This window comes from Streptomyces sp. NPDC014006, assembly GCF_043088925.1.
Classification (GTDB): Bacteria; Actinomycetota; Actinomycetes; order Streptomycetales; family Streptomycetaceae; genus Streptomyces.
Map to the genome: position 1 here is coordinate 313,018 of NZ_JBICAJ010000007.1, position 55,941 is coordinate 368,958.

Annotated in this window: 51 protein-coding genes (2 of these 51 cut by a window edge); 21 read left to right on the top strand and 30 right to left on the bottom strand. The window is 72.3% G+C overall.

The genetic code is table 11. From position 1 onward, the window contains the following. Positions 1-232: the beginning of a formyltetrahydrofolate deformylase gene (purU, locus tag ACF1GV_RS24800; protein WP_391684697.1), read on the bottom strand. It extends 650 nt beyond the left edge of the window; the window shows 232 of its 882 coding nt (coding positions 1-232); it begins with the start codon at positions 230-232; its stop codon lies off the left edge, out of view. 47 nt (positions 233-279) lie between these two features. Next, positions 280-780: a hypothetical protein gene (locus tag ACF1GV_RS24805; RefSeq protein WP_391684699.1), complete on the bottom strand. Its 501-nt coding sequence runs from the start codon at positions 778-780 to the stop codon at positions 280-282. A gap of 118 nt (positions 781-898) precedes the next feature. Between ACF1GV_RS24805 and ACF1GV_RS24810 the strand changes: the two genes are divergently transcribed. Further along, the gene (locus tag ACF1GV_RS24810) at positions 899-2,206 is read left to right on the top strand and encodes an ABC transporter substrate-binding protein (protein WP_391684701.1); all 1,308 of its coding nucleotides are present in this window, start codon (positions 899-901) and stop codon (positions 2,204-2,206) included. A 60-nt stretch (positions 2,207-2,266) separates the two neighbouring features. Here ACF1GV_RS24810 and ACF1GV_RS24815 read toward each other — a convergent pair whose 3' ends face one another. Further along, positions 2,267-4,057, bottom strand: coding sequence for a hypothetical protein (locus tag ACF1GV_RS24815; protein ID WP_391684704.1), 1,791 nt, complete (start codon positions 4,055-4,057; stop codon positions 2,267-2,269). 167 nt (positions 4,058-4,224) lie between these two features. After that, entirely contained in the window at positions 4,225-5,610 is a 1,386-nt protein-coding gene (locus ACF1GV_RS24820; RefSeq protein WP_391684706.1) for a transcriptional regulator, read from the bottom strand. Positions 5,611-5,938: 328 nt separating this feature from the next. Here ACF1GV_RS24820 and ACF1GV_RS24825 point away from each other — a divergent pair, with 328 nt between their 5' ends. From ACF1GV_RS24825 to ACF1GV_RS24835, 3 genes are all read left to right on the top strand, one after another. After that, a complete protein-coding gene (locus ACF1GV_RS24825; RefSeq protein ID WP_391684709.1) occupies positions 5,939-6,592 on the top strand; it encodes a bifunctional DNA primase/polymerase in 654 nt (217 codons plus the stop codon). A gap of 157 nt (positions 6,593-6,749) precedes the next feature. After that, complete coding sequence (locus ACF1GV_RS24830) at positions 6,750-7,523, top strand: ABC transporter ATP-binding protein (protein WP_391684712.1); 774 nt, start codon at positions 6,750-6,752, stop codon at positions 7,521-7,523. Then, complete coding sequence (locus tag ACF1GV_RS24835) at positions 7,520-9,109, top strand: transporter (RefSeq protein WP_391684715.1); 1,590 nt, start codon at positions 7,520-7,522, stop codon at positions 9,107-9,109. Before ACF1GV_RS24830 ends, ACF1GV_RS24835 begins: the two co-directional genes overlap by 4 nt. Before the next feature lie 105 nt (positions 9,110-9,214). Here ACF1GV_RS24835 and ACF1GV_RS24840 read toward each other — a convergent pair whose 3' ends face one another. Together ACF1GV_RS24840 and ACF1GV_RS24845 are read right to left on the bottom strand one after the other, a co-directional pair. Next, the gene (locus tag ACF1GV_RS24840) at positions 9,215-9,640 is read right to left on the bottom strand and encodes a DUF4267 domain-containing protein (RefSeq protein ID WP_391684717.1); all 426 of its coding nucleotides are present in this window, start codon (positions 9,638-9,640) and stop codon (positions 9,215-9,217) included. Between the two features lie 62 nt (positions 9,641-9,702). Next, complete coding sequence (locus tag ACF1GV_RS24845; protein WP_391684720.1) at positions 9,703-10,149, bottom strand: anthrone oxygenase family protein; 447 nt, start codon at positions 10,147-10,149, stop codon at positions 9,703-9,705. A gap of 92 nt (positions 10,150-10,241) precedes the next feature. Between ACF1GV_RS24845 and ACF1GV_RS24850 the strand changes: the two genes are divergently transcribed. Continuing rightward, a complete protein-coding gene (locus ACF1GV_RS24850; protein ID WP_391684724.1) occupies positions 10,242-10,820 on the top strand; it encodes a TetR/AcrR family transcriptional regulator in 579 nt (192 codons plus the stop codon). 98 nt (positions 10,821-10,918) lie between these two features. Here ACF1GV_RS24850 and ACF1GV_RS24855 read toward each other — a convergent pair whose 3' ends face one another. Further along, positions 10,919-11,800, bottom strand: coding sequence for an alpha/beta fold hydrolase (locus ACF1GV_RS24855; RefSeq protein WP_391685096.1), 882 nt, complete (start codon positions 11,798-11,800; stop codon positions 10,919-10,921). A 537-nt stretch (positions 11,801-12,337) separates the two neighbouring features. Further along, a complete protein-coding gene (locus ACF1GV_RS24860; protein WP_363263509.1) occupies positions 12,338-13,030 on the bottom strand; it encodes a metal-dependent transcriptional regulator in 693 nt (230 codons plus the stop codon). Between the two features lie 160 nt (positions 13,031-13,190). Between ACF1GV_RS24860 and ACF1GV_RS24865 the strand changes: the two genes are divergently transcribed. Together ACF1GV_RS24865 and ACF1GV_RS24870 are read left to right on the top strand one after the other, a co-directional pair. Then, a complete protein-coding gene (locus ACF1GV_RS24865; protein WP_391684726.1) occupies positions 13,191-13,667 on the top strand; it encodes a GNAT family N-acetyltransferase in 477 nt (158 codons plus the stop codon). Positions 13,668-13,849: 182 nt separating this feature from the next. Further along, positions 13,850-15,253 (top strand): PAS domain-containing protein, encoded by a 1,404-nt coding sequence (locus tag ACF1GV_RS24870; protein WP_391684729.1) that lies wholly within the window; start codon positions 13,850-13,852, stop codon positions 15,251-15,253. 9 nt (positions 15,254-15,262) lie between these two features. Here ACF1GV_RS24870 and ACF1GV_RS24875 read toward each other — a convergent pair whose 3' ends face one another. Further along, positions 15,263-16,015: an SIS domain-containing protein gene (locus ACF1GV_RS24875; protein WP_391684732.1), complete on the bottom strand. Its 753-nt coding sequence runs from the start codon at positions 16,013-16,015 to the stop codon at positions 15,263-15,265. A 771-nt stretch (positions 16,016-16,786) separates the two neighbouring features. Here ACF1GV_RS24875 and ACF1GV_RS24880 point away from each other — a divergent pair. Further along, the gene (locus ACF1GV_RS24880) at positions 16,787-17,794 is read left to right on the top strand and encodes an isopenicillin N synthase family dioxygenase (protein WP_391684735.1); all 1,008 of its coding nucleotides are present in this window, start codon (positions 16,787-16,789) and stop codon (positions 17,792-17,794) included. A gap of 24 nt (positions 17,795-17,818) precedes the next feature. Here the strand turns inward: ACF1GV_RS24880 and ACF1GV_RS24885 are convergent, their stop codons facing one another. Continuing rightward, positions 17,819-18,928 carry a citrate synthase 2 gene (locus tag ACF1GV_RS24885; protein WP_391684737.1) on the bottom strand — a complete coding sequence of 370 codons (1,110 nt, stop codon included), beginning with the start codon at positions 18,926-18,928 and terminating at the stop codon, positions 17,819-17,821. Between the two features lie 237 nt (positions 18,929-19,165). Between ACF1GV_RS24885 and pdxH the strand changes: the two genes are divergently transcribed. Then, positions 19,166-19,795: a pyridoxamine 5'-phosphate oxidase gene (gene pdxH, locus ACF1GV_RS24890; RefSeq protein ID WP_391685098.1), complete on the top strand. Its 630-nt coding sequence runs from the start codon at positions 19,166-19,168 to the stop codon at positions 19,793-19,795. A 2-nt stretch (positions 19,796-19,797) separates the two neighbouring features. Here pdxH and ACF1GV_RS24895 read toward each other — a convergent pair whose 3' ends face one another. From ACF1GV_RS24895 to ACF1GV_RS24945, 11 genes are all read right to left on the bottom strand, one after another. Then, a complete protein-coding gene (locus tag ACF1GV_RS24895) occupies positions 19,798-20,427 on the bottom strand; it encodes a TetR/AcrR family transcriptional regulator (protein ID WP_391684739.1) in 630 nt (209 codons plus the stop codon). 4 nt (positions 20,428-20,431) lie between these two features. Continuing rightward, positions 20,432-21,169 (bottom strand): enoyl-CoA hydratase family protein, encoded by a 738-nt coding sequence (locus tag ACF1GV_RS24900; protein WP_391684742.1) that lies wholly within the window; start codon positions 21,167-21,169, stop codon positions 20,432-20,434. After that, complete coding sequence (locus ACF1GV_RS24905; RefSeq protein ID WP_391684745.1) at positions 21,166-22,734, bottom strand: 4-coumarate--CoA ligase family protein; 1,569 nt, start codon at positions 22,732-22,734, stop codon at positions 21,166-21,168. Before ACF1GV_RS24905 ends, ACF1GV_RS24900 begins: the two co-directional genes overlap by 4 nt. A 20-nt stretch (positions 22,735-22,754) precedes the next feature. After that, complete coding sequence (locus ACF1GV_RS24910; protein WP_391684748.1) at positions 22,755-23,885, bottom strand: acyl-CoA dehydrogenase family protein; 1,131 nt, start codon at positions 23,883-23,885, stop codon at positions 22,755-22,757. A gap of 55 nt (positions 23,886-23,940) precedes the next feature. Beyond that, positions 23,941-25,794 (bottom strand): acetyl/propionyl/methylcrotonyl-CoA carboxylase subunit alpha, encoded by a 1,854-nt coding sequence (locus ACF1GV_RS24915; protein WP_391684750.1) that lies wholly within the window; start codon positions 25,792-25,794, stop codon positions 23,941-23,943. Positions 25,795-25,799: 5 nt separating this feature from the next. Further along, positions 25,800-27,398, bottom strand: coding sequence for an acyl-CoA carboxylase subunit beta (locus tag ACF1GV_RS24920; protein WP_391684753.1), 1,599 nt, complete (start codon positions 27,396-27,398; stop codon positions 25,800-25,802). Next, on the bottom strand, positions 27,395-27,571 hold the full coding sequence (locus ACF1GV_RS24925; RefSeq protein WP_391684755.1) for a hypothetical protein: 177 nt from the start codon (positions 27,569-27,571) through the stop codon (positions 27,395-27,397). The genes ACF1GV_RS24920 and ACF1GV_RS24925 overlap by 4 nt, the downstream gene beginning before the upstream one ends. Continuing rightward, on the bottom strand, positions 27,568-29,250 hold the full coding sequence (locus ACF1GV_RS24930; protein WP_391684758.1) for an acyclic terpene utilization AtuA family protein: 1,683 nt from the start codon (positions 29,248-29,250) through the stop codon (positions 27,568-27,570). Before ACF1GV_RS24930 ends, ACF1GV_RS24925 begins: the two co-directional genes overlap by 4 nt. Continuing rightward, positions 29,247-30,041, bottom strand: coding sequence for a TIGR03084 family metal-binding protein (locus ACF1GV_RS24935; protein WP_391684760.1), 795 nt, complete (start codon positions 30,039-30,041; stop codon positions 29,247-29,249). Before ACF1GV_RS24935 ends, ACF1GV_RS24930 begins: the two co-directional genes overlap by 4 nt. 225 nt (positions 30,042-30,266) lie before the next feature. Next, on the bottom strand, positions 30,267-31,232 hold the full coding sequence (locus ACF1GV_RS24940) for a DMT family transporter (RefSeq protein ID WP_391684762.1): 966 nt from the start codon (positions 31,230-31,232) through the stop codon (positions 30,267-30,269). An 83-nt stretch (positions 31,233-31,315) separates the two neighbouring features. Then, complete coding sequence (locus tag ACF1GV_RS24945; protein WP_391684765.1) at positions 31,316-34,234, bottom strand: FAD-binding and (Fe-S)-binding domain-containing protein; 2,919 nt, start codon at positions 34,232-34,234, stop codon at positions 31,316-31,318. Between the two features lie 156 nt (positions 34,235-34,390). Here ACF1GV_RS24945 and serC point away from each other — a divergent pair, with 156 nt between their 5' ends. Next, positions 34,391-35,509 (top strand): phosphoserine transaminase, encoded by a 1,119-nt coding sequence (gene serC / locus ACF1GV_RS24950; protein WP_391684767.1) that lies wholly within the window; start codon positions 34,391-34,393, stop codon positions 35,507-35,509. Between the two features lie 57 nt (positions 35,510-35,566). Here the strand turns inward: serC and ACF1GV_RS24955 are convergent, their stop codons facing one another. Then, entirely contained in the window at positions 35,567-37,072 is a 1,506-nt protein-coding gene (locus ACF1GV_RS24955) for a cellulase family glycosylhydrolase (RefSeq protein WP_391684769.1), read from the bottom strand. Positions 37,073-37,253: 181 nt separating this feature from the next. After that, positions 37,254-38,222, bottom strand: coding sequence for a WD40 repeat domain-containing protein (locus tag ACF1GV_RS24960; protein WP_391684771.1), 969 nt, complete (start codon positions 38,220-38,222; stop codon positions 37,254-37,256). A gap of 121 nt (positions 38,223-38,343) precedes the next feature. Between ACF1GV_RS24960 and ACF1GV_RS24965 the strand changes: the two genes are divergently transcribed. Continuing rightward, on the top strand, positions 38,344-39,018 hold the full coding sequence (locus tag ACF1GV_RS24965; RefSeq protein ID WP_391684774.1) for an SGNH/GDSL hydrolase family protein: 675 nt from the start codon (positions 38,344-38,346) through the stop codon (positions 39,016-39,018). Positions 39,019-39,053: 35 nt separating this feature from the next. Then, positions 39,054-39,197 (top strand): hypothetical protein, encoded by a 144-nt coding sequence (locus ACF1GV_RS24970; protein WP_391684777.1) that lies wholly within the window; start codon positions 39,054-39,056, stop codon positions 39,195-39,197. Here the strand turns inward: ACF1GV_RS24970 and ACF1GV_RS24975 are convergent. Next, the gene (locus tag ACF1GV_RS24975) at positions 39,169-39,600 is read right to left on the bottom strand and encodes a hypothetical protein (protein ID WP_391684780.1); all 432 of its coding nucleotides are present in this window, start codon (positions 39,598-39,600) and stop codon (positions 39,169-39,171) included. The two genes, ACF1GV_RS24970 and ACF1GV_RS24975, sit on opposite strands and share 29 nt — an antisense overlap. Before the next feature lie 122 nt (positions 39,601-39,722). Between ACF1GV_RS24975 and ACF1GV_RS24980 the strand changes: the two genes are divergently transcribed. The 3 genes from ACF1GV_RS24980 to ACF1GV_RS24990 are packed head-to-tail and all read left to right on the top strand — an operon-like array spanning position 39,723 to position 41,685. Next, positions 39,723-40,487 (top strand): Scr1 family TA system antitoxin-like transcriptional regulator, encoded by a 765-nt coding sequence (locus ACF1GV_RS24980; protein WP_391684782.1) that lies wholly within the window; start codon positions 39,723-39,725, stop codon positions 40,485-40,487. Beyond that, entirely contained in the window at positions 40,484-40,687 is a 204-nt protein-coding gene (locus ACF1GV_RS24985; protein WP_391684784.1) for a DUF397 domain-containing protein, read from the top strand. The genes ACF1GV_RS24980 and ACF1GV_RS24985 overlap by 4 nt, the downstream gene beginning before the upstream one ends. A gap of 2 nt (positions 40,688-40,689) precedes the next feature. Beyond that, positions 40,690-41,685: an aldo/keto reductase gene (locus ACF1GV_RS24990; protein ID WP_391684787.1), complete on the top strand. Its 996-nt coding sequence runs from the start codon at positions 40,690-40,692 to the stop codon at positions 41,683-41,685. 143 nt (positions 41,686-41,828) lie between these two features. Here the strand turns inward: ACF1GV_RS24990 and thpR are convergent, their stop codons facing one another. Continuing rightward, entirely contained in the window at positions 41,829-42,401 is a 573-nt protein-coding gene (gene thpR, locus ACF1GV_RS24995) for an RNA 2',3'-cyclic phosphodiesterase (RefSeq protein WP_391684789.1), read from the bottom strand. 50 nt (positions 42,402-42,451) lie between these two features. Here thpR and ACF1GV_RS25000 point away from each other — a divergent pair, with 50 nt between their 5' ends. Beyond that, positions 42,452-42,973, top strand: coding sequence for a GNAT family N-acetyltransferase (locus tag ACF1GV_RS25000; protein ID WP_391684792.1), 522 nt, complete (start codon positions 42,452-42,454; stop codon positions 42,971-42,973). Between the two features lie 87 nt (positions 42,974-43,060). On the opposite strand, the gene ACF1GV_RS25005 is transcribed toward ACF1GV_RS25000, so the two are convergent. Further along, positions 43,061-44,335, bottom strand: a complete 1,275-nt coding sequence (locus ACF1GV_RS25005) for an MFS transporter (protein ID WP_391685100.1) — start codon at positions 44,333-44,335, stop codon at positions 43,061-43,063. A gap of 99 nt (positions 44,336-44,434) precedes the next feature. Then, complete coding sequence (locus ACF1GV_RS25010) at positions 44,435-44,872, bottom strand: MarR family winged helix-turn-helix transcriptional regulator (RefSeq protein WP_391684795.1); 438 nt, start codon at positions 44,870-44,872, stop codon at positions 44,435-44,437. A gap of 154 nt (positions 44,873-45,026) precedes the next feature. On the opposite strand from ACF1GV_RS25010, the gene ACF1GV_RS25015 reads away from it, so the two are divergent. Next, entirely contained in the window at positions 45,027-45,209 is a 183-nt protein-coding gene (locus ACF1GV_RS25015) for a ribbon-helix-helix protein, CopG family (RefSeq protein WP_391684798.1), read from the top strand. Between the two features lie 16 nt (positions 45,210-45,225). Here ACF1GV_RS25015 and ACF1GV_RS25020 read toward each other — a convergent pair whose 3' ends face one another. Further along, on the bottom strand, positions 45,226-46,677 hold the full coding sequence (locus tag ACF1GV_RS25020; RefSeq protein ID WP_391684801.1) for an NCS2 family permease: 1,452 nt from the start codon (positions 46,675-46,677) through the stop codon (positions 45,226-45,228). 114 nt (positions 46,678-46,791) lie between these two features. On the opposite strand from ACF1GV_RS25020, the gene ACF1GV_RS25025 reads away from it, so the two are divergent. Then, positions 46,792-47,064 (top strand): DUF2530 domain-containing protein, encoded by a 273-nt coding sequence (locus ACF1GV_RS25025; protein ID WP_391684804.1) that lies wholly within the window; start codon positions 46,792-46,794, stop codon positions 47,062-47,064. Positions 47,065-47,120: 56 nt separating this feature from the next. Next, on the top strand, positions 47,121-49,517 hold the full coding sequence (locus ACF1GV_RS25030) for an HAD-IC family P-type ATPase (protein ID WP_391684807.1): 2,397 nt from the start codon (positions 47,121-47,123) through the stop codon (positions 49,515-49,517). A gap of 11 nt (positions 49,518-49,528) precedes the next feature. Here ACF1GV_RS25030 and ACF1GV_RS25035 read toward each other — a convergent pair whose 3' ends face one another. Together ACF1GV_RS25035 and ACF1GV_RS25040 are read right to left on the bottom strand one after the other, a co-directional pair. Continuing rightward, complete coding sequence (locus tag ACF1GV_RS25035) at positions 49,529-52,678, bottom strand: sacsin N-terminal ATP-binding-like domain-containing protein (RefSeq protein ID WP_391684810.1); 3,150 nt, start codon at positions 52,676-52,678, stop codon at positions 49,529-49,531. Between the two features lie 291 nt (positions 52,679-52,969). Continuing rightward, positions 52,970-53,896, bottom strand: coding sequence for a DUF3027 domain-containing protein (locus tag ACF1GV_RS25040; RefSeq protein WP_391684813.1), 927 nt, complete (start codon positions 53,894-53,896; stop codon positions 52,970-52,972). A gap of 315 nt (positions 53,897-54,211) precedes the next feature. Between ACF1GV_RS25040 and ACF1GV_RS25045 the strand changes: the two genes are divergently transcribed. Together ACF1GV_RS25045 and ACF1GV_RS25050 are read left to right on the top strand one after the other, a co-directional pair. Next, positions 54,212-55,573, top strand: a complete 1,362-nt coding sequence (locus tag ACF1GV_RS25045) for an MFS transporter (protein WP_391684817.1) — start codon at positions 54,212-54,214, stop codon at positions 55,571-55,573. A gap of 206 nt (positions 55,574-55,779) precedes the next feature. Continuing rightward, positions 55,780-55,941, top strand: the beginning of a protein-coding gene (locus ACF1GV_RS25050; RefSeq protein ID WP_391684819.1) for a DUF2771 domain-containing protein. It continues 306 nt past the right edge of the window; 162 of the gene's 468 nt are visible here — the first part of the coding sequence; it begins with the start codon at positions 55,780-55,782; the stop codon falls past the right edge of the window.

Sequence of the window (55,941 nt, forward strand, 5' to 3'; positions counted from 1 at the left end):
CGAAGCTGGCGCGCAGCTTGTCCACGGTCACCGGCGCATCCGCCGAGAAGTGGACCCGCATGAAGAACAGACCCGTGTCGTGGTCGCCGAACTGCTGACTGTCCTCGATGTTGCACCCGGTCATGAACAGGTAGCTGGACACCGCGTGCACGATGCCCTTCTTGTCCGGGCAGGAGAGGGTGAGGACATACTGGTCGGCCGGGGCGGCGGCGGGCACGGGCTGCTCAGTCATGCGTCACAGGATCTCATGCCCCGCCCCGCGCGTGGTGCGGTCGTCCGCTAAGCGGACCGCGTCAAGAGGTGCAGCACCTCCAGGGTGCGCGGCGGCGCGTCGGGGTCGTCGCCGTCGCTCGTCGCCATCCGCACATGCGCGTCCCGTGCCGCGCGCACCGCCTCGGGCCACTCCGGGTGCTCCATGTACGTGGCGACCGGGGCGTCCGGTCCGACCTGGTGCATGATCCGCAGCACGCGCAGCACCGCGGTGTCGACGAGCGCCGCCTCCTGCGAGTCGCGGAAGATCGTCCCGACGTACTTCTCGGCGGACCAGTGGTCCAGCCAGGTGTCCTCGACCAGGCGGTACACGGCGTCCGTGACGTCGCCGTAGCCCGCCACTCCGGCCAGCCAGACGTCGCGCTGGAATCCCGGGTCGGAGAGCATGTGCAGCGCGGAGCGCACGTTGCTGCGCCAGCGCCACCACGGCATGTCGTTGTGTGGCATGCCGCCCATGGTGCTGGAGCGACGGCCGCGACGGGAAGACTTCTCCGAACCTTGCACGGTCATCGATCGTACGTTCCCTTTCCGGGCCGCCCTTCCGACCCCCCGTAATTCACCTTCACGTCACCGTCCGTTGACCGTGGGTCACTCCACGGTTGGTGATGTGGGGGAATCGTGCGTGTGCATGACCGGCAGGCGACGCACGCGCAGCACCGTCCTCCCCTTCACCACCGGGCCTCTGACCAGAGCCGCCACAGCGGCGGCGGCCACGGTGGCGTGCGCGTCGCTGGCCGCCGGTTGCGGGATCCTCCCCGGTGCCACGGGGGGCTCCGGGGACGATCCCGTCACCGTCATGACCTGGGCGCCGATGGAGACCACGGCGACCAACAAGCCCGGTATGCCCGCCTTCGCCGAAGCCTACGCGCGGTGGGTCAACGCCCACGGCGGCATCAACGGCCGCACGCTGAAGGTGCTGACCTGCAACGAGCACAACGACACCGTGGCCGCCGCCAAGTGCGCCCGGCGCGCGGTCAACGAGCACGCCGTCGCGGTCGTCGGCTCCTACAGCCAGTACTCGGACTCCTACTTCCCGCCGCTGGAGAGCGCCGGCATCCCCTATATCGGCGGCTACGGCGTCACCACCGCCGAGTTCACCAGCCCCCTGTCGTACCCGGTCAACGGGGGCCAGCCCGTGCTGCTCGCCGGTCTCGGCCGGGAACTCGCCGCACGCTGCGGCCACGTGGCGCTGGTGCGCCCCGACACCATCGCGGGTGACGAGCTGCCCTCGCTGCTCGGCGCCGGGCTGAAGGCGGGCGGCCACGCGGACGCCGGGGATCTGGTGGCCGACGAGGACGCCACCGAGTACGAGGCGCAGTCCGAGCAGGCGCTGAAGCAGGCCGCCCGGGGCTCCCGGAAGGACGGGTGCGTGGTGCCCGCGCTCGGTGAGCGCACCGGCACCTTCATGGACTCCTTCCGCCGGACCCGGGCGCAGTACCCCGGGGTGGGGGCGGCCACGGTGATGGGCAGCGTCGACCAGACCGCCGTCGACGCCTCGGGCGGGAGTGCGGGGCCGTACGAGGGGTCGTACATCACCGGCTGGTACCCGGTGTCGACCGATCCCCGCTGGGACGGGATGAAGCAGGTGATCAGCGAGCAGGCGTTCACCGACAACCGCATCGATCCGGCCGACGCCGGGGTGCAGACGACCTACATCGCCTACACCGCGTTCCGCAAGGTCGTGGAGTCCCTGGGCCGCGGCGAGGTGACCGCCGACACCGTACGGCACGCCCTGGACGACGGCGTGCCGGTCACCACCGGCGGGCTGACGCCGACGCTGAGCTGGCCCTTCGCGGGCAAGCTCGCCCCCATCGGCTTCCCGCGCCTGGTCAACACCGACGTCACCCTGCAGGTCGTCCGGGACGGCCGGCTGGTCGCGGCCCGCAAGGGCTTCGTCGACGTGACGGACACTCTGAAGAACGCGCACCTGAACTGAGAGCGCCCCGGGGCGGCACGGCCCGGGGCGGTTCACAGCCGGCAGGTCACAGCCGGCGGCTCACAGCTGGCCGGCCTGCCGCTGGGTCAGCCCGTACTGCTGCGCGATCGCGTTCCACAGCTGGGCGGCCTTCTGCTTCTGCACGCTGGCGGTGCCGCTCGCCCGGTTGCCCGCCTGCGTCTGCGGGGTGCCGGCGGCCTTGCCCTTACGGCACAGCTTCTTGTTGCCGGCGACCTGGTCGGCCCACGCCGCGTAGTGGGTGTCGGCGGACGCCGAGGCCTGCCAGGCGCTCTTGAGGGCGCCGGTCAGCGCGGCGTTGTTCGGCAGCTTGTCCACCGGCACCGCCGCCAGTCGGGTCACCAGACCGGTGCGCTGCTGGGCGGCGTCGCGCAGGTTCTTCGCGGCCGCGCCCAGGTTGCGGCAGCTCTTGACGTCGGCGACCGCCGCGATCACCGCGGCGCGGCTGCTGCCGCTGTCGGCCAGCAGCTTGTCCAGGGCCACCGCCTGCTCCTTCGCCGGGTCGGCGGCCGGCGCGGCGGAGGAGGCGGTGGTGCTGGGGGCCGTCGCGGAGACGTTCGCCGGGGCGTCGTCCTTGGCGTCGTCGGAGCCACCGCCGGCGCCGAGCAGCGCGCCCGCGCCGATACCGACGACCGCGATGCCGACGCCGATCGCGGCGAACAGCGGCACCCGCGAACCGGTACGGCCCCCGCCGCTCCGGCCCGATCCGCCGTCGTCGTCCCGCGCGCCGCGCCGGCCGCCGGCCGGTGGCACGTACCCGGGCCGGGGCGCGCCGGGCCGGCCGTTGCCGATCTGGGGCAGCTGCTGGGTGGCCGCCGCGGGGGCGCCGGCCGGCTCGTCGCGGAACAGCCCCGCGAACTCGGCCGGCGGCTGCCGCTCGCCGTATCCCGGCTGCGCGCCGGGCTGCGCCGCGACCGGCGGGATGTACTGGGTGGCCTGCGCGTCGGGGTCGGCGGCGGACGGCAGCGGACCGGAACCGGGCTGCGTGCCCGGGTGCTGCGGGGCGCGGCCGAGGAACTGGGTGGCCTCCGCCGGCGCCTCGGGCGGCAGCGCGCCGGGGCCGGCGGGGGGTATGTAGCGGGTCGCCGCGTCGTCACCGGACTGGGCGGGGACGGGCGGTATGTACTGCGTCGCCGCGTCGCCGGCACCCGCGGCCACCGGCGGCAGGTACTGGGTCGCGCTGTCGTCGGCGGGCGGGCGGGGGCCGCCGTAGCCCGGAGCGGGAGCCCCGGCGGGAGGCAGCGGCGCGCCCTGACCGGAGGCGGAGACCGCCCCGCCGGCCGAGGGCGGCTGCCCGGGGGTCGTCTGCTGCCCTGCGGGCATCCCGGCGCCGTAGCCGCCGGAGTGCGGCTGCGGGGTGCCGTAGGCGTCGTGCGCGGCGGGTGCCGGGGTGTACGGCGCTGGGGTGCCCTCGGCGGGCAGCGGGCCCGCGCCGCTCTGGCCGGCCGGGGGCCACTGCTGAGCGCCGGACCACCCCTGGTCCGGCGCCGGGGCGGGACCGGACTGCTGCTCGGGACCCCACGGGCCGCCCCAGGCCTGCCCGCCCGCCGGCGCCGCGCCCTGGCCGCCGTACTGCGCGTCGGGGGCGGCACCGGGCTGCGGGGCACCCTGATACGGCCCCGGCTGCTGACCCGCGCCCTGCGGCCCACCGGCGTACGGACCGCCGCCGTAAGGGTTTCCGGCGTGCGGTCCCCCGGCGGGATTCCCGGCGTAAGGGCCCTGTGCGGGGCCGCTCATGCCCGGCAGCACGGGCTCGCCGCCGTCCGAGGGCAGCACGATGCCTTCGCGCGCGGGCTGCGCCGAGGGCTCCTCGCCCTGTCCACTCTGCGTCACCGGGACTCCTACGAATGGGGGACCTTGGTCAATCGTCGGCTCACGCTACCGGGTCCCCGGATGCCCATGCCACGCAGCTGAGGGAGGCGCCTCCTTCCCTGTGATTCCTGTAACAAACCCGCGCTCCCGCACGCTGTACAAGGTCCCCACGCGCGTGCGCGCCCCGTTCACGCCGCCGTCTGCAGTTCCAGCCGGGCGCCGAACTCCCGTACCACCGACTCCTCCCGGTACGGCTCCAGCCGTTGCTGGAAGTCCTCCAGATACTCCGCGCCCCGGTTGGAGCGCAGCGACTCCAGCAGCTCGACGGCCTTCACCCCGGTCGCACAGGCCTGTTCGATCTCCCGCTGCTGCACCTGTGCCGTGGCCAGCAGGACGTATCCGATGGCCCTGCGCCGCGCTCTGCCGGCGGGGTGCCCGGCCAGCGACTGCTCCGCGTACCGCGCGGCCGCCTCCGGCTGGCCCAGATCGCGGTGGCAGTGCGCCAACTCGTCCGCGAGATAGGCCTCGTCGAAGTGCGCGATCCACGCGGGATCGTCGCCGGAGGCCGGGTCGGCGGACTCCATGGCGCTCACCGCGCGACCGCTCGCCGCGTGCGCGGCGCGCACATCACCCAGCAGGGCGTGCCCGCGCGCCTCCGCCGCGAAGAACATCGCCTCCGCGCGCGGGGTGACGCGACCGCGCGCCCCCTCCTGCGCCGCCCGCGCCAACTGCGCGATCTCCCGCGGGTTTCCGAGCTGCGCGGCCAGGTGGCTCATGGACGCGGCCAGCACGTATCCGCCGTACCCGCGATCGCCCGCCGCCTGCGTGAGGCGCAGCGCCTGGATGTAGTACCGCTGGGCGAGCCCGGGCTGGCCGGTGTCGACGGCCATGTACCCGGCGAGTTCCGTCAAGCGGGCCACGGCGGCGAAGAGTTCACGGCCGACCGCCTCCCGGTACGACCCCGCCAGCAGCCCGGAGACGACGCTGTTGAGGTAGTGCACGACCACCGGCCGCACATGCCCGCTGCCGTACTGGTGGTCCAGCTCCACCAGCGCCTGTGTCATCGCGCGCACCGCGTCCACGTCGGACAGTCCCACGCGCGGGCCCGCCTGCCGTGCCACCTGCGCGTCGGGCGCCGAGATCAGCCAGTCGCGGCTCGGCTCGACCAGCGCCGAGGCGGCGACGGACGACCCCGACAGGAAGTCGCGCCGCCCCACGTCGCTGCGCCACAGCTCGCAGACCTGCTCGATGGCTCCCAGTACCGTCGGCGAGAACTGGAGGCCGACCCCCGACGCGAGGTTCTTGCCGTTGGCCATGCCGATCTCGTCGATCGTGACCGTACGGCCCAGTTTGCGGCCCAGCGCCTCCGCGATGATCGCCGGCGCCCGCCCCCGCGGCTGCTGCCCGCGCAGCCAGCGCGCCACCGACGTTTTGTCGTACCGCAGATCGAGTCCGTGCTCGGCGCCGCACATGTTGACCCGGCGGGCGAGCCCGGCGTTCGAGCAACCCGCTTCCTGGATGAGCGCCTGCAGCCGTTCGTTCGGCTGCCGCGCGACGAGAGGCCTTGCGGCCATTGGCACTACCCCCTGTGGCTGCGGTGCCTGCCCGTGCACCGAGTTGTCGTGTCTTCCAAGGCCTTCTCCACTCGTCGAGCGAGCCGCCGGGCGGCGTGAAGATCGGGCCGTGAAGATCAATGCCCAGCGGACATACCGAAAATGCGAGGCATGGGCGGATTGCCGGGGTAACGGCGGATGCCGCCCCCACGTGGTTACCCGCTCACCACCTCGAACCCTCCGCGCGCCCCCGCCTGTGCATCCGTGCGCCCCGGACGCCGAATCGATGCTCCTCCCCCGCGCGCGACACATCCCGTAACCGGAGGTAGGTGCGGGAGTTGAGTTCCACGTGGAAGAGACGACCCCGGGCACCGAAACCGCGCAGATCCCGAAGCAGCGCGGGGAATCCCTGCTGGAAGCAGCAGTTCGCTATGCCGAGGAGCGCCACTGGGACGTGTTCCCCGGCACCTGGCTGGAGGCCGCCGACGGGGTGCAGGTCTGCTCCTGCGGCGACCCGGCGTGCGCCGCACCCGGCGCGCACCCGGCGCGCGAGGACTGGGCGACGCAGGCTACGGGCAGCCCGACGGTCGCGCGCCGGATGTGGCAGAAGCAGCCGGCGGCGTCCATTCTGCTGCCGACGGGACGGACGTTCGACGCGCTGTCCGTGCCGGAGACGGCCGGGTTCCTGGCGCTGGCCCGGATGGAGCGGATGGAGCTGACGCTCGGACCGGTGACGCTGACCCCGGACCGGCGGATGCACTTCTTCGTGCTGCCGGGCGCGGTGGCGAAGCTGCCGGACCTGGTGCGCAAGCTGGGCTGGTCGGTGTCTTCGCTGGACCTGGTCGCGCTCGGCGAGGGGACGTATGTGGCCGCGCCCCCGACACGGTTCGGGACGCGGGGGGCCGTGCAGTGGGCTCGCCGCCCGACTCCGGCTAATCGGTGGTTGTCGGATGTGGAGGAGCTGGTGTCGCCGCTGGCATACGCCTGCGGGCGGGATCGGTAGGTGCGCGCCCACTGAGCTGCCGGGTCCCGCTGTCTCGCGGGTGCGGATGCGTGGAGGCCTGTCGCGGCCACGCGGCGCAGCCGCATATCAGGCACAGTCCCGCGCCCCTTGTCGGCATTCCTCCGCCGTAGGCTTCCGTGCGACGGAGGGAGACGCGGTGAGTGCTAGTGCCGTACGGGTGCAAGGGCTGTGGAAACGGTTCGGTCAGCAGGTCGCTGTGGGTGGGATCGATCTGGAGCTGCCCGCGGGGCGGTTCATCGGGCTCGTCGGGCCGAACGGGGCGGGGAAGACCACCACACTGTCCATGGTCACCGGGCTGCTGCGGCCGGACCAGGGCACCGTCGAGGTCGTCGGGCACGACGTGTGGCGCGACCCCGTGCAGGTGAAGGCGCGGATCGGGGTGCTGCCGGAGGGGCTCAGGCTCTTCGAGCGGCTGTCGGGGCAGGAGTTGCTGGCGTACACGGGCAGGCTGCGCGGGCTGCCCGGCGCCGAGGTCGACAAGCGGGCCGGTCAGCTGCTCGACGTACTGGACCTGGCGGGCAGCCGGCACAAACTGGTCGTCGACTACTCGACCGGCATGCGCAAGAAGATCGGGCTCGCCGCGGCGCTGCTGCACAACCCCGAAGTGCTGTTCCTGGACGAGCCGTTCGAGGGTGTCGACCCGGTGTCCGCGCAGACCATCCGGGGCGTCCTGGAGCGCTACACCGCCTCCGGCGCGACCGTCGTCTTCTCCTCCCACGTCATGGAACTGGTGGAGTCGCTGTGCGACTGGGTGGCCGTGATGGCGGCCGGCCGGATCCGGGCGCAGGGCCCGCTCGCCGAGGTGCGCGGCGCGGCGCCCACCCTGCAGAAGGCGTTCCTCGAGCTGGTCGGCGCGAGCGGCCGGGACACCGGGATGGACCTCGACTGGCTGGGCGGCGGCGGACGATGACGAACGTGACCGCCACCGTCGTACGGCTGAAGCTGTCGCTGCTGCGCAACGGGCTGCGCCAGTCCGGGGGGCGGCGGGCCGCGTACATCGTCTCCGCCGTCGTCACCCTGCTGTTCGCCGCGCTGCAGCTGCTCGGGCTGATCATGTTGCGCGGGCACGCGCACGCCGTCTCGCTGGTGGTGCTGCTGGTCGCGGTGCTGGCGCTGGGCTGGGCGGTGATGCCGCTGTTCTTTCCCAGCGGGGACGAGACACTGGACCCGACCCGGCTGGTGATGCTGCCGCTGCGCCCGCGGCCGCTGGTGCGGGCGCTGCTCGCGGCGTCACTGGTGGGCATCGGGCCGCTGTTCACGTTGCTGCTGCTCGTCGGGTCGGTGATCGCGGTGGCGCACGGGGCGGCCGCGTACGCCGTCGCCGTCGTCGCCGTACCGCTCGCGCTGCTGGTGTGCGTGGCGCTGGCGCGGGCGGTCGCGGCCGCCAATGTCCGGTTGCTGAGCAGCCGCAAGGGCCGCGATCTGGCGGTGCTGAGCGGTCTGGTGATCGCCGTCGGCGCGCAGGTGGTCAACTTCGGCGCGCAGCGGCTGGGCGCGGCCGGGCTGGGACAGCTGGACCCGGCGGCGGCCGTGGTGCGCTGGCTGCCGGGGGCGTCGGCGCTCGGCGCGGTGGACTCCGTCAGCAGGGGCGCGTACGGCGTCGCGGCCGGACAGCTGCTGGTGAGCCTGGGTGGGCTGGCGGGGCTGATCGCCGTCTGGGCGCGCACCCTGACCAAGGTGATGACCGCGCCCGACGCGTCCACCCTGCAGGCCGCAGAGCCCGCCGGGCGGGAGCGGGGCGCGTCGCGGGGGCTTGCGCGGCTGCTGCCTGCCGGGCGCACCGGGACGGTCATGGAGCGCAGCCTGCGTTACATCTGGCGCGACCCCAAGACCAAGGCAGCCTGGGTGACCTCGCTGGCGATCGGGCTGATCGTGCCGGTGTTCAACGCGGTGCAGGGCACCGGCTCGATCTACTTCGCGTGTTTCGCGGCGGGCATGCTCGGCATCCAGATGTACAACCAGTTCGGGCAGGACACCTCCGCCTTCTGGATGGTCGCCATGGCCATCTCCTCCCCGCGCGACGCCTACGTCGAGCTGCGCGGGCGGGCCCTGGCGCTGCTGGTGGTGACCCTGCCGTACGCGACGCTGGTGACCGTCGTGACGACGGCGCTGCTCGGCGACTGGGGCCGGCTGCCCGAGGTGCTGGGGCTGTCGCTGGCGCTGCTCGGCGCGATGCTGGCCACGGGCGCGTGGACCTCGGCCCGTTTCCCCTACTCCATCCCGCAGGAGGGCCACAAGAACGTGGTCGCGGGGCAGGCCGGCCTGGCCTGGATCGCGATCTTCGGCGGCATGGTCGCGGCGGCCCTGCTGTGCGCGCCCGTCATCGCGGTGACGATCTGGCTGAACGTCACCGGTGAGGCCGGCGACGACGGCTGGCTGCTGCTGCCGGTGGGCGCGGTGTACGGCACGCTGATCACCTGGCTGGGACTGCGGCTGGCGGCCCCGCGGACGGCGGCGCGACTGCCGGAGATCCTGTGGGCGGTGAGCAAGGGGTGAGTCAGGGGCCGGGGTGAAGTGCTGCGAACCGAAGGGTGCTTCGCGATCGCCGGGCCGTGCGCCTGGCCTTTCCCGGCAGGCGCACCGACACGCGCCGAGGTGAGGTCAGGCGGGCTGCGGGGCGGGCGTTGCCGAAGCAGCCGCGGCCTTGCTGGTCTCGCGCATGATCAGCAGCCCGTTGACCACCATCAGCGTCGCGGTCAGGGCGTGGACGCCGAGCGCGGTGGCCACGGAGCCGTGGTGGGCCAGCACGTTGGCCATGTCGCCGTACGCGGCGAGGGCCTCCACCAGCAGCACCCAGCCCAGCGCCCGGCGGTGCCCCGTCACCAGCAGGATGCCCAGGACCAGGGCCAGGACGACGTCGCGGATTCCCTTGATGATCAGGAAACCGCCGCCGTCGCCGGACGGCCGGCTCGGCAGGCCGTAGCCCGGCGCCGTCGTCTCCGGGCTCAGGATGTACTCCGTCCCGAACCAGAGGATGAAGAGGACGAACGCGGCGGCCAGGACAGTGTTGATCTTCTTCAGCACCATTGTTCTTCTCCTTGCGAGTCTTCGCCGGCTGGGTGGGCTTCGTGGAGTGTCGGCGTGCGGGCTCAGACGAGGGCGGCGACGAGCAGGGTGAAGGCGGCGACGATGACGGCGACGCGGACGTAGTGATAGCGGACCCAGCGGTTCACCTGCTCTTTCCAGTCGGCGGGCCGGTTGTCGGGGGTCCACGTCTTGTTCCGGTTGTTGATCGGGACGAGCAGCAGGAGCGACATGATCACGCTGAGGATCAGCAGCGCGCCGGCGGTGACGACGAGGCCGGTGCCCTGGTGGTGCCGTCCTGCGACGGCCCAGACCGCGACGAGGATGAGCGAGCCGATGTACCAGAACGGCATCACGGCGCCGAGCATCCGGCCCCCGTGGGCATGGCCGAGTTGGCCACTGTCCTCGGGGAGTGCGTTGAGGATCGGGTTCATGACGAAGGCGACGGAGAACTCCACCCCCACCATCACGCCGACGACCACGGTGGTGATGACTTCCAGTGCGCTGAGCATGGTGCCCCTCCCGGAATCTAGCGTTGCTAGCTGATGTGAGCAACGCTAGCGCTACTGCTGCTTGGTTGTCTAGCGGTGCTAGGATTCGAGTCATGTCGGTACAGGAACGCAAGCAGCGCGAACGGGCGGAGCGCGAGCGCCTCATCGTGGCGACAGCCCGCGAACTCGCCGAGCAGCAGGGCTGGGACGCGGTCACCACCCGCCAGCTCGCCGAGCGCATCGAGTACAGCCAGCCCGTCCTCTACAGCCACTTCCGCGGCAAGCGGGAGATCATCGGCGCCGTCGCCCTGGAGGGCGCTGCCGAGCTGGCCGCGGCGGTGCGTGCCGCGACCTCCGCTGCGGACGGCCCACGCGAGCGGGTCACCGCGCTCGCCCGCGCCTACCTCGACTTCGCCGCGCACAACCCGGCGGTCTACGACGCCCTGTTCCAGCTCGACGGCGGCCTGGCGTACGCACAGGAGGACACCCCGGAGCCGCTGAAGGACGCCTTCGCCGCGCTGCTGGAGAGCCTGGACGAGGTCGCCGGGGACGGCGTCCACCCGGGGCTGTTCACGGAGGTGTTCTGGGCGGCCCTGCACGGCCTTGCGACCCTGACCCGGGCGAGACGGCTGCTACCGGAGGACGCCGCGCAGAGGGTGGAGCTGCTGGTGGACCGGCTCGCCGTGGTCTGACACACCGTCCTGGCGGGCACGCGACCGGGGTCCCTCGCCGGGACCGCCGAGCCGTTCCACAACGCGGTCGCCGGTGCGATGTCCCGCGGGGCTGACGTTCACCCGGTCAGGACGGCGTCGAGGAACGGCTCGATGGCCGACCGCCAGGCCTCCGGCTGGTCGTAGTGGACGAGGTGGCCGGCGTCGGCCACCTCGGCGTACTCGCCGCGCGGCAGGACCCGCACCATCTCCTGCGCCTCGGCCCGCCCCAGCTCGCCGTCCAGCCCCCGTACCACGAGCGTGGGGCACCGCACCTGCGTGAGCTCCTCCCAGTGCGCGTCGTACACCCAGGTCTCACGGGACTTGAGCATCTGCTCCGGATCGAAGACAGGACGCCAGCCGTCGGGGGTCTCCTGCATGACCTCGGCGTAGAAGGCGCCGCGCGCCGGGTTGGGGCGCTCGACCCAGGGGTCGTCCTCGCCGAACCACTTGCGGACGTCGGCGAGCGTGGCGAAGGGGAGCGGCCAGGCGCGGAACCAGTCGGCCCACTCGCGCTGCGAGGCCGCGCCCAGCGCGGAGGCCCGCATGTCACAGATGACGAGGCCGCTCACCAGGTCGGGGCGCTTGGCGGCGAGCTGCCAGCCGGTCAGCGCGCCCATGGCGTGGCCGATGACGACGGCGGGACCGAGGCCCAGTTGTTCCAGGGCCGCCTCGGCGTCCTCGACGTAGGCCTCGCGGGTGAAGGCGGCCCGCGGCGGCTTCTCGCTCCGGCCGTGGCCGCGCTGGTCGAGGGCGACGGCGCGGTGCCGCCCGGAGAGCCAACGGGCGGTGGACGCCCAGTGCGCCGCGCGGCCCATCAGGCCATGCAGTAACAGCACGCCGGGTCCGGCCTCCGGCCCGCTCGGCTCCTCCTTGGGCGGGTCGCCCTTGGGAGGATCGCCGAACTCCCAGGCCGCGAGGCGTACGCCGCCCGCGCCGGTCACGTCGATACGCCGCACCATTGGTTCTGGCACCCCCCACGCTCCGCGCTGTCGCTGCCACTGTCGCCGGCCGTGTCGCTGAGCCCCCGTCAGCCCCGGCCGGTCTCCTTCATTCGCAGACTATCGAATGAGTATTCGAAAATAGCCTTCTCCGCGGGCAACACCCCTCCTTCGAGTGACCCCCCTCAAGGAATGATCGGCGCTGGCGAGGGGAGATCTTCAACGGGAGGCGGACCGCTCGGGGAAAACGGTCCGAGGGGAATGACCCTGGGAGCTCGGGGCTCCGGGTCAGAACAGGGGAGGACAGGCCCCGGCGCCTATGGGCGCCGGGGCCCTCCACATGTCTGCGGCGCATCTTCCCGCCCCCTCGGCTGCGGACCTCCCCGCGACAGCCTCGCACGCGACGGCGGCGCCGCGCTGCGATTGGCGAATCTCAGCACAGCACTCCGCGTTCGGTGCGCTGCACTCGGTGCTCGGCGCCCGGCACTCGTGCTCAGCGCCGGCACCCGTACTCAGCCGCCCGGCGCTCCGCACTCGGTGCTCAGGGGGCCGTGAAGCTCAGCGCTTGGCGACGAAGACGTGCGAGGCCACGTCGGCCGCCAGCTCGGCCGCCTCGCCGCCGCTGCCCACCAGCACCCCGCCCGCCGACTCCGTCACGCTCACCACCGAACCGGGCTGCACACCCGCCCGGCGCAGGGTGTACATCAGCTGCGCGTCCGTCTGGATCGGCTCGCCGATACGGCGCACGACGACCGTCTTGCCCTCCGTCCCCGGATCCAGGTCGGCCAGCGACACCATGCCCTCGTCCAGGAACGGGAGGGCGCCGTCCTTCTCGCCCAGCTCCTCGAGGCCCGGGATCGGGTTGCCGTACGGCGACTCGGTCGGGTGCCGCAGCAGCTCCAGCACCCGGCGCTCCACGGCCTCGCTCATCACGTGCTCCCAGCGGCATGCCTCGGCGTGGACCTGCTCCCACTCCAAGCCGATCACGTCGACGAGCAGACACTCGGCGAGGCGGTGCTTGCGCATCACGCGCGTGGCCAGCCGGCGGCCCTCGTCGGTGAGCTCCAGATGCCGGTCACTAGCCACGGACACCAGGCCGTCCCGCTCCATCCGGGCCACCGTCTGGCTGACCGTCGGCCCGCTCTGGTCGAGCCGCTCGGCGATCCGGGCGCGCATGGGGACCACACCTTCCTCCTCCAGCTCGAGGATGGTGCGGAGATACATCTCCGTGGTGTCGATCAGTCCGGACATACGTGCCCCTCGATGAGATCTGCCGAAGGCTCGACGGCACTTTCGGCGCGTGCGCTGGCCCTGCTGTCAATTCTGCCGGATACCACTGACAACCGTGCCGCGCCGCCTGGAGAGCCGGTATCCGATGGACGTGTCCATGCCCGTCCTCTAGCGTGCCGCCATGACCAGCGGCACAGGGCGCACAACACCGATCGAGTCGGCACCGCGGATCGAGCCGGTGATCGGTGAGGACATGCTGGCGGAGTGGCGCCATGTGCACAACCTGATCGTGCCGCCCGCCGTGATGACCCCCGACGAGGCCCGCGACCGGCTGACACGCTACCGGCTCACGAACGCCTACCTCGGCGACGTGCTCGTCGGCTGCTCGACCGTACGGCCGCCGCGGGACGGCGTGGCGACCGTCATCGCGCGCGTCCTGCCCCCCTACCGCGGGCAGGGCATCGGCAGCGCACTGTACGAGGACGGGCTCACCCACGCGCGCCTGCACGGCGCCCGGATCGTGGAGACGTGCGTGCTCGCCGCCAACGCCGAAGGGCTGCGGTTCGCCGAGGCCCGCGGTTTCGTCGAGACCGACCGTTACGTCCTGGACGGCGAGAGCGACCAGTGGATCGACCTGCGGCTCACCACGCGCGCGTAGGCTCCGGCCGACGGCCGCGGGACCCCGCTCCACATCCGTTCGCCGTCGGTTTTCCGCCGTACAACGATTCTTTCAATCTTGTGGGAACCCGGTGTGTGCTGCGTCACGTTCAAGTTGAATGATTGCACGTGAGCGAACCGTCGCTCAGTACGTGCGGACGCAGCCTGCAGCAGGGGGTCCAGGTGAGTGCTTCCCGGCGTAGTGGGGCCACCGACGAGCTGGGGCCCGACGAGCCCGAGCCGCCCGAGCGTGACGGCGCGGATCTGCTCGCCGCGCTGCTCGACGGCATGGACGCCGCCCTGTGCGCCTTCGACGCGCACGGCGTCGTCACACACTGGAACCGCGAGGCCGAGCGCATCCTCGGCTGGAGCGCGGCCGAGGCCGTCGGCCGGCAGGGATTCGCCGGCTGGGCGGTGCGCAGCGCCGACGCGGAAGAGGTCGAGACGCGTCTGCTGTCGGCGATGCACGCGCCGGGACGGCAGGTGCACGAGTTCGCCCTGCTCACCAAGGACGGCGGACGCGTCCTCGTCCGCACCCAGTCCGCGGCCGTACGCGGCCCCGACGGCAAACCCGCCGGCGTGTACTGCGCCTTCAGCGAGGTGCACGCACAGATCGACCTGGAGCGGTCCATCGCCCTCAGCGAGGCCCTCTTCGAGGACGCCTCCTGGGGCGTCGTCCTCGTCGACGCCGATCTACGGCCCGCCGTCGTCAACGCGCACGCCGCGCGGGCCCTCGGCACCGGCCGCACCTCCGTGCTCGGCCGGCCCCTCGGCGACCTGCTCTCCCAGGGCGTGGAAGAACTGGAGAGCGCGCTGACACACGTCCTGGCCGAGGGCGCCCCACCCGCCCCCGCCGAGATCTGGGTCAGCGTGCGCACCCCCGACGGCGCCCGGCGGCGCTGCTGGCGCAGCGGCTTCGTCCGGCTCGCCAGCCCACTGGCGGAAGAACCGGTACCGCTCGGCGTCGGCTGGCTCTTCCAGGACGTCACCGAGGCCAAACAGACCGAACAAGAGGCGTCACTGCTGCGCTTCCGCACCAACCAGCTGCACCGCGCCGCCCGCGCCGCCGCCGAGTGCGAGGACCCCGCCGAAGCCGCCACCGTCCACCTCGACTTCGCCCTCGCCGGGTTCGCCGACCACGCCCTCATCGACCGCCTCGCCCCCGGCGCCGTCGCCGACGCCGACGCCGAGACCGCCACGCCGGTCCGGCTCATCCGCTTCGCCGCCACCCCCTCCGGCGCGCCCGGCCCCAGCCGGCTCGACACACTGGCCGGCCTGCCCGTGCGCTACGGCGAGGGCCACCCGGCCCTGCAGAGTGTGGAGCGCGCCGGCTCCGTACGGGCCGCCGCCGGGGCCGCGGCAGCCGAGAAGGCGGCCGCATGGGCGCAGGAACGGCAGTGGCCGGCGGACACCGTGCACGCCCTGTGCACGGTCCTGCGCAGCCGGGGCCGCACGCTCGGCGTGGTGACCTTCCTGCGCGGCGGCGGCCGCAGCGCCTTCGAACGCTTCGACATCGCCTACGCCGAAGACGTGGCCGCGCACATCGCGATGGCCCTCGACCTCGCGGAGGTCACGAAGGAGAGCTGAGGGCACGGGTCAGTGCCGGTAGAAAATACGGTCCCGGTACTCGGCCAGGATCCGCCCGTTCCACTCGTGCCCACCGTCGACGTTGCCCGAGCGCAGCAGCGGCGGCTCGATACCGCGGTCGGCGAGCGCACCGGCCGCGGTCGCCATCACGGCCTGCAGCAGCGCCGACGTCACGACCGTGGAGGCCGGCGCGAACGGCGCCGGGATCGTCTCCACGGACAACTCCGCGTCCCCGACCGCGATCTTCGAATCCAGCACGATGTCGCAGTGGTCCTTCAGATACGTCCCCGACACGTGCCGCGACCCGGTCTGTGTCGCATACGCCACCGACGTGACGCCGATGACCTTCACGCCGAGCGCGCGGGCGTGCATCGCCATCTCCACGGGCAGCGCGTTGCGCCCGGACAGCGAGATGATCACCAGCGCGTCGCCCGCCCGGACCGGCGAGCTGTCCAGCACCGCGCTCGCCAGACCGTCCACCCGCTCCAGCGCCGACCCCAGCGTCGCCGGCATCACGTCGACACCGACCACCCCGGGCACCGCCAGCAGATTCATCAACGCCAGCCCGCCGGCCCGGTAGACGACGTCCTGCGCGGCCAGCGAGGAGTGCCCCGCACCGAACGCGAAGAGATTCCCCCCGGCGGCCACCGTGTCCGCCAGCAGCACGCCGGCCGCCCGGATCCCCTCCGCCTCCTCGTCACGGACGCGCTGCAAGAGCCCGATCGCGGCATCGAAGAACTGACCGGCCAGTTTGTCGCTCATCCGCGGGGCTCCTTCGCAGTCGCGGTCCGTATCGCGGATCACGGTGCGGTCTGGACCAGTGCGGTGTCAATACGGCGGGATTGCCCAGCAGCTCGATCGACTGCGGCACTTCGGCCACATCACCGGAGACCTCGTGCGCGCCGTCGTGCCGACCGGCAAGTGGGCCGGCACCTGGACCGGCAGGATCTCGGTCCGCGCCCGGGGCAGCACAGCCCACGGATACGGCTACAGCTCCCGGCCGGAGCAGCCCAACGCGTCTGTCGAAAAAACGGTTGATGTGCCGGACGAGGCTTCTTAGGGTGGTGTGAACGCTGAAAGGAGGTGATCCGGTACATGTATGAATCCCGGACGCGTGAGGTGGCTGCGGGCTAGCGGTCCGTCACCACATCCAGTGCGGTGCCGGACCAGTGCGTGAGTGATGCGTGCAGCCGGCCCAATCCCAAGCAGTCACCCGACCCGCGAGTCGCCGGTACGTCCGGCCGGCTCCTCCTTCGGAGGAACCAGACTCGCGGGTCGTCTGCGTTTTACGGCCGCTTTGCCGTGGGTTTTTTCGTGGCGCAGTACTCTGTGCGCATGCTTTCGCTCGTTCGGCGCCGCCACGTGGACTACGTCCGCGTCACGAGCATGGGCTGTCGACGCTCCGTCTGAGCCGTCCAGCCGCGTTTCTCTCGCTTCTCTCGCTTTCTGAGTCTTCCTCTTCGCCCAGGCACCCGTGCGTCTTCGCCCACCCTCAGCGGTCGCGCGGGCTCCGTACACCCACGGACGTGTCCCATGACGTATCAGCAACTGCCGATCATCGATCTCTCCGCCGCCGATCGCGGGCCCCAGGCGCGCGCGCTGCTGCACGCGCAGCTGCACAGTGCCGCCCATGATGTGGGGTTCTTCCAGCTGGTGGGGCACGGGGTGACGCAGGCGGAGACCGATCGGCTGGTCGGTGCCATGCGGCGGTTCTTCGCGCTGCCGGAGGCCGAGCGGCTGGCCGTCGGCAACGTCGACTCGCCGCACTTCCGCGGCTATACGCGCACCGGTGACGAGCTGACCGGTGGACGGCAGGACTGGCGGGATCAGCTGGACATCGGGGCGGAGCGGCCGGCGCGGGTGCCGGGGCCGGGCGAGCCGCCGTACTGGTGGCTGCAGGGGCCCAATCAGTGGCCGGCGGGGCTGCCGGAGCTGCGCGAGGCGGCGCTGGCGTGGATCGAGCGCCTGAGTGGGGTGGCGGAGCGGCTGTTGCGTGAGCTGCTCCTGGCGATCGGGGCTCCGGGCGGGTTCTACGACCCGATCTTCGGGGAAGGCGCGCATCCGCATCTGAAGCTGGTGCGGTATCCGGGCAGTGCCGGGGACGGCGCCGGTCAGGGGGTGGGCGCGCACAAGGACTACGGCTTTTTGACGCTGTTGCTGCAGGACCGGGTGGGCGGGTTGCAGGTGCAGCGGGAGGACGGGTTCTTCCATGACGTGCCGCCGGTCGAGGGGGCGTTCGTGGTGAACCTGGGTGAGCTGCTGGAGGTGGCGACGAACGGGTACCTGCTCGCCACCCATCACCGGGTGGTGTCCCCGCCGGGGGCGACCGAGCGGTTCTCGGTGCCGTTCTTCTACAACCCGCGGCTGGACGCGCGCGTGGAGCCGCTGCCGTTCCCGCATGCCGCTGTGGCGCCGGGGGTGTCGGACGATCCGGGCAATCCGCTGTTCGCGGAGTACGGCTTCAACGAGCTGAAGGGCAAGCTGCGGGCGCATCCGCTGGTGGCCGAGCGGCATCACGCGGGGTTGCTGAGCCCCGCGTGATGCCGTCCGGCCCCGTGGAACGGGTCAGTGCGTGACGCCGGCGATGTCCTCGTAGCCCTCGATCTGCTGGGGGCTGCGCGGGCCGGGGCCGACGTAGCGGGCGGAGGGGCGTACCAGGCGGCCGGTGCGCTTCTGTTCGAGGATGTGCGCGGACCAGCCGGCGGTGCGGGCACAGGTGAACATGGAGGTGAACATGTGCGCCGGGACTTCGGCGAAGTCCAGCATGATGGCGGCCCAGAACTCGACGTTGGTCGCCAGGATGCGGTCCGGGCGGCGGTTGTGGAGCTCCTCCAGGGCGGCCTTCTCCAGGGCTTCGGCGATTTCGAAGCGGGGTGCGCCCAGTTCGCGGGCGGTGCGGCGCAGGACGCGGGCTCGGGGGTCCTCGGCGCGGTAGACGCGGTGGCCGAAGCCCATGAGGCGTTCGCCGCGGTCGAGGGCGCGCTTGACGTAGCCGACGGCGTCGCCGGTGCGTTCGATCTCCTCGATCATGCCGAGCACGCGGGAGGGGGCGCCGCCGTGCAGGGGGCCGGACATGGCTCCGACGGCTCCGGAGAGGGCGGCGGCCACGTCGGCACCGGTGGAGGCGATGACGCGGGCGGTGAAGGTGGAGGCGTTCATGCCGTGCTCGGCGGCGGAGGTCCAGTAGGCGTCGACGGCCTTGACGTGCTTGGGGTCGGGCTCGCCGCGCCAGCGGATCATGAAGCGCTCGACGACGGACTGGGCCTTGTCGATCTCGCGCTGGGGGACCATGGGCAGGCCCTGGCCGCGGGCGGACTGGGCGACGTAGGACAGGGCCATGACCGCGGCGCGGGCGAGGTCGTCGCGGGCCTGGTCGGCGTCGATGTCCAGGAGGGGTTTGAGGCCCCAGACGGGGGCGAGCATGGCGAGGGCGGACTGGACGTCCACGCGGATGTCGCCGGAGTGGACGGGGATGGGGAACGGCTCGGCGGGCGGCAGGCCCGGGTTGAAGGCGCCGTCGACCAGCAGTCCCCAGACGTTGCCGAAGGAGATGTGGCCGACGAGTTCCTCGATGTCGACGCCGCGGTAGCGGAGTGCGCCGCCTTCCTTGTCCGGTTCGGCGATCTCCGTCTCGAATGCGACGACTCCTTCGAGACCGGGTACGAAGTCGGACATCAGGCGGCTCCTCGTGGTGGTGTTCGATGGTCACCCTGGTGATGCCCCGTGGGGTCGACGGTCACCCAACCGGGTTGCCGCCACCATATCTCCGAGTGCCACCTTTGGGGAGGTCTCGCGGCACTGAGTGCCATTGACTGGTTTTTTCGCCGTACGGCCGGGCGGTCGATACGGCAAGATGCTCGCGTGAACGACCACGACGCCGCCTTCCTCGGTCCCTCCCCCGATCCCTCCGCCATGCGCAAGCAGTACCGCGCGGAGGGCCTGGCCGAGTGCGATCTGGCCGCCAGCCCGGTGGAGCAGTTCGCACGCTGGTTCCGGCAGGCCGCGGAGGTGGCGCACCTCTTCGAGCCGAACGCGATGGTCGTGTCCACGGCGGACGCCGAGGGGCGGCCCAGCTCCCGCACAGTGCTGCTGAAGGGGTTCGACGAGGAGGGGTTCGTCTTCTACACGAACTACGACTCGCGCAAGGCGCGTGAGCTGGCCGAGAACCCGTACGTCTCGTTGCTCTTCCCGTGGCATCCGATGGCCCGGCAGGTGATCGTGCAGGGTGTGGCGCGGCGCACCGGGCGGGACGAGACGGCCGCGTACTTCCGCAGCCGGCCGCACGGCTCGCAGCTCGGGGCGTGGGCGAGTGCGCAGTCCACGGTGATCGTCTCGCGGGCGGAGCTGGACGCGTCGTACGCGGAGCTTCAGGCGCGCTATCCGGAGGGCGAGCAGGTGCCTGTGCCGCCGCACTGGGGTGGTTTCCGGGTGGCGCCGCAGGGTGTGGAGTTCTGGCAGGGGCGGGAGAACCGCCTCCACGACCGCCTGCGGTACGTCGCGGAGGCGGACGGGAGCTGGCGGGTGGAGCGGCTCAGTCCGTGACCTCAGCCCCCCAGCGCAGCGTCCAGCAGGACGGCCCACTGGCCGACCACGCGTTCCCGGCGGGGTGTGTCGTCGGTGAGGAGGTTGGCGAGGCCGAGGCCGCGGGCCATGTCGAGGAGGCCCTGGACGGTCTCCCGGACGCCGGGGCGGGATTCGTCGGCGCCGAGCAGTTCCACCGCTATGCGGTGGGTCTCGCGACCGACGCGGGCCTCGAGTTCGGTGACGCGGGCGCGCAGCTGGTCCTCGTTGGAGGCGGCCACCCACAGCTGGAGGGCGGCGCGGAAGAGGGGGCCGGTGTAGAGGTCGACGAGGGCTTGGACCGCGGCCCGGCGGTCGTCCGCCGCCGCGCCCTGCGGGAACAGGGCGCGCAGCGCGAGGGAGCGTTCTTCGGCGACGTATTCGACGGCGGCGGTGAACAGGTCCTCGCGGGTGGGGAAGTGATGCTGGGCGGCGCCGCGGGAGACGCCGGCGCGTTCGGCGACGACGGAGACCGTGGAGCCCGCCCAGCCCTGTTCGGCGAGGCAGGCCACGGCGGCTTCAAGGAGCCGCTGCCGGGTGGCCCGGCTGCGGTCCTGTTTGGGCGCGCGGTCGCGGTCCTTGGGCACGCGGTCGTTCTCCGCCGTCGTGCTCATGTGGTCACACCACCCATGCTGCGTCCCGTCTCTGGAGGAAGGCTGTCATCCCCTCCTGGGCCTGGGCGGAGGAGAACAGCCGGGCCGAGAGTGCGGTCAGGTCGGCCGCGTCCCGGTCGAATGTTTCCAGCACCCTAGTGGTGAGCAGCTGTTTCGTCTCGGCCAGGCCCTGGGGTGAGGAGCGGCGCAGGCCGTCGAGGATGGGGGCGAGGGCGTCGTCGACGTCGTCGGCGCTGGTGGTGAGCAGGCCGACGCGTACGGCTTCGGGGGCGTCGAAGCGTTCGCCGGTGAGGTAGTAGCGGGTGAGGGTGCGCGGGTCGGTGCGGGGGATCACGCACAGGGAGATCACCGCGGGGGCGACGCCGATGCGGACCTCGGTGAAGGCGAACGTGGCGGTGGTGGTGGCGGCGGCGATGTCGCAGGCGGCGAGGAGTCCGAGGCCGCCGGCGCGGACGTGGCCGGTGACGCGGGCGATGACGGGTTTGCGCAGTTCGAGGATCTGCCGCAGCAGGCCGACGAGGGCGTCGGGGTGGGGCGGGTCGCGCAGGTCGGCGCCGGCGCAGAAGGTGGTGCCGGTGTGGGTGAGGACGACCGCGCGGACGTCGGGGTCCTTGGCGCAGTCGGTGAGGGCGTCGGCGAGGGCGGTGACGAGGGTCGCGGACAGGGCGTTGCGGGTGTCCGGGGAGTCGAGGCTGAGGGTCTCGACGCCCCGGGTGCGGGTGCGGCCTACGGTGGCGGTCATGGGCGCTCCCTGAGCCGGCGCCGCAGGATCTTGCCGGAGGCGGCGCGGGGCACGGTGTCGATGAAGGTGACCTTGCGGATGCGTTTGTAGGGGGCGACGCGTTCGGCGACGTACATCATGATCTCGCCGTCGGTCAGGTCCGGCGCGGTGGGCCGGCGGACCACGTGCGCGTGCGGGATCTCGTTGCCGTCGGCGTCGTGGTCGCCGGTGACGGCGGCGTCGGCGATGCCGGGGTGGGTGAGCAGCAGGGCTTCGAGTTCGGCGGGGGCGACCTGGAAGCCTTTGTACTTGATGAGTTCCTTGACCCGGTCGACGACGAACAGCCAGCCGTCCTCGTCGACGTGGCCGACGTCGCCGGTGTGCAGCCAGCCGTCGGCGTCGATCATGGCGGCGGTGGCGTCGGGGCGGCCGAGGTAGCCCTTCATCACCTGGGGGCCGCGGATGAGGATCTCACCCGACTGGCCGGTGGAGAGGTCCTTGCCGGGGTCGTCGAGGGAGACGATCCGCATCTCGGTGCCGGCGATGAGCTTGCCGACGGTGCCGGCGGGGGCGTCCCCCATGGCGTCCAGGGGGACGACGTGGGTGCCGGGGGACAGCTCGGTCATGCCGTAGGCCTGGCCGACGGGTGGCAGTCCGAGGCGCTGGGAGCAGGCGGCGGCGAGGGCCGCGTCGAGGGGGGCTGCGGCGCTGACGAGGTACTTCAGCGACGACAGGTCGTAGTGGGCGACCAGGGGGTGCTTGGCGAGGGCGAGCACGATGGGCGGGGCCACATACAGGCCGGTGATGCGGTGGTTCTGCAGGGCGGCGAGGAACGTCTCCAGTTCGAAGCGGGGCAGGACGACGACGGTGGCGCCCTTGCGCAGGGGCGCGTTCATCAGCGCGGTGAGCCCGTAGATGTGGAAGAACGGCAGTACCGCGAGGATGCGTTCGCCGGGGCCCGTGGTGATCGCGGGCTCCAACTGGGCGAGGTTGGTGGCGATCTGCCGGTGGGTGAGCATCACGCCCTTGGGGATGCCGGTGGTGCCCGAGGAGTACGGCAGCGCGGCCACGTCCGCCGCCGGGTCGATCGCGACGGACGGCTCGGGTGCGGCACAGGCCAGCATGTCGATCAGGGAGCGGTGGCCGGACACCTGGTCGCACACGAAGATCTCCGCGATTCCGCCGGCGAGTTCGGCGGCCCGTTGGGCGATGCCGAGCAGGGGGGAGACGGTGATGATCCAGCGGGCGGCGCAGTCGGCGAGCTGTTTGGCGAACTCCTCCGCCGTGGCGAGCGGGTGCGCCGTGGTGACGGAGGCACCGGCGCGGGTGGCGGCGTAGAAGGCGATGGGGAAGAACACCGTGTTGGGGCTGTGCAGGGCGAGTACGTCGCCCTTGCGCACACCTGCCTCGGCGAGCGCGGCGGCGATGCGCCGGTGGAAGCGGTCCACCTGCTCGTAGGTGAGGGTGGTGCCGTCGGTGCCGTCGACGAGTGCGGGGGTGTCCGCGAACTCGGCGGCCCGGCCGAGCACGGCCTCGTGGATGGGAAGGTCTACGGGCTGGACGTCTGCGTACTCGCTGCGGAACACGGTTCCTCCAGTGCGGTCGCCTAGTACGACTTGGGCAGGCCCAGGGTCTGGTGGGAAACGTAGTTCAGAATCATCTCCCGGCTCACCGGGGCAATACGAGCCACTCGCGCCGCCGTTATCAACCTCGCGAGGCCGAACTCCCGGGTGAGGCCGTTGCCGCCGAGGGTGTGCACCGCCTGGTCGACGGCCTTCACGCAGGCCTCCCCGGCCGCGTACTTCGCCATGTTGGCGGCCTCCCCGGCCCCGGCGTCGTCCCCCGCGTCGTAGAGATGGGCGGCCTTCTGCATCATCAGCCGGGCCAGCTCGAGGTCGATGTGGGCCTGGGCCAGGGGGTGGGCGATGGCCTGGTGGGCGCCGATCGGGGTGCTCCACACCGTGCGCTCGCGGGCGTACGCGATCGCCTTCGTGAGCGCGTGGCGGCCCATGCCGATCGCGAACGCGGCCGTCATGATCCGCTCCGGGTTCAGTCCGGCGAACAGTTGCAGCAGTCCGGCGTCCTCGTCGCCGACGAGCGCGTCGGCGGGCAGCCGTACGTCGTCCAGGACCAGCTCGAACTGCTTCTCCGCGGCGTTCAGTTCCATGTCGATCTGACGGCGGGTGAAGCCGGGTGTGTCGCGCGGGACGATGAACAGGCAGGGCTTGAGGCGTCCGGTGCGGGCGTCCTCGGTTCGGCCGACGATGAGGGTCGCGTCCGCGATGTCCACGCCGGAGACGAACACCTTGCGGCCGGTGAGCAGCCAGTCCCCGCTGTCGCCGTCGCGGCGGGCGGTGGTGGTGATGCGGTGGCTGTTGGAGCCGGCGTCGGGCTCGGTGATGCCGAAGGCCATGAGGCGGGTGCCGTCGGCGAGGGCGGGCAGCCACTCCTGCTTTTGGGCGTCGGTGCCGAAGCGGGCGATCACGGTGCCGCAGATCGCCGGGGAGACGATCATCATCAGCAGGGGGTTGCCGGCGGCGCCGAGCTCTTCCAGGACGAGGGAGAGTTCGGTGATGCCGCCGCCTCCTCCTCCGTAGGTCTCGGGGAGGTTGACGCCGATGTAGCCGAGTTTGGCCGCGTCTTGCCATACCGTCGCGGCGTCTCGGTGCGATGCGGCGAAGGCTGCGACTGCCTCGCGGAGGGCCGTGTGCTCCGCCGGTTCGATGAGGGTGGTCATGGTCGTCCTCCGGGTGCGGGTGGTGGGTGGTCGCTCGCGCAGTTCCCCGCGCCCCTTACGGGGCGCTTCCCTCGACGACGGCCAGGAGCGTGCCGACCTCCACTTGCTGTCCCTCGGTCACCGGGAGGGCCGTCAGGACTCCCGGGACCGGTGCGGAAATGCGGTGTTGCATCTTCATCGCTTCGAGCCAGACGATCGGTTCGCCCTCCTGGACACTCGATCCGGTGACGAGACCGTCGGCGATCTTGACGACCGTTCCCGGCATCGGTGCGAGCAGGGAGCCGGGGGCGTGCTGGGCGGCCGGGTCGGGGAAGCGGGGCAGGGCGGTGAGGGCGGTGCCGTTCACCCACACCTGGTCGCCGTGGCGGGCGACGTCGAATCCGCGCCGCACACCGTCCTTCTCGAGCACGACCCGGTCCGGCTGCGCGCGCACCACCCGCACCCCGTCCGCCTCGGCGGCCAGCCCGTCGCGGGTGTGCCGGTAGCGGACCTCGTGCTCCTCCCCCGCCACGGCGTACCGCTTGACCTGCGGCTGGGAGGGCACGTTGCGCCAGCCGCCGAAGCGGGAGCGGCCGCAGGCGTCGGCGAGGGCGGCGGCCAGCGGGGCGAGCGGGTCGTGTGCCGGTGCGGTGAGCGCGGGGAGGTGGCGGTCGTAGAAGCCGGTGTCCATGCGGGCGGAGGTGAACTCCTCGTGGCGCAGGGAGCGTACGAGCAGGTCGCGGTTGGTGACCGGGCCCTGGACGAGGGTGCGCTCCAGCGCGCCGGCCAGGGCGCGGACCGCCTCCGCGCGCGTGGGGGCGTGTGCGACGACCTTGGCGATCATCGGGTCGTAGTGGACGCCGATGTCGTCGCCGCCGGTGAAGCCGGTGTCCAGGCGGACGCCGTCCGGGACGGCGAGGCGGTGCAGGGTGCCGGTCTGCGGGCTCCAGTCGCGGGCGGGGTCCTCGGCGTAGAGGCGGGCCTCGACCGCGTGGCCACGCGCGCGTGGCGGCTCCACGGCGAGGGCGTGACCCTCCGCCACGCGGATCTGCTCGGCGACCAGGTCGAGTCCGAAGACCTCTTCGGTGACGGGGTGTTCGACCTGGAGGCGGGTGTTCATCTCCAGAAAGTGCGCTCGTCCGTCGGCGACCAGGAACTCGACGGTGCCGGCGCCGACGTAGGAGACGGCGCGCGCGGCGCGTACGGCCAGCGCGTGCAGTTCCTCGGTGAGTGCGGCCGGGAGCCCCGGCGCGGGGGCCTCCTCGATCACCTTCTGGTGGCGGCGCTGGAGGGAGCAGTCTCGGGTGCCGAGCGGCCACACCGTGCCGTGGGTGTCGGCGAGGATCTGCACCTCGACGTGGCGGCCGTTCTCCAGGTAGGGCTCGACGAAGACCTCGCCGTCCCCGAACGCGCTCGCCGCCTCGGCGCGCGCCCCCTCCAGCGCGCCCTGGAGCTCCTCCAGGCGGCGCACGATCCGCATCCCGCGCCCGCCGCCGCCCGCGGCGGCCTTCACCAGCACCGGCAGGTCGCTCTCGGTGACCTCCCGCAGCGGCTCGAGCCCCATCAGCTGCTTGGCGCGCGTCTTGGACGCCATCGCCTCGATCGCCTCGGGCGGCGGCCCGATCCAGGTCAGGCCGGCGTCGAGGACGGCACGCGCGAAGTCGGCGTTCTCCGACAGGAAGCCGTAGCCGGGGTGCACGGCGTCCGCGCCGGCCGCGAGCGCGGCCTTCACGATCAGGTCGCCGCGCAGATACGTCTCGGCGGCCGCCGCTCCCGGCAGCCGTACCGTCGTGTCCGCCACGCGCGCGTGGAGGGCATTCTCGTCGGCGTCGGAGTGGACGGCGACGGTCCGGATGCCGAGCCCGCGGCAGGTGCGGACGATCCGGCAGGCGATCTCGCCCCGGTTGGCGACGAGCAGGGTCTGGATCATGTTCCTCACATCCGGAAGACGCCGAAGCCGCCGCGCGCGCCCTCGAAGGGCGCGGTGTGCAGGGCGGACAGGCACAGGCCGAGGACGGTGCGGGTGTCGCGCGGGTCGATGACGCCGTCGTCGTAGAGCCGCCCGGACAGGAACATCGGCAGCGACTCGGACTCGATCTGTTGCTCCACCAGGGCGCGCAGGCCCGCGTCCGCCTCCTCGTCGTACGGCTGTCCCTTGGCGGCCGCGGACTGGCGGGCGACGATCGACAGCACGCCCGCGAGCTGCTGCGGGCCCATGACGGCGGACTTGGCGCTGGGCCAGGCGAACAGGAAGCGCGGGTCGTAGGCCCGCCCGCACATGCCGTAGTGCCCGGCGCCGTAAGAGGCGCCCATCAGGACCGACAGGTGCGGCACCTTGGAGTTGGACACCGCGTTGATCATCATCGCGCCGTGTTTGATGATCCCGCCCTGCTCGTACTCCTTGCCGACCATGTAGCCGGTGGTGTTGTGCAGGAACAGCAGCGGGATGTCGCGCTGGTTGGCGAGCTGGATGAACTGGGCGGCCTTCTGCGACTCGGCGCTGAACAGCACGCCTTGGGCGTTGGCCAGGATGCCGACGGGATAGCCGTGCAGGGCCGCCCAGCCGGTGACCAGGCTCGTGCCGTACAGCGGCTTGAACTCGTCGAAGTCGGAGCCGTCCACGATCCGGGCGATGACCTCGCGCGGGTCGAACGGGGTCTTCAGGTCGCCGGGGACGAGGCCGAGCAGCTCCTCGGCGTCGTACTTGGGCGGCTCGGCCGGGCCCGGTTCCGGGTACGCCTTGCGGTGGTTGAGGCGGGCGACCACGCGCCGGGCCTGCCGCAGGGCGTCGGGTTCGTCGACGGCGAAGTAGTCGGCGAGGCCCGACACGCGCGCGTGCATCTCCGCGCCGCCGAGCGACTCGTCGTCGCTCTCCTCGCCGGTCGCCATCTTCACCAGCGGCGGCCCGCCGAGGAACACCTTCGCCCGCTCCTTGACCATGATCACGTGGTCGGACATGCCGGGGATGTAGGCGCCCCCGGCCGTGGAGTTGCCGAAGACGACGGCGATCGTCGGGATGCCGGCCGCCGACAGCCGGGTCAGGTCGCGGAAGATCGCGCCGCCCGGGATGAAGATCTCCTTCTGCGAGGGCAGGTCGGCGCCGCCGGACTCCACCAGGCTGATGCAGGGCAGCCGGTTGGCGAGCGCGATGTCGTTGGCGCGCAGGGCCTTCTTCAGCGACCAGGGGTTGGAGGCGCCGCCGCGCACGGTCGGGTCGTTGGCGGTGATCAGGCACTCCACGCCCTCGACCACGCCGATCCCGGTGACCAGGGACGCGCCGACGGTGTAGTCGCTGCCCCAGGCGGCCAGCGGGGACAGCTCCAGGAAGGGTGTGTCGGGGTCGAGCAGCAGCTCGATGCGCTCTCGGGCGAGCAGCTTGCCGCGCCCGCGGTGCCGTGCGACGTACTTCTCGCCGCCGCCCGCGAGCGCCTTGGCGTGCTCGGCGTCGAGTGCGGCGAGCTTGGCGAGCATGGCCTCGCGGTTGGCCCGGTGGTCGGGGCTCTTCACGTCCAGCGCGGAGGGCAGAACCGTCACAGCACAGCCTCCGGGAGGTCGGCGGACAGGGCGGATGCGGGGAGGGCGGATACGGGCGGTGTGGATACGGGCCGGGGGGATACGGACGGGCCGGCGAGCAGGCCGACGGACAGACCGGCGGACAGGCCGGTGGGAAAGCCGCCGGCCGGACCGGCGGACAGGTCGGCGGTCACAGCAGGGCCTCCGGGATGTCGAGGTGGCGGGAGCGCAGCCATTCGCCGAGGGCCTTGGCCTGCGGGTCGAAGCGGTGCTGGGCGGCGACGCCGGCGCCGAGGAGACCCTCGACGACGAAGTTCAGGGCGCGCAGGTTCGGCAGCACGTGCCGGGTGACGGGCAGGTCCGCGCTCTCGGGGATCAGCTGCCGGAACCGTTCGGCCGTCAGCTCGTGCGCCAGCCACCGCCAGGCCTCCTCCGACCGCGCCCACACCCCCACGTTCGCGTCCCCGCCCTTGTCCCCGCTGCGCGCCCCGGCGACCAGTCCCAGCGGGGCCCGTCGCACCGGTCCCGAGGGCAGCGGATCAGGAAGGTCCGGTTCCGCGACCGGCGACAACGCGGCCGTCTCCCCCGGCCCCGGCACGGGCACGCGCCGCCCGTCGTGCAGCACCGCCACGTGCTCGACGGCCTCCTGTGGGACGTACGCGGCCTCGAAGACCCCATAGGGCGAGCCCTTTCCCGGTGGCGCGAGCACATGGAAGCCGGGGTAACTGGCCAGCGCCAGCTCCACCGCCGCCCCGCTCAGCGCCCGTCCCACGACCCGCTGATCCGCATCCCGCACCACGAGCCGCAGCAGGGCGCTCGCCGTCTCCTCGGTGTCCGCGTCGGCCCGGTCGGTGCGGACCAGGTCCCAACGGACTTCTTCCGGTGGAGACTTGGCCAGTGCCTCGGAGAGCTGTTCGCGCACGAGTGCCGCCTTCGCCTCGATGTCCAGGCCGGTCAGCACGAAGACGACCTCGTTGCGGAAGCCGCCGAGCCGGTTGACGCCGACCTTGAGCGTGGGCGGCGGCGCCTCGCCGCGGACCCCCTCGATCCGCACCCGGTCGGGTCCGTCCTGGCTCAGTCGTACGGTGTCCAGCCGGGCGGTGACGTCGGGTCCCGCGTACCGGGCGCCCGCCGTCTCGTACAGCAGTTGCGCGGTGACCGTGCCTGCGTCGACGAAGCCACCGGTGCCGGGGTGCTTGGTGATCACGCTGCTGCCGTCGGCGTGCATCTCGGCCAGCGGGAAGCCGGGGCGGCGCACGTCCCGGCCGCCGTCGCGGAAGAAGGCGTAGTTGCCGCCGGTGGCCTGTGCCCCGCACTCCAGGACGTGTCCGGCGACGACCGCGCCCGCGAGGCGGTCGTAGTCCCGCGGCTGCCATCCGAAGTGGGCCGCGGCCGGACCGGTGACCAGTGCCGCGTCCGTCACCCGCCCGGTGACCACGATGTCGGCGCCCGCGCGCAGGCAGGCGGCGATGCCGTGGCCGCCGAGGTAGGCGTGCGCGGCGAGGCTGCCGGGGTGGTGCGCGGTGCGGTCGTCGCCCTCGACGTGCGCCACGCGCACCGGGAGCCCGAGCCGGCCGGCGAGCGCGCGGACGGCGTCGGCGAGTCCGGCCGGGTTCAGGCCGCCGGCGTTGGCCACCAGGCGGACGCCGCGTTCGCGGGCGAGGCCCAGGCACTCCTCCAGCTGGCGCAGGAAGGTGCGGGCGTATCCGGCGGCGGGGTCCTTCAGCCGGTCACGGCCGAGGATCAGCATGGTCAGTTCGGCGAGGTAGTCGCCGGTGAGGACGTCGAGGTCGCCGCCGGTGAGCATCTCGCGCATCGCGTCGAAGCGGTCGCCGTAGAAGCCGGAGGCGTTGCCGATGCGCAGCACGCTCATCGGGGGCCTTCCCGCGACGGGCGGCCGGGGCCGGGCGGTCCGGCGAAGGCCTGGGCGATGCCGAGCCAGGCGTCGGCGTCGGGGCCTTCGGCGCGCAGGGCGAGGTCGGCGCGGTGGGCGCGCTGGGTGACCAGCAGGCAGAAGTCGAGGGCGGGGCCGGTGACGCGCTGCGGCGCGTCCTCGGGGCCGTAGGTCCACAGGTCGCCGGAGGGGGCGCGCAGTTCGACGCGGAACTCTTCGGCGGGTACGGGCAGCCCCCGCACGCCGAAGGCGAAGTCCCGGGTGCGCACGCCGAGCCGGACCACGTGCCGGAGCCGGGCGGTGGGCTGCCGCCGCACTCCGAGCGCGTCGGCCACGTCCTGTCCGTGCGCCCAGGTCTCCATCAGGCGCGCGGAGGCCATCGAGGCGGCGGCCATGGGCGGGCCGTACCAGGGGAACCGTGCGCCGGGCCGGGCCGTGCGCAGCGCCTTGTCGAGCGCGGTACGGCCTTCCCGCCAGCGCTGCAGGAGAGTGGTCGGCGGGAGGGCGGCGCCCTCGGCGGCACCCTCGTCGACGAAGGTGTCCGGCGCGGCCAGGGCCTGCTCGACCAGGGCGCGGAAGCCGTCCTCATCGGTGACGGCGCACAGGGCCGAGCGGTCGGTCCAGGCGAGGTGGGCGATCTGGTGGGCGACGGTCCAGCCGGGCGCCGGGGTGGGGAGGGCCCACTGCTCGAGGCTCAACTGCGCCACCAAGCGGTCGAGTTCGTCGCTCTCGTCGCGCAGGTCGTCGATCACGGGCGTCGGATCTGACATGGGGGGAGCATGGCAGCGGGCAGAGAAACAATCAAGCATGCTTGCATGATTTTTTCCGCCCGTACGTGCGGCCCGGAACTGGACCTGACGGCCCGGCTCGCGGGGCTGCGGCTGCGCGCCCGCCGGGACGGCTGGGACCCCTTCACCGGCGAGAGCCGGCAGCACGTGCCGGTGCGGGAGAAGCAGGCCGGCCGACCGGCCCCCACGGACGGCGCCTACACGTGTCTACGCGTTGTGCGCGGCCTTCCCCCGCCCCACCTGAGTCCGCACCGCCCCCATGCTCGCCGCGATGACCAGGGCGATGGCGACCGCCTCGATCGGGGAGAGGGCCTGGTCGAGGATCAGGAAGCCCGCCGTGGCGGCGATCGCGGGCTCCAGGCTCATCATGATGGCGAAGGTGGGAGCGGGCAGGCGGCGCAGCGCGAGCAGTTCGAGGGTGTAGGGCAGGACGGAGGACAGCAGCGCGACCGCCGCGCCCAGCCCGAGGGTCACCGGGTCGAGGAGTCGCGAGCCGGCCTCGGCGATGCCCAGCGGCAGGAACAGCACCGCGCCGACGGCCATCGCCAGCGCCAGCCCGTCGGCCTGCGGGAAGCGGCGCCCGGTGCGCGCGCTGAAGGTGATGTAGGTCGCCCACATCGCGCCCGCCCCGAGCGCGAACGCGACGCCCACCGGATCGAGGTCACCGAACCCGCCGCCGCTGAGCAGGAAGACGCCGCCGAGCGCCAGCCCGGCCCAGACGAGATTGAGGGCGCGCCGGGAGGTCAGCACCGACAGGGCCAGCGGGCCGAGCACCTCCAGGGTGACCGCCGGGCCCAGCGGGATGCGGGCGACGGCCTCGTAGAACAGGCCGTTCATGCCGGCCATCGCGATCCCGAAGGCGACCACCGTGACCCAGTCGGCGCGGGAGTGGCCGCGCAGCCGGGGCCGGCAGACCAGCAGCAGCACCACGGCCGCGACCAGCAGCCGCAGCGACACCACACCGAGGGCGCCCGCCCGCGGCATCAGCGTCACCGCGAGGGCGCCGCCGAACTGCACCGAGATGCCGCCGGCCAGCACCAGACCGACGGGGCCGAGCGAGTCGATACGGCGGGGTTGCGGGACGGCTGCCGCCGTGGCGAGGGCGGCTTCGGGGGTCGTCGCGGTGGCGGCGGACGTCACCGACGCGGAGGGTGCGGTGTCGGGGCGGGTCACGGGCGGTCCAGGTGCTTGTGCGGCGGGAGGGCTCCATCAATGTTCACTGTGATGGACTGTTGAGTCCATCGTAATGGACTTCGTCAGGGGCGTGAAGCCCTCTTGCCACTGTCCCGGAGGGAAGGATGCCTGTCCAGCGCTGCCGCCAGCACCTCCGCCAGGTGTCGTCCCCGCACCCCGCCGAGCTGCTCCAGCTGCGTCCGGCAGGAGAACCCGTCGGCCAGGACCACCGCGTCCTGCGGCGCCTGCCGTACCGACGGCAGCAGCTGTTCCTCCGCGCACGCCGCCGACACCTCGTAGTGGCCGCGCTCGAATCCGAAGTTCCCGGCGAGCCCGCAGCAGCCGCCGCTCAGCTCCCCGGTGAGCCCGGCCGCCTCGCGCAGCCGGCGGTCCGCCGTGTCGCCCAGTACCGCGTGCTGGTGGCAGTGGGTCTGGCCGGTCACCGGGCGGTCCAGGACCGGCGGTGTCCAGTCGGGGGCGTACCGCTCCAGGGCCTCCGCGAAGGTCACCACCCGCTTCGCCAGCCGGGCGGCCCGCGGATCGTCGTGCAGCAGCTCGGGCAGGTCGCCGCGCAGGGCGGCGGCACAGCTCGGCTCCAGCACCACGACCGGCGCGCCCGTCTCCAGCACCGGCGCCATCAGCTCCAGCGTGCGCCGCAGCACCGCGCGCGCCTCGTCCAGCTGGCCGGTGGAGACATAGGTCAGCCCGCAGCACACCCGGCCCCGGCGGGCCGTCAGCAGCGCTGCCGCCGAGCGCGACCGCCCGTCCCCCACGGGCCGCCCGCGCATCCGCAGGGTCGGCGGCAGCACCACCCGCAGCCCGGCCGCCTCCAGCACCCGCACCGCCGCCCGGCCGACGGAGGGCGCCAGATGCTCGGTGAAGGTGTCCGGCCACAGCACGACGAGGTCGCCGCCCCCGGCGGTGCGCTGCGGCCGACCCCGCCACCACCGGCTGAACGTCTCCCGGGCCACCCGCGGTATCTCCCGCTCGTCCGCGATGCCGCCCAGCCGTTTGCCCAGCCGGGCCAGCGGCCGCACCGACGCCAGCGCGTTCACCGCACCCGCCGCGCGCAGTGACGCCACCCAGCTCAGCCACCGAGGCAACCGCCCCATCGTGTAGTGCGCCGCCGGCCGGCGCCGGCCGGCGTAATGGTGGTGCAGGAACTCCGCCTTGTACGTGGCCATGTCGACGCCCACCGGGCAGTCGGAGCGGCAGCCCTTGCAGGACAGGCACAGGTCGAGTGCCTCGCGCACCTCCGTCGACCGCCAGCCGTCGGTGATCACCTCACCGGCGAGCATCTCGTGCAGCAGCCGGGCCCGTCCGCGCGTGGAGTGCTCCTCCTCCCCCGTCACCCGGAACGACGGGCACATCACGGCCGGCCCGGCCACCGTCGTCGTACGGCATTTGGCGACCCCGACGCAGCGGCGGATCGCCGCGGAGAAGTCGCCGTCGTCGGCCGGGTAGCCGAAGGAGACGTCCACGGGCTGGCGCGGGAGGACCGAGAAACGCAGGTTGGTGTCCAGGGGGGCGGGGCGGACCAGCATGCCGGGGTTGAGCAGGTCGTCGGGGTCCCACACCGCCTTCGCCCGCTCGAACACCGACACCATCTCCGCGCCGTACATCACCGGCAGCAGCTCCGCGCGGGCCTGCCCGTCGCCGTGCTCCCCGGACAGCGAGCCGCCGTGCGCGACCACCAGGTGGGCCAGTTCCTCGGAGAAGCGGCGGAAGCGGCCGATGCCCGACTCGGTGAGCAGGTCGAAGTCGATGCGGACATGGATGCAGCCGTCCCCGAAGTGCCCGTACGGCGTGCCGCGCAGTCCGTGGGCGGTCAGCAGCGCGCGGAAGTCCCGCAGGTAGGGGCCCAGCCGGGCCGGCGGGACCGCGCAGTCCTCCCAGCCGGGCCACGCCTCCGAGCCGTCCGGCATCCTCGTCGCCGTACCGCTCGCGTCCTCCCGGACGCGCCACAGCGCCCGCTGCCCGGCCGGATCGGTCACCACCAGGGAGTCGAGCACGTCCGCCGCGCGCAGAATCGCCTCCGCACGCGCGCGTGCCTCGTCCGGCGACCCGCCGCCCGTCTCCACGAACAGCCACGCCCCGCCCCGCGGCAGCCCCGCCGCCGTGGGCACCAGGTCGGCCGCCATGCCCTCCACGGTCAGCGGCCCGTACGGGAGCAGCCCGGCGGCGGCCTCGGCGGCGGCGCCCTCGTCGGCGTACCCCAGCACGGCCAGCGCGCGGGCGGGCGGCGCCTGGACCAGCCGTACGACCGCCTCGGTGAGCACGCCCCAGGTGCCCTCGCTGCCGCAGAAGGCGCGCGCCACGTCCGCGCCCTTCTCCGGCAGCAGCGCGTCCAGCGCATACCCGGAGATACGCCGGGGCAGCTCCGGGAAGCCGGTCCGCAGCCGCGCCAGCTCCCCGTCCACCAGCTCCCGCAGGCCCTCGGGGGCGCCCGCCCAGCCCGGCCCGAGCCGCAGCCGCTGCCCACGTGCCGTGATCACGTCCAGTTCGCGCACGCTGTCCGCGGTGGTGCCCCAGGCCACCGAGTGGGAGCCGCAGGAGTTGTTGCCGATCATCCCGCCGAGCGTGCAGCGGCTGTGGGTGGAGGGGTCCGGGCCGAAGCGCAGTCCGTGCGGCGCGGCGGCCTCCTGGAGCCGGTCCAGCACGAGCCCCGGCTGCACCACCGCCGTCCCCGCGCCCGCGTCGAGGTCGAGCAGCCGGTTCATGTGGCGCGTGAAGTCCAGGACCACGCCCGTGCCCGTCGCCTGTCCCGCGATCGACGTGCCCCCGCCTCTGGCGACGACCGGCACGCCGTGCCGCCGGCAGATCTCCAGCGTGGCGGCCACGTCGTCGGCGTCCCGGGGCGCGACCACGCCGAGCGGGACGCGCCGGTAGTTGGACGCGTCCATGGTCACGAGCGCCCGGGCGGTCGTATCGAAACCGACCTCGCCCCGGACGGCCCGTCGCAGCTCGGCCCGCAGCATCTGAAGCCCTGCCAGATCCGTCATGCGTCCAGGATGCATCCGATCACCGACAGTCACCGAAAGGTGTCCACAGCGGCACCCTTTCAGTCGTACAACCCCACAAGTCCACCGCTTGGCGATCTCGTCTCATCGGACGGACACGTTTCCGTCCGGTTTCGCCCACCCGATACCCTCCGACTCGTGGCCGACATCCAGATTCCCGCTGACATCAAGCCCGCCGACGGACGTTTCGGCGCGGGTCCCTCCAAGGTGCGGACCGAGGCGCTGGACGCCCTCGCCGCCACCGGTGCTTCCCTCCTGGGCACCTCCCACCGCCAGGCGCCCGTGAAGAACCTGGTCGGCAAGGTGCGCGAGGGTATCTCCGAGCTGTTCCAGCTGCCCGACGGCTATGAGGTCATCCTGGGCAACGGCGGCTCCACCGCGTTCTGGGACATCGCGACCCACGGTCTGATCGAGAACAAGTCGCAGCACCTCAGCTTCGGCGAGTTCAGCTCCAAGTTCGCCAAGGCGGCCAAGCTGGCCCCGTGGCTGGACGAGCCGACCATCATCTCCGCCGACCCGGGCACCCACCCGCAGGCGCAGGCCGAGGCGGGCGTGGACGTGTACGCGTTCACCCACAACGAGACCTCGACCGGTGTCGCCATGCCGATCCAGCGCGTCGCCGGCGCCGACGAGGGCTCCCTCGTCCTGGTCGACGCCACCTCCGGCGCGGGCGGCCTGCCCGTCGACATCGCCGAGACCGACGTCTACTACTTCGCCCCGCAGAAGTCCTTCGCCTCCGACGGCGGCCTGTGGATCGGCGTCTTCTCCCCCGCCGCGATCGAGCGCGCCGAGCGCGTCCACGCCTCCGGCCGCCACGTCCCGGAGTTCTTCTCCCTGCCGACGGCGATCGACAACTCCCGCAAGAACCAGACGTACAACACCCCGGCCCTCGCCACGCTCTTCCTGCTGAACCAGCAGCTGGAGTGGTTCAACGGCCAGGGCGGCCTGGACTGGGCGGTGCGCCGCACGGCCACCTCCGCGCGCACCCTGTACGGCTGGGCCGAGGACGTGAAGTTCGCGACCCCGTTCGTCACCGACCCGGCCAAGCGCTCGCAGGTCATCGGCACGATCGACTTCACCGACGAGGTCGACGCGGCGGCCGTCGCCAAGGTGCTGCGCGCCAACGGCATCGTCGACACCGAGCCCTACCGCAAGCTCGGCCGCAACCAGCTGCGCGTCGCGATGTTCCCGGCGATCGACCCGGCGGACGTCGAGGCGCTGACGAAGTGCATCGACTACGTGATCGAGAAGCTCTGATCACTCCCGTACGACTGTGAGGGGCGCCCGGCACCGGCCGGGCGCCCCTCGCGCATGTCACGCCGCCGTGCAGCTCACGCTGGGCACGCCGGCGCCCCCGGGTGCGCCGCCGAAGCCGAAGCCGGCCGAACCGCCCGCCGGTACCGACCCGTTGTGAGCGGCGTTGACGGCGGTCACGCTCTGTCCACTCTGGGTGGCGGTGGCGTTCCAGATGTTCGTGATCTTCTGGGACCCGGGGAAGGTCCACGTCACCTTCCAGGAGGACAGCGCGGTGGTTCCCGTGTTGGTCACCTTCACCTCGGCGTTGAAGCCGCTGCCCCAGTCGTCGGTGACGGTGTAGGTGGCACTGCACGCGCGCGTGCCGCCCCCACCGCCGCCGCCCGTGCCCGTGCCCGTGCCCGGGAAGAGCGGCGCCTTGATGGCTGCGAGGTAGCCGTCCTTGACGGTGTCGACGGTGGTCCAGTCGCTGTTGAGGATGCCGCCGGTGTCACCGGAGTTGGGGTTCAGGGACCAGAGGGTCCAGTGGAAGGAGTCGGCGCCGTACGTCGAGGTGGGCCTCAGGTAGTCCGCGAGGGCGGCCAGCCACTTCTGGTCGACCGGCGACTGGAGGGTGGTGCCGAACTCCCCGACCCACACGGGAGCGATGTTCTGCTTGAAGACGTAACCCCAGTACTTGTCCCAGACACCGGGCATGTTGGCGGGGAACGAGGGGTCGCTGAACCAGCTCTGCTGGGCGACGCTGGTGGCGTAGTCGTGGGCCGAGTACACGACCCGGTTCGCCACGTCGAGCTGCACCGGGTACTGGGCGACGCCCATGAGGTTGCCGCCCCACCAGCCGGAGACGCCGTTGTAGGTCTGCACGCCCTCGACGAAGACCAGCAGGTCGGGGTTGACGGTCACAACCGCGTTCCCGGCGCGCTGCGCAGCCAGCCGCCAGTCCTTCGTCGTGTCGCCGCAGCCCCAGCAGGCGGGATCGTGGGGCTCGTTGTGCAGGTCGATGCCGATGACCGTGTCCTGTCCCCGGTAGCGGGCGGCGAGTGCCTTGAGGTCGGTGATCCAGGTCGACTCCGGCACCGATGCGGTGTACCAGAGCGCGCTCTGACCGGCGGAGTCGGGCCGGTGCCGGTCGAGGATCACCTTGAGCCCGTCCTGCCCGGCGTAGGCGACGATTTTGTCGAGGACCTGGAGCGAGGTGAGGCCCTGGAGGTCGGCGTTCATGCCGCCGGAGACGTTGATGCTGTCCGGCATGGTGCCGGGCTTGAGGATGTCGTCGCTGTAGGGGAGGCGCAGGGTGTTGTAGCCCAGCGACCTGACCTGGTCGATCACGTTCTTGTAGTCCCGGGACCACAGGCCGTGGACGACGTGGTTGCTCGTCTCGAAGCCGAACCAGTTGATACCGGCGATACGGACCGGGTGCCCGGCCGCGTCCAGGATCTGCCGGCCGCTGGTGTGCCAGTAACCGGCGCCCGGGGCGTCGGCGGCGTGCGCGGTGTGCGCGCCGGCCAGCGGGAGCAGAAGCGCGGCCGCGGCGGCGCAGAGCGCTCTTCGTAAGGTGCGGAACATGGGCTGCTTCCTCTCGGGGGTGTCGGAGGGGCGAGCGATTGGGAGCGCTCCCACGCACACACCAGGAAAGGGCGACTCTCATGCACACGTCAAGCCTGCGGACATGGCCGCGTGGACCGCGTTCAGACCCCGGCGTCGGGGCCGGGATGGCCTGAAACAGCCCCCGCGGGATGCGTCCTGGTCAGCCGCGCCGGAACAGCCGTCGCACCCCGAACAGGGCGAGGCAGACGGCGCCCACGGCCAGGGCACCGGTCGACAGGCTGATGCTCGGTCCGCCCCCACCGCCCTTGGCCGCAGCCGACGCCCCGTGCCCCGCACCGGAGTCGGCGGAACCGCCGGGCGCGTCCTGGGCGACGACCTCGCTCCCGGCGCCCTCGCTGCTGAAGAGCAGCTTCTTGCCGTCGGCGGAGTAGGTGACGCCCTCGCCCTGCCGTTGCAGGGGCACGTCCAGCCGGCCGGTCTTCTTGATCTTCCCGCCGTCGAAGTCGTAGGCGATGCCGCCGAAGTAACCGCGTACGACGAGGTGTTCGCCGTCCGGGGAGAAGGCGGCGTCGGTCGCCCACAGGTCGACGGGGGCGACAGGCCGGAAGAGATTGCTCCCGGAGGTGGACAGCTCGGCGGGGCCCTCGAAGAGGTGCCCGCCGTCCTCGTGCTTGTCGATGATGTAGACGCGCCCGGTCCTGGGGTGGACGACCAGTGACTCGGCGTCGCGCGGCCCGCCCTCGTACTTCACGACGTACTGCGTCGCCTTGACGGTCTGGTCCTTCAACTCCTTCGGCTCGGGCAGCCGGTAGATCCATACATACGGCCACCGGCCGCCGAAGTTGTCGCCGATGTCGCCGACGTAGATCTCGTTGCCGGGCCCGATGGAGATGGCCTCGACGTCCCGGGGCGAGCCGATGCCCTTGAGGGTGAGGCGGGCGACGGTACGGCCCGTGGAGCCGTCGACCGCGTACAGGTACGGCCCGTCGTCGCTGTCGTTGTGCGTCCAGTAGATCCCGGGGTGCAGCCGGGAGGCGGCGAGGCCGCTGGACTCCTTGATGCGCGGGTCCTGGAGGGTGAACCCCTGGTCGCCGTCGGCGGCGGAGGCGGGCGCGGCGAGCGCACCCACGAGCAGGACCCCGGCGAGCAGGGCGAACGGTCGGCGCATGCCCCCAGCGTGCCATCCCGCTCCGCGGTGCGTGATCCGTGGCCGGTCCGGGGCTGGTCCGTGGCCGGTTTCACACCGCACCCCGGGGGTCGCCCGGGTGCGGATCGTCCATGATGAGCGGATGCTCAGGTTCATGCCCGTCGGTGACTCCCAGACGATCGGCAGCGCCGGTGAACACACCTGGCGTTACCGCATGTGGCAGCACCTGTGCACGACATACGGCGGCCCCTTCGAGATCGTCGGCCCGCGCGAGACGCTGTACGACCAGCACGCGGGCGCGCCCGTCTCCTACGCCTACGCCGACCCGGAGTTCCCCCGCGCCCACCTGGCCGGCTGGGGCGAAGGCTGGCTGCACATGGCGCCGCTGATCGAGGACGCCGTACGCGAGCACCGGGCCGACGTCCTGCTGATCTCCCTGGGCCTGATCGACCTCGGCTTCTACACGAACGCCGAGCAGACGGCCGACAACGTGCGGGCGTTCGTCGAGGGGGCGCGGGCCGCCAACCGGCAGGTGCGGATGGCGGTGCTGCCGGTGATCCCCAACGTGCGGGCCACGGCGGACGCGCCCTTCGCGGCGGAGGTCGCCCGCTTCAACGAGCTGCTGGGCAAGGCCGTCGCCGACCTGGACACACCGGGCTCGCCCCTCCTGCTCGCCTCACCCCCGGCGGACTACGACCTGCACACCGACACCTACGACGGGACGCACCCGAGCGCGAGCGGGGAACGGAAGATCGCCGGCGCGTTCGCGGAGGCACTGTGGCAGGCGTGGGGGGTCGGCGGGCCGTACTGCCGGTGACACGGTGACCGTGCGTATCGTTGTACTGCGCGGCTGTGTCCGTTCGTGGGGCAGCCGGGGAGGAGCGCAAGGACGGCGACTACGCAACCAGGACCGTGATGGACTTCGGCACCGACGTCGACCTCACCGGGACCGTCGTGGACCTCGTCCTCAAGACCGACGGCTTCCCCCGCGACTGACGACACCCTCCACCACCTCCCGCAGCAGCTCCCCCGCCACGAACGGCGCCTTCCGCGAGGGCGCCGAGCGCCATGACAGCGGCCACGTCATGCCGCTCAGCGCCGGTACACCCACGTAGGCCAGCGTTCCGTGACAGCGGGTCAACGCCCGTACGCCCGGCGGCCAGCGAAACTCCGACGCGGTGTGCGGGGGCAACAGGAAGTACAGGTTCCGGTCGCCGGAGACCTCGCGGATGACCGGGCCCGCGTCGAAGTCCGTGCACACCATCAACTCCGTTGCGACGTACTCCCCCTGGTCACCTTGGATCCGTACGGCGTCGAAGTGCACGCCCGCGTGGCGGAGGGCGTGACCGGAGGCGGGGATCCAGGCCGGGATCCAGGGGGCGTCGATTCTCTCGTTCATGCGGCAAAGGGTTGCGTGTCGTCACATACTGTGACCAGGGGTCCGTAACGTCCGTGCGGGGCTGTGCACTTGGGGAGGCGGTTGTGTACTCCGGTGAACGGGGGTCGGCTACGTTCGGTGCGTTGCTGCGGTTCTATCGAGAGCGGGCCGGGCTGACGCAGGAGGGGCTGGGCAAGCACGTCGGCTATTCCAAGTCCCAGGTGGCGATGGTGGAGCGGGGCGAGCGCTACCCGAGGGGCATTTTCGTCGAGATCGCGGACGGGGTGGTGGGTGCACAGGGAGCACTGCTGGTCCTGGCCGAGAAGGAGTTCAGCAGGCTGCCTCCTTGGACCGAGGACTACCTCGCGGAGGAGAGGAAGGCCGCCGCGCTGCACGTGTACCAGACCCATCTGGTGCCGGGCTCACTCCAGACCGAGGCCTACTCGCGGGCGGTCTTCCGCGCCAATCGGTGTCCCATCCTGGACGACGAGGAGATCGAGAAGCGCGTCACGTCCCGGCAGGAACGCCGGCAGCTCTTCACACGGAAGCCCGCCCCGCAGATCAGCTACATCATCGAAGAGAGCGTTCTGACACGCCCGTTGGGCGGCGCGAAGACGCTCGAGGAGCAGTTGCACCACATCCTCGAGATCGGCGGGCTTCGGCACGTCGAGATCCAGGTGATGCCGCACCACCGGGAAGACCATGCGGGGCTCGCCGGACGCATGAGCCTGCTGGAGACCGCCGACCGGCACCGGCTCGCCTACGTCGAAGGCCATCGCGGCGGCTACTTCGTACGCGAACAGCCCGACGTCGCTGACCTGTTCGGGAAATATGGCATTCTGCGAGCGCAGGCTCTCACCCCCGAGGAGTCCGCGAAGCTGATCGAAGAGGTGGCACGGGAGCTATGAGCACGGACCTCCACTGGCGCAAGAGCAGCTACAGCGACGGCGAGGGAGAGTGCGTAGAGGTCGCCATCGCCCCCACCACCATCCACCTCCGCGACTCCAAGACCCCCGCGACCCCCCACCTCACCCTCTCCCCCACCACCTGGACGACCTTCCTCGGCAGCCCCTTGCTTCGAGCGCACTTCAAGCCGTTGGCTGAGTAGTCATGAAGTACACGCAGCTCGGACGCACCGGACTCAAGGTCAGCCGACTCGTTCTCGGCACGATGAACTTCGGCCCCCAGACCGCCGAACCCGACAGCCACGCCATCATGGACGCGGCGCTCGACGCGGGGATCAACTTCTTCGACACCGCCAACGTCTACGGCTGGGGCGAGAACAAGGGCCGGACCGAAAGCATCATCGGCAACTGGTTCGCCAAGGGTGAGGGGCGCCGCGACAAGGTCGTCCTCGCCACCAAGGTGTACGGCAACATGGCCGCCGACGGCGCCGCGCCCTGGCCGAACCACGACAAGCTCTCCGCGGTGAACATCCGGCGGGCCGTCGACGCCAGCCTGAAGCGGCTGCAGACGGACTACATCGACGTCTACCAGTTCCACCACATCGACCGGGCCACCCCGTTCGAGGAGATCTGGCAGGCGATCGACGTCCTGATCCAGCAGGGCAAGATCCTCTACGTCGGCTCCTCCAACTTCCCCGGGTACAAGATCGCCCAGGCCAACGAGATCGCCGCCCGGCGTGGCGGGACGATCGGCCTGGTCAGCGAGCAGTGCCTGTACAACCTCGCCGAGCGCCGCGCCGAGATGGAGGTCATCCCGGCCGCGCAGGACTACGGTCTCGGCGTCATTCCGTGGTCGCCGCTGCACGGCGGTCTGCTGGGCGGTGTGATCAAGAAGGAGGCCGAGGGCGGACGCCGGGCCTCGGGGCGCGCGGCGGACACCCTCAAGGACCCGTCCTCCCGGGCGCAGATCCAGGCGTACGAGGACCTAGTCGACAAGCACGGCCTGGAGCCGGGCGAGGTCGCGCTGGCCTGGCTGCTGACCCGGCCGGGCGTCACCGGCCCGATCGTCGGTCCGCGCACCGCGCAGCAGCTCGAGTCGGCGATCAGGGCGACCGAGCTGGAGCCGAGCGAGGAGCTGCTGACCGGGCTGGACGAGATCTTCCCGGGTCCGGGTCCGTCGCCGGAGGCGTTCGCCTGGTAGCAGGCCCGAGCGGCCTACGGCAGGCGTGCGGGGCGGCGGTCGGCTACTTCCCGGCCACCGCCGCCACGATCACCACCACGAACATCAGCACGAGCACACCGGCCATGATCCGGTTTCGGGTCTTCGGGTCCACGGCGTCGAGCCTAGCCGGACACGCCGAGTGACCATCGTTCGACCGCCTCGTAGCGGGGCTGCTCGCCCGGGACGCCCGAGCGCGGCAGGTTGCTCCGCATGAGCACCAGCTCGCCGACCGTCCAGCGCGGGGAGGCGAAGGAGTCCAGGGCCGCGAGACACGGCCGTACGTCCGCGCCCGCCCTGCTCCTGGCCACCGTCAGGTGGGCCTTGTAGCGGCGGTGCTCGCCCATCGCCACGCCCGACTTGCGGCCGGCCGCCTCGGCGCGCTCGGCCAGCAGCCGCAGGGTGTCCACGTCGCCGTCCGCGCCGGTCCACAGGGCGCGGCCGTGCCCGAACTGCCCGCCGCCGCGCAGGGCGATCTCGAAGGGGGCGGAGCGGTGGGCGGCGCGCGCCAGCCGCTCCGACAGCTCCGGTACGACGTCGTCGCCGACCTCGCCGTAGAAGGCGAGCGTGAAGTGCCAGCCGGGGCGGCCGGTCCAGCGTAGCCCGTCCGCGCCGGGCAGCCTCTTCAACGCGTCGACTTCGGCGGCGAGTTCGCGGGTGACGTCGTCGGGCGGCAGGACGGCGGCGAAGAGTCTCATGGCACCGATTTTCCCGGCGGCGGGCGTCCCTCGCCCGGCATCATGGCCGGATGGAGATCACCGTCCGAGAAGGCACCCCCCGCGACCTGCCCGTGATACTCGGCATGCTCGACAGCAGTGTGGAGTGGCTGGCCTCCCAGGGACGGACCGGCCAGTGGGGGACCAAGCCCCTTTCGCAGAGCCCCGTGACGGTGGAGTCGGTCGCCCGGTACATGGCCGAGGGCAGCACCTTCATCGCCGAGGCCGACGGTGTGCCGGCCGCCACCCTCATCCTCACCGACGCGCCCGGCGCGTACCTGTCCCACCTGCCGCCGCCCGGTGAGCCGGAGCGGTACATCCACTGGCTCGCCTCCGACCGCCGCTTCAAGGGGCACGGCGTGGGCAGCGTCCTGCTGGCGCACGCCGCCGAGGTGACCCGGCAGGCGGGCGTCGGGCTGCTCCGGGTGGACTGCTACGCGGGCGGCGACCGCAGGCTGGTGGCCTACTACGAGGCCAACGGCTTCACCCCGGCCGAGGCGTACACCGTGGGCGAGCACGACTGGCCGGGGCTGGTGCTGGCCCGCCGGGTCTAGGGTCTTTCGTTTGGATCAGGCCAGGTCACCGGCGTCGGCCGCTCCCGCCCCGGCCCGTGGCGTCACGGTCCCGGGGCGGCCGTGGCATCACGCCGCCGGCGCCAGGTCCTCCCTGCGCTCGCGCGGCACGAAGCGGACCTCGGGGTGGCCGCTCTTCCAGCCGACCGAGAGGCGCAGCCCGCCCACGCGGGCCAGGGCGAGGGCGATTCCGGTGGCCGCGACCGCGGAGATCGCGCCGCCGGCCGCGAGGCCGGCCCGGACGCCGTAGGTGTCGGTGATCCAGCCGGCGATGGGCGCGCCGATGGGCGTGCCGCCCATGAACACCATCATGTACAGGGCCATGACGCGGCCCCGCATGGCCGGGTCGGTGGTCATCTGGACGCTGGTGTTGGCGGTGACGTTGACCGTCATGCCGAACATGCCGATGGGGGCCATCAGCAGCGCGAACAGCCACAGCGACGGCGCCGCCGCGGCCACCATCTCCAGCACGCCGAACATCAGCGCCGCCCCGATCAGCACCCGCATCCGGGACGTGCCGCGGCGGGCCGCGAGCAGGGCGCCGGCGAGGGAGCCGACCGCCATGACGGTGTTGAACAGGCTGTAGGAGCCGGCACCGGCGTGGAAGACGTCGTCGGCGAAGGCCGACAGATACACCGGGAAGTTGAAGCCGAAGGTGCCGATGAAGCCGACCAGCGCGATCGTCCAGATCAGCTCGGGCCGCCCGGCGACGTAGCGCAGGCCCTCCCGCAGCTGGCCCTTGCCGCGCGGCGCGCGCTCGACGACGTGCAGTTCACGGGCGCGCATCAGCAGCAGTGAGCCGATGGTGAAGGCGAAGGACAGGCCGTTGAAGAGGAAGGCGTAGCCGGTGCCCACGCCGGTGATCATCAGGCCGGCGACGGCGGGGCCGACCAGACGGGCGGACTGGAAGTTCGCCGAGTTCAGGCTGACCGCGTTCTGCAGCTGGGCGGGGCCGACCATCTCGGAGACGAAGGACTGGCGGGCCGGGTTGTCGACGACCGTGGCGAGGCCGACCAGGAACGCGGCGACGTAGACGTGCCAGACCTGGACCTGCCCGGTGAGTGTGAGGGCGGCCAGCACCAGGCCGGTGACGCCCATCGCGGCCTGCGTGAACAGCAGCGTGCGGCGCTTGGGCAGCCGGTCGACGAGGACGCCGCCGTAGAGGCCGAAGAGCAGCATCGGCAGGAACTGCAGCGCGGTGGTCACGCCGACGGCGGTGGCGGAGCCGGTGAGGCTGAGCACCAGCCAGTCCTGCGCGATGCGCTGCATCCAGGTGCCGGTGTTGGAGACGACCTGGCCCAGGAAGAAGAGGCGGTAGTTCCTGATCTTCAGCGAACTGAACATCGAGGAGGAGCGGCGGGGGTTGTGGGTGGTCTTTGGTCCGGGGGCGGAAGGTGTTCCGGGTCCCGTACTCAAAAGCGTTCGCCTCCTTGTTCCGACTGCTTACAGATGTGCGAGCTTCTCCAGCACGGGGGCGGCCGCGCGCAGCGTGGCCCACTCGTCCTCGTCGAGGTTGTCGACCAGGGCGGCCAGGAAGGCGTTGCGCTTGGCGCGGCTCTCGGCGAGCATCACCTCGGCCTGCTCGGTCTTGGTGACGACCTTCTGGCGCCGGTCCTCCGGGTGCGGCTCCAGCCGGACCAGGCCCTTGGCCTCCAGCAGCGCGACGATGCGGGTCATCGACGGCGGCTGGACGTGCTCCTTGCGGGCCAGCTCGCCGGGTGTGGCGCTCCCGCACAGGGAGAGGGTGCCCAGCACCGACATCTCGGTGGGGCTCAGCGACTCGTCGACCCGCTGGTGCTTGAGGCGACGGGACAACCGCATCACGGCGGAGCGGAGGGAGTTCACGGCGGCCGCGTTGTCGCCACGGGTGAGGTCCGGCATGTCCTTAGCGTAACTCATTACCCTGGCTAACAACTGCCGGACGCGCCGAAGTATGCCCGTGACTCCGGTCACTGGTGCACGGAATCACTCGTATGGGTGATCCGGGAGCGGAACGAGACGCACCGGCCGGAATGCTGCGGCAACCCTCGTGTGCATGGGGACCAGCGTGCTCAGCCTGCGGATAGACGGGGAGCTGCTCGAAAGGCTCCGGCACCATGCGGCGAAAAGAGGAATGAGCGTCCAGGACTATGTCGTCCGGACGCTCATTCGCGATGACTTCGACGAGCGGTACCAGGCCGCCGTCGAGGAGACGGAGAAGTTCTACGGGCTCACGTGAGGGCCATCGAGGCGGCTCACGTCAGACCCAGGGCCGGCATCAGGTAGTAGAAGGCGAAGACCGCCGAGACGACGTACATCGCCACCGGCACCTCCTTGGCGCGGCCGGCCGCCAGCCGCAGGGCCGTGAAGGTGATGAAGCCCATGCCGATGCCGTTGGTGATCGAGTACGTGAACGGCATGATCAGCATCGTCACGAAGGCCGGGATCGCGATCGTGTAGTCGGCCCAGTCGATCTCCTTGATCGAGCCGGCCAGGATCAGGAAGCCGACGGCGACCAGCGCCGGGGTGGCCGCCTGGGACGGCACCATCGTGGCGATCGGCGTCAGGAACAGGGCGATGGCGAACAGACCGCCGGTGACGACGTTCGCGAGGCCGGTGCGCGCACCCTCGCCCACACCGGCCGTGGACTCCACGAAGCAGGTGGTGGCCGACGACGAGCTGGCGCCGCCCGCGGCGACGGCGATGCCGTCGACGAAGAGGACCTTGTTGATGCCGGGCATCTGGCCCTTGGCGTCGGTCAGCTTGGCCTCGTCGGAGACGCCCATGATCGTGCCCATCGCGTCGAAGAAGCACGACAGCAGGACCGTGAAGACGAACAGCACGCCGGTCAGCACGCCGACCTTGTCGAACCCGCCGAACAGACTGACCTTGCCGACCAGCCCGAAGTCGGGCGTGGCGACCGGGTTGCCGGGCCACTTCGGGGTGGTCAGACCCCAGCTCGGCACCTTGGCGACGGCCTCGATGATCATCGCGATGATCGTCATGACCACGATCGAGATCAGGATCGCGCCGGGCGTCTTGCGCACGATCAGCGCCAGCGTGAGCAGGACACCGAGAATGAAGACGAGGACCGGCCAGCCGTTGAGGTGACCGGTGGCGCCCAGCTGGAGCGGGACGGTGGTGTGGGCGACGTCCGGGATGCGGGAGACGAAACCGGAGTCGACCAGGCCGATCAGCATGATGAACAGGCCGATACCGATCGAGATCGCCTTGCGCAGGCCGTACGGGACCGCCGTCATCACGCGTTCACGCAGACCGGTGGCGACCAGCAGCATCACCACGAAGCCGGCGAGGACGACCATGCCCATCGCGTCCGGCCAGGACATGCGCGGGGCTAGCTGGAGGGCGACGACGGAGTTCACCCCGAGACCGGCGGCGAGCGCGATCGGCACGTTGCCGATGACACCCATCAGCAGCGTGGTGAAGGCGGCGGTGAGCGCGGTGGCGGTGACCAGCTGTCCGTTGTCCAGCTGGTGGCCGTACATGTCCTTCGCGCTGCCCAGAATGATGGGGTTCAGCACGATGATGTAGGCCATCGCGAAGAAGGTGGCCAGACCACCACGGACCTCGCGCGCAAGGGTGCTGCCACGCTCCGAGATCTTGAAGTAGCGGTCGAGGGCGCCGTAGACGGGCGCCTTGCCCGGCTGCTCGGGCGCGGGGACCTTGGCAGGTGCCGAGGTGGACATTTGTGGGTTCCTACGACTAGAAAGGGACACAGACAAACGGTTTCAGTATGAACATATGAGTTCCATGATTGCCATCTCCGCGCGTAGAACGGTGGAACTCGTAAGCTGTGCGTCATGGCGAAGTGGACCCCGCAGCACGAGGCGCCGGAACCCCTCGAGGGCCCGGTCGTGGCAACCATCACCGGCGGCACGATCCTGTGGTTCGTCCTCTTCCTGGCCCAGCTGCCCTTCTACGGCTGGTTCGACGACCACGGGCACACCTGGTGGGTGTGGACCTGCCTGGCCGGCGGCGGCCTCGGCCTGATCGGCATCTGGTACGTCCGCAAGCGCGACGCGGCGCTCAAGCGGGCGGCCGCAGCGGCCGAGAAGGGCGCGCTCCAGGAGTGAGCTCGCCGGGGGCATCCGAGGGGTGAACGCCCGCGTCCCCACGTACCGTCGAATGCATGACGCACATCGACGCGGGCGCCGGTCTCGACCCTGCGCACCCCGTGCCGGTGCCGTCCGTCCCGCCGACCGGGCTGACCGGCTCCCAGGTCGCCGAGCGGACGGCGCGCGGTCAGGTCAACGACGTGCCGGTGCGCTCCAGCCGCTCGCTCGCCGAGATCGTCCGCGCGAACGTCTTCACCCGGTTCAACGCGATTATCGGCGTGCTGTGGCTGATCATGCTGGCCGTCGCGCCGATCCAGGACAGCCTGTTCGGCTTCGTGATCCTCGCCAACACCGGCATCGGCATCGTCCAGGAGTGGCGGGCGAAGAAGACCCTCGACTCGCTCGCCGTGATCGGCGAGGTGAGGCCCACCGTGCGGCGCGACGGCACGGCCGTCGCGATCAGCACCTCCGAGATCGTGCTCGACGACCTGCTGGAGATCGGCCCGGGCGACAAGGTCGTGGTCGACGGGGTGTGCGTGGAGGCCGACGGCCTGGAGATCGACGAGTCGCTGCTCACCGGCGAGGCCGACCCGGTCGTCAAACACCCCGGCGACGCGGTGATGTCCGGCAGCTTCGTCGTCGCGGGCGGCGGCGCCTTCCAGGCCACCCGCGTCGGCCGTGAGGCCTACGCCGCGCAGCTCGCCGAGGAGGCGTCCCGGTTCACGCTCGTCCACTCCGAGCTGCGCACCGGCATCTCCACGATCCTCAAGTACGTCACCTGGATGATGGTGCCGACCGCGATCGGCCTGGTGATCAGCCAGCTCGTGGTCAAACAGCACGGCATCAAGGACTCCGTCGCGCGCACGGTCGGCGGGATCATCCCCATGGTCCCCGAGGGCCTGGTGCTGCTGACCTCCGTCGCCTTCGCGATCGGGGTGATCCGGCTCGGCCGCAAGCAGTGCCTGGTGCAGGAGCTGCCCGCGATCGAGGGCCTCGCCCGCGTCGACACCGTCTGCCTGGACAAGACCGGCACCCTCACCGAGGGCGGCATGGACGTCACCGGCCTGCGCCTGCTGAACGGCTACGACGAGGCCTACGTCCGCCAGGTGCTCGGCGCGCTCGGCGAGTCCGACCCGCGGCCCAACGACAGCCTGAAGGCGATCATCGACGCCTACCCGGACACCGAGGACTGGCGCTGCACCGAGTCGCTGCCCTTCTCCTCCGCCCGCAAGTACAGCGGCGCCACCTTCAGCGAGGACGGCGGCGAGACCAGCACCTGGCTGCTGGGCGCGCCGGACGTGCTGCTCGCGGACGACGACCCGGCGCTCGCCGAGACCGGGCGGCTCAACGAGGACGGGCTGCGCGTGCTGCTGCTCGCCCGCGCCGCCCGCGACCTCGACGACGCCCGCGTGGGGCGGGGCGCCCACCCCGCCGCGCTGGTCGTCCTGGAACAGCGGCTGCGGCCCGATGCCGCCGACACCCTGCACTACTTCACCGAGCAGGACGTGCACGCCAAGGTGATCTCCGGCGACAACGCGGTCTCCGTCGGCGCGGTCGCCGCCAAGCTGGGCCTGAAGGGCAGCGCGGTGGACGCGCGGCGGCTGCCCGCCGGGCGCGAGGAGATGGCCAGGGAGCTGGACGAGGGCACGGTGTTCGGCCGGGTCACCCCGCGGCAGAAGCGGGACATGGTCGGGGCCCTGCAGTCCCGCGGGCACACCGTCGCGATGACCGGCGACGGCGTGAACGACGTCCTCGCGCTCAAGGACGCCGACATCGGGGTCTCCATGGGCTCCGGCTCGGAGGCCACCCGCGCGGTCGCGCAGATCGTGCTGCTGAACAACAGCTTCGCCACGCTGCCGTCGGTGGTCGCGGAGGGCCGGCGGGTCATCGGCAACATCACCCGGGTGGCGACGCTGTTCCTGGTGAAGACGGTGTACTCGGTGCTGCTGGCGGTCCTCGTGGTGTGCTGGCAGGTGGAGTACCCGTTCCTGCCGCGCCACCTGACCCTGCTGTCCACGCTCACCATCGGAGTGCCCGCCTTCTTCCTCGCCCTCGCGCCCAACAAGGAACGGGCCCGCCCGCACTTCGTGCGCCGCGTGATGCGGTACGCGGTCCCCGGCGGGGTGGTGGCGGGGGCGGCGACCTTCGTGACGTATCTGCTGGCCCGGCACCACTACACGGGCCCCGGCTCACTGAACGCGGAGACCAGCGCGGCGACGCTGACGCTGTTCCTGATCTCGATGTGGGTGCTCGCGATCATCGCCCGCCCCTACACCTGGTGGCGGGTGGCGCTGGTCGCCGCGATGGGGGCGGCGTTCATGGTGGTGCTCGTCGTGCCGTCGCTCCAGCGCTTCTTCGCGCTGAAGCTGGTGGGCATGCAGATGCCGTGGACGGCGGTCGGCATCGCGGTGGTGGGGTCGGCGGTGCTGGAGCTGTCCTGGCGGTGGATGGGACGGCGGTTCCCCACCTAGGGTCCCCCAGGTCAGTCGAACCAGCGGTCCCTTGCCAGTTCCGCCGTCCTCGACGGGTCCTCCAGCAGGGCCGCCACCTCGAAGCGGCGGGGCCACTGGCCCGCGGCCCAGGCCAGGCCCGCGGCCACGCCCTCCAGGGTGGCCGCGTGCAGGACGCCGTCGTCGGTCAGACGCCAGTCGATCTCCACCCCGTCGACGACGAGTTCGTCGTGCTCGACGTACGACTCGGGGGTGCGCGGGCCGAGCAGCACCCGCACGGGCTCCGGTACGTCGTGCTCGGTGCCCTCGGACGTGACCTCGCCGGTGACGGACTCGCTCAGCCGCCGCACCTGGAACAGCTCCGCCAGATCCCCCGCCCGGGTGGGCCGCACCGGCAGCAGCGGCACACCCTCGGTGAACGGCAGCAGGTCGGGCGAGTCGACGACCACCGCGTCGGCGGCGTCCACGACCCGCACCTCGCCGTCGACCACCGCGCGCAGCTCGTCCGGCAGCGTGACCCGGTCGGGGTCCAGCTCGGCCAACGCCCCGTACAGGCCGTGCAGTTGAGCCGCGGTGACCTGGCGGTCGGGGTCGGCGAGACGGTCGAGGAGTTCCGCGGCGCCGCCCGGCTCGTCCAGCAGGGCCGCCACCGAGGTGCGCACGCCCAGCGCGCGCAGCACCTGCTCGTCGTCGAAGCCGGTCGCGTCGGCCTCGTCGTACAGGCCGCGCAGCAGCGGGTCGCCGCCCGCCGCGAGCAGACCGGCGGGGCGGCGGCCGTCGAGCACGGGGTGCCCGCGCAGCCACCACGCGGTGTACGGCCGTACGACCTCGTGGGTGCCGTCGGGCAGCAGGATCCGCACCGGCTGCACGAGGGCGTCCCGCAGCGGCGGCCGGGCCAGCATCGCGAGCGCCTGCGGCCAGGCGTCGTCGTCGACCAGGTCCAGGTCGCGCACGGCGACGATCTCGGTGGCGACCGGCGGGACGGGCGTGTCGGGGAAGCGGTCGAGGGCGTCCTCGCACCACACGTCGACGGCGTCCAGCAGGCCCGGGTCGTCGGGTTCGGCGTACTCGCCCTCGCGGGGCTCGAGTTCGTCGGGGTCGAGGACCACGTCGGTGGCGCGGACCAGGGCGAACGCGGCCAGCACCCCGCAGGCGGCGAGGGGCTGCTCGCCCCACCTGGCGGCCAGGTCGGCGTCCACGGTCGCGAGTTCACCCTCCCGCATGACCTGGTGGAAGGCGCTGCCGGGGAAGACCAGTTCACCGGCGGGGGCGAGTTCGCCGTCCTCGTCGGGCAGGGCGAGCGCACCCAGCCACGGCTCCTCGCCGGGCTCCAGACCGGCGTCCCGCACCAGGGCGAGGACGGTGTCGGCCAGCTCCTCGGCGTCCAGGCCGTCCTCGTCCCAGGACCCGCCGTCGTCGTCGAGGGAGGCGGCGACCGCGGCCCGCACCTGCGGGGTCCTCAGCACGGCCCGCGGGCCGGCGGGCAGCGCGCCGAGCTTCTCCAGCAGCGGGTGCGCGGCGTCCTCGTGGGCGACCTTCAGCCCGAGCCGGGCCAGGACCTCCGGGGCGCTCCGGGGGGCGTCGGGGGTGGGCAGCAGCACGTGGCGGGGGCCGATCGTGGTGCGGCCTCCCCCAGTGCCGAAAGCCTGGGAGGTGCCCCCAGCGAGCGGCACCGGCAGGCCGGTGAGCCGGTCGGGGTCCACGCCCGCCAGCGACTCGTACAGCTCGTGCCACCAGCCGGGGTCCTTCTCCAGCCCGGCCAGCCGGTCGATCGCGTCGGTCAGCGGCAGCCGGGCGACGCCCAGGGTGCGCAGCTCGACGCGGCGCTCCAGGCCGGCGGGCAGCAGGGTCGGCAGCACCTCGGCGAGCACACGGACGGTGTCGGCGCCCGCGCCCTCGACCACCTCGGCGTCACGCGGGCGCAGCGCCTCGGGCAGGTCGTCGCCGTCCTCCTCGCCCCTCGGACGGGCGGCGGGCGGCAGGAACGCGGTGCGCGGCAGCCGGTCCAGGATCGCCTGGCGCAGCGCGCCGTCCAGCTCGCCCTTGCCGAGCGGCCCGGGCACGAGGTCGATGATCCCGTCCGTCACGGGCCGCCAGTCGGCGAGCAGTGCGGCGTAGGCGTCGGCGGCCTGCTGGATCAGGAAGTCGGTGAGCGCGCCGGGCGCGGCGTGCCGACGGGTGGTGTCCAGCGGGAAGGACGCGATGAGCAGCGCGGGCACGCCGAGCGCCTCGTCGCTGGGGGTGGGCGCGTGCAGGACGGGGCTGGTGCGGGGGCGCACGGGCCGCCCGTCGCCGTCCACGGGTACGGCCCAGGTGAGCGACCAGTGCGGCCGCAGCCGTTCCTCCACGGGCCGGTCGCCGAGCAGTTCCGGCGCGGTCGCCCCGTGCGCCGAGGCGGTGCGCCAGCGGGTGGTGCCCTCACGCGAGTCGTCGACGACGGTGAGGGCGCCCTCGGCGCTGCGGCGCAGGGTGCGGGTGGTGTCGCCGGTCTCGACGACGACCTCCTCCAGGCCGGGCAGGGCGAGCAGCAGGGCGTCGTCGACGGCGTGCAGGAGCCGTTCGGCGAGGTCGGCGGCGGCCGTGTCGCGCAGCGGGAGGATGACGACCGTGTCGTAGCCGCCCGGGGCGGTGCCCTCGGCGGCGAACGGCAGGCGCAGCAGCGGCACGTGGCCGTCGCGGCGGCGGATCTCGTCGCCCAGGCCGGGGCTGTGCCGGGCGGTCTCCTCGGCGAGGTGCCGGGCCTCGGCGAGGGACCAGCGCACACCGCCGTGCCGGCCGACGACCGCGGGCTCGTCGGTGACGGACAGGACGGAGGCGAACCCGACACCGAAGCGGCCGACGGACGGCGTGTCGCGTTTCGCGGAGGCGCGCAGGGTGGCCAGCGACTCCACGCCCGCGGCGTCCAGCGGGGCGCCGGTGTTGGCGGCGGCGAGGACGCCGTCGCGCAGCGTGAGCCGCAGCCGGCCTGGCACGCCGGCGCGGGCCGCGGCGTCGGCGGCGTTCTGGGCGAGCTCGACGACGAGCCGGTCCCGGTAGCCGCCGAGAACCAGGTCCTCCTCGGCGTTGGCGTCCTCCCGGAACCGGGCGGGGCTGGTGGCCCAGGCGTCGAGCACGCCCCGCCGGAGCCTCGCCGTACCGAAGGGGTCAGCGCCTTCGGCAGCCGGCCGCACGAACTTGCTCACGTTCACTCTCCTCATCGGCGACGACTGAAAGTACCGCGAGTTGCCTGCGGCGCCGGGTCGTGTTTCGGCCGGGGGTGCGTTGCGGTACCCGTCGTTCGTCTGCGGGGTTCGTCGTGGCTGGTCGCGCCCACGCGGCGGAGCCGCATGCCGAATACAGCCCCGTGCCCCTTTTGTGCCTGCGGCGGCCCGTTGCCGTCCGGTGGTCGGCTGGTTCACGCCTGCGGTTCGTTGTGGGCCGGGGCCGGGGTGGGGGGTGCGGGCCGTCGTCGGCGCGGGCGTTCGGGGGCGGGGCTACGAGTGGCCCAGTTCCGCCGCTTCCTCGTCCGTCACCGGGGGCACCGAGCCCGAGTCGGGGGCGGGGCGCAGCGGGAACGGGTCGACCCGCGTCTCGTCGATCACCGGCGGAGCCGGGCGTGGGGTCTTCGGCATGACCGCGGCCTCGGAGTGGCCGCCGCAGCCGTACGCCAGGGAGACCACGCGGCCGTCGGCCGGGGCGAACTCGTTGGCGCACACCCCGAACGCCTGGCCCAGCGAGCCGCCGAGCGGCATCAGGAAACCGCAGCTCACGCAGGCGGCGGGGGCGGCCTGCGCCATCGGGGTCTTCGCACCGTACGCCTCCTCCCAGCGGTCGGCGGCGGTGTGCAGGCCGTACCGGGACAGCACCCGGGCGCGGCGCATGCCCAGTTCCTCGGCGACCGCGGCGATCGAGCCGCGCGAGGGCGCGGCGGGCAGGTTGCGCGACGGTCCCTCGGTGACCTCGGCGTCCTCGGCCTCGACCAGGTCGGCCATCTCCTCGGAGACGGCGGAGTTCGGCGCCGGCGTGTCCTCGCCGGTGTAGCCGGGCTCCAGGCGCAGATCCTCGGCGTCCGTGGGCAGCAGGTCGCCCGGGCCCATGTCCCCCGGGCGCAGCCGCTCGCTCCACGGCACCCACTCCGGGGCCAGCACGGCGTCCGGGCCGGGCAGCAGCACGACCTCGTCGAGCGTGACGACCTTGGCGCGCGAGGCGCGGGCCACCGTCACGGCCCACCGCCAGCCGCGGTAGCCCAGCTCCCGGCATTCGAAGAAGTGCGTGACAACGCGATCGCCCTCGGAGACGACCCCCGCGTGTTCCCCGACGACGCCGGGTGCGGCGGCCTCCTCGGCGGCACCACGGGCGAGGTCGACGGCCTCGGCGCACAGGCGGTCAGGGGTGCGGCTTCGCGTTGTCGCTGCGCTCACAGGTATCGCTTCTCTCCAGTACGCCGTGTCCGGGTGCGGGCGCCTTGAGGCGACGGCGCGGACGGAGCGGACAACCGGACCGCTTCGACGTCTGCGCGCGCTCACGCTCGGGCGCACCTCCTCCGGACCATTCTGCCTGTTCGTCGGCGCTCGGCCTACACCGGTCGTTTTCTTTCCCCGCTTCGCGGCGATTTGTTTCCGCGTGGCCCACCCTGCGGCCCGGCCGGAAACTTAAGGCCCATACGTGCGGTAACGGCACTATCCACCCCGTACTCGGGGCACTATGACGACGTGGCAGCCGCGAGGACGTCCCAAGTGAGCGGTTCGGGCCGGTTCGGAGGGTCCGTCCGCGCGGTCGGGCGTGCCCTGCACTTCCCGGTGACCGGAGCCGCCCGCGGCATCCGCAAGGCCACACACGCGCAGGGCGCCGGCGAGTCGGGCCTCGGCAAGCTGATCGAGCTGCACGCCGTGAACGGCGCCGGGGACGTGATGATCACCGTGGCGCTGGCGTCCACGGTGTTCTTCTCGGTGCCGACCGACGAGGCGCGTGGCCGGGTCGCGCTGTACCTGGCGATCACCATGGCGCCGTTCACGGTGCTGGCCCCCGTGATCGGCCCGCTGCTGGACAAGCTGCCGCACGGCCGGCGGGCCGCGATGGCGGGCGCGATGCTGGCGCGGGCGATGCTGGCGCTGGTGCTGAGCGGGGCGGTGGTCACCGGGAGCCTGGAGCTGTATCCGGCGGCGCTCGGCGTGCTGGTCGCGTCGAAGGCGTACGGCGTGGTCAGAAGCGCGGTGGTGCCACGGCTGCTGCCGCCGAAGCTGTCGCTGGTCAAGGCGAACTCACGGGTCACGCTCGGCGGTCTGCTCGCCACGGGCGTCGCCGCGCCCATCGGCGGTGCGCTGCACGCCCTCGGTGCCCGCTGGCCGCTGTTCGGCGCGTTCGTGATCTTCATCGCGGGAACGTTCCTGTCGTTCTCCCTGCCGCCCAAGGTGGACTCCGCCAAGGGCGAGGACACGGCGCTGCTGGCGGCGGACGAACAGCATCTGCACGGCCCGCACCGCAAGGCCGCGAAACGCCCGGGGCTGCGCACCGTCGGCCCGGCCGTCACCCACGCGCTCGGCGCGAACGCCGCCGTGCGCTGCCTGACCGGCTTCCTGATCTTCTTCCTGGCGTTTCTGCTGCGCGAGCACCCGATGACCGGGCAGAGCGCGGCGGCCTCACTGGGCCTGGTGGCCGTCGCGGCGGGCGTCGGCAACGCGCTCGGGACGGCCGTGGGCGCCTGGCTCAGGTCCAAGCCGCCGGAGATCATCATCGTCAGCGTGCTGGCGGTGGTGCTCGCCGCGGCGGTCACGGCGGCGATCTTCTTCGGCGCGGTCCTCGTGGCGTGCCTGGCCGCCGTCGCCGGGTTCGCTCAGGCGCTGGCGAAACTGGCGCTGGACGCGCTGATCCAGCGGGACGTGCCGGAACTGGTCCGCACCTCGGCCTTCGCCCGCTCCGAGACGCTGCTGCAGATGGCGTGGGTCTTCGGTGGCGCGATCGGCATCGTGATGCCGCTGAACGGCACGGCGGGCCTGTGCGTGGCCGCGGCGATCGTGGCGGCGGGCTGGCTGGCCACGCTGCGCGGGCTGCTGCGGTCGGCACGCCAAGGGAGCGCGACGCGGACACGGGTGGCGTGAGCCGGCGTGAGTGGCGTGAGCCGGCGTGAGTGGCGTGAGCCGGCGTGAGTGGCGTGAGCCGACGCGGGCGATGTGACCCGGACGCGGACATACCGCCCGGCGCACCCGCCCCGGACAGCCTGCTTCAGGCACCGCCTGGCGTAACGAAGCGGCCACGCCGCCCCCCGCATGGTCGGGGCACCCCACCCTCCGGATAGCCTTCGGCCATGACCATCCTGCAATCCGTCGTGCGACGCCGCCGCGCCGTCGCCGCCGCCGGCGCCGTTTCCGCCGGGCTGCTCGTCCTGTCGGCCTGCGACAAGCCGACGCCGATGTCGACGATCACCGTCGGCAGCAGCTCGGTCAACTCCGAGGCGACCTGCTACAAC

Coding starts and splice junctions, on each gene's coding strand:
- ACF1GV_RS24805 (WP_391684699.1), bottom strand. CDS start 780: ATGACCGTGCAAGGTTCGGAGAAGTCTTCCCGTCGCGGCCGTCGCTCC.
- ACF1GV_RS24910 (WP_391684748.1), bottom strand. CDS start 23,885: ATGACCACCCTCATCGAACCGGCGGAGCACACGGCCCTCCGCGAGGCA.
- ACF1GV_RS25030 (WP_391684807.1), top strand. CDS start 47,121: ATGACGCACATCGACGCGGGCGCCGGTCTCGACCCTGCGCACCCCGTG.
- ACF1GV_RS24945 (WP_391684765.1), bottom strand. CDS start 34,234: ATGACGGATCTGGCAGGGCTTCAGATGCTGCGGGCCGAGCTGCGACGG.
- ACF1GV_RS25015 (WP_391684798.1), top strand. CDS start 45,027: ATGGGGACCAGCGTGCTCAGCCTGCGGATAGACGGGGAGCTGCTCGAA.
- ACF1GV_RS25005 (WP_391685100.1), bottom strand. CDS start 44,335: ATGTTCAGTTCGCTGAAGATCAGGAACTACCGCCTCTTCTTCCTGGGC.
- ACF1GV_RS24930 (WP_391684758.1), bottom strand. CDS start 29,250: ATGAGCGTGCTGCGCATCGGCAACGCCTCCGGCTTCTACGGCGACCGC.
- ACF1GV_RS24865 (WP_391684726.1), top strand. CDS start 13,191: ATGACCAGCGGCACAGGGCGCACAACACCGATCGAGTCGGCACCGCGG.
- ACF1GV_RS24880 (WP_391684735.1), top strand. CDS start 16,787: ATGACGTATCAGCAACTGCCGATCATCGATCTCTCCGCCGCCGATCGC.
- ACF1GV_RS24885 (WP_391684737.1), bottom strand. CDS start 18,928: ATGTCCGACTTCGTACCCGGTCTCGAAGGAGTCGTCGCATTCGAGACG.
- ACF1GV_RS24840 (WP_391684717.1), bottom strand. CDS start 9,640: ATGGTGCTGAAGAAGATCAACACTGTCCTGGCCGCCGCGTTCGTCCTC.
- ACF1GV_RS24860 (WP_363263509.1), bottom strand. CDS start 13,030: ATGTCCGGACTGATCGACACCACGGAGATGTATCTCCGCACCATCCTC.
- ACF1GV_RS24875 (WP_391684732.1), bottom strand. CDS start 16,015: ATGAGCGACAAACTGGCCGGTCAGTTCTTCGATGCCGCGATCGGGCTC.
- ACF1GV_RS24985 (WP_391684784.1), top strand. CDS start 40,484: ATGAGCACGGACCTCCACTGGCGCAAGAGCAGCTACAGCGACGGCGAG.
- thpR (WP_391684789.1), bottom strand. CDS start 42,401: ATGAGACTCTTCGCCGCCGTCCTGCCGCCCGACGACGTCACCCGCGAA.
- ACF1GV_RS24855 (WP_391685096.1), bottom strand. CDS start 11,800: ATGGTGCGGCGTATCGACGTGACCGGCGCGGGCGGCGTACGCCTCGCG.
- ACF1GV_RS25025 (WP_391684804.1), top strand. CDS start 46,792: ATGGCGAAGTGGACCCCGCAGCACGAGGCGCCGGAACCCCTCGAGGGC.
- ACF1GV_RS24935 (WP_391684760.1), bottom strand. CDS start 30,041: ATGTCAGATCCGACGCCCGTGATCGACGACCTGCGCGACGAGAGCGAC.
- ACF1GV_RS25010 (WP_391684795.1), bottom strand. CDS start 44,872: ATGCCGGACCTCACCCGTGGCGACAACGCGGCCGCCGTGAACTCCCTC.
- ACF1GV_RS24850 (WP_391684724.1), top strand. CDS start 10,242: ATGTCGGTACAGGAACGCAAGCAGCGCGAACGGGCGGAGCGCGAGCGC.
- ACF1GV_RS24810 (WP_391684701.1), top strand. CDS start 899: ATGACCGGCAGGCGACGCACGCGCAGCACCGTCCTCCCCTTCACCACC.
- ACF1GV_RS24845 (WP_391684720.1), bottom strand. CDS start 10,149: ATGCTCAGCGCACTGGAAGTCATCACCACCGTGGTCGTCGGCGTGATG.
- ACF1GV_RS24895 (WP_391684739.1), bottom strand. CDS start 20,427: ATGAGCACGACGGCGGAGAACGACCGCGTGCCCAAGGACCGCGACCGC.
- ACF1GV_RS24965 (WP_391684774.1), top strand. CDS start 38,344: ATGCTCAGGTTCATGCCCGTCGGTGACTCCCAGACGATCGGCAGCGCC.
- pdxH (WP_391685098.1), top strand. CDS start 19,166: ATGCGCAAGCAGTACCGCGCGGAGGGCCTGGCCGAGTGCGATCTGGCC.
- ACF1GV_RS24955 (WP_391684769.1), bottom strand. CDS start 37,072: ATGTTCCGCACCTTACGAAGAGCGCTCTGCGCCGCCGCGGCCGCGCTT.
- ACF1GV_RS24820 (WP_391684706.1), bottom strand. CDS start 5,610: ATGGCCGCAAGGCCTCTCGTCGCGCGGCAGCCGAACGAACGGCTGCAG.
- ACF1GV_RS24835 (WP_391684715.1), top strand. CDS start 7,520: ATGACGAACGTGACCGCCACCGTCGTACGGCTGAAGCTGTCGCTGCTG.
- ACF1GV_RS25020 (WP_391684801.1), bottom strand. CDS start 46,677: ATGTCCACCTCGGCACCTGCCAAGGTCCCCGCGCCCGAGCAGCCGGGC.
- ACF1GV_RS24915 (WP_391684750.1), bottom strand. CDS start 25,794: ATGATCCAGACCCTGCTCGTCGCCAACCGGGGCGAGATCGCCTGCCGG.
- ACF1GV_RS25000 (WP_391684792.1), top strand. CDS start 42,452: ATGGAGATCACCGTCCGAGAAGGCACCCCCCGCGACCTGCCCGTGATA.
- ACF1GV_RS24990 (WP_391684787.1), top strand. CDS start 40,690: ATGAAGTACACGCAGCTCGGACGCACCGGACTCAAGGTCAGCCGACTC.
- ACF1GV_RS24975 (WP_391684780.1), bottom strand. CDS start 39,600: ATGAACGAGAGAATCGACGCCCCCTGGATCCCGGCCTGGATCCCCGCC.
- ACF1GV_RS24960 (WP_391684771.1), bottom strand. CDS start 38,222: ATGCGCCGACCGTTCGCCCTGCTCGCCGGGGTCCTGCTCGTGGGTGCG.
- ACF1GV_RS24900 (WP_391684742.1), bottom strand. CDS start 21,169: ATGACCGCCACCGTAGGCCGCACCCGCACCCGGGGCGTCGAGACCCTC.